Source organism: Geodermatophilus sp. DSM 45219 (assembly GCF_900104025.1).
GTDB lineage: Bacteria > Actinomycetota > Actinomycetes > Mycobacteriales > Geodermatophilaceae > Geodermatophilus.
In genome coordinates, this window is record NZ_FNIQ01000004.1 from 170009 (window position 1) to 227428 (window position 57420).

A 57420-nucleotide genomic window follows, 5' to 3' on the forward strand; every position below is an offset into this window, starting at 1 on the left:
CTTGCGTGCCTTGGCCGTCGCCTACCGCCGCGCCGGCCGGCACCACCGGCAGTTCCTCCTGCTGGGAGCGTCTCCCACCGTCCAGCGGGCCGCGCTGCAGCTCGGCGGCAGCGAGCCTTCAGCTGTTGCCGGCCAGGTCTGCCCGAACTGAGGCCGACCCCGCGGATATGTGACGGCGCCAGCCCGACAGTCGTCGGCGCTGATCCGCCGGGCCTGGTCCAGCGGGATGCCCTGCAGCGCGCCCATCGCCGAGAAGCCGCCGCGGCGCACGCCGGTGGGCAGCGACGCGGCGAGTGCGGCCAGCGGCCGAGGACTCGGGCCCACGGACATGTCGCGGTGGTCCTTGCCCAGCAGGTACCGGCCCACCGCGCGGGCGGCGTTGACCCGTGCCTGATCAGGTCGAGGCGGAACCGTCCGATTGCCTCACTGCCGCGCTCATGGCGGCCGCGAGAGCGGCATCTCGTTCTTGCTCGGCGCGTTGGTAGCGCAGTGCCGCGGCGGGCGAGGCGTGCCCGAGCCGGTGCATCAGTTCCTTGGTGGTGGCGCCATGCCGGGCGGCGATGGTGGCGCCCCAGCCGCGCAGGTCGTGCAGGTGAGAGCCGGCCGGGAGGCCAGCTGCCTCCGCTGCTGGAGCCCAGACCCGTGAGGCGAAGTTGTTGCGGCGGATCGGTCCTCCCTTCGGCCCCACGAAGACCAGCCCGTGTGGCCCGGGCTGGGCGTAGAACGCTAGGTGGTGCTCCAGGTCGCCGATGATGTGCGGCGGGATCGCCACAACTCTGCGGCCGGCGGTCGACTTGGGTGGGCCGTAGGACCGTTCCTGTCCGATCACGTCGACGACGGCGCTCTTCACGCTCACGGTGCCTGCCTCTAGGTCCACGTGCTCCCGGCGCAGCGCCGATAGCTCACCGATGCGAAGGCCCGTCCAGGCGGCCAGGAGGATCAGGGCGCGCCAGCGCTCCTCGACGGCATCGACCAGCGCCTGGACCTGGGCGAGTGTGAACATCGGTCGTTCGCTGGAGCGTTCCTGCCCTGCCCCACGGATAGAGCATGGGTTACGCGCGATGAGGTTGTCGTCGACGGCGGTGGTGCAGACGGCACGCAGCAGCCGGTAGCACTTGGCGGCCGTGACCTGGCCTGGGCCGTCCGGGCCGCTGAGCTTGCCGTACCAGGCCCGGACGGCGGACGCCTCGAGCTGGCGCAGTGGCGTCGGTCCCAGGGCAGGCGCGATGTGGTTCTTGAGCTGTGCCCGGTAGAGCTCTGCAGTGCGGGGAGCTAGCGGTCGGCCACGGACGAGACGGGTATCGACCCACCGTTCGGCGTATACCTCGAGTGTCTCCTGGCCCGCCTTCGGATCGATCCATCGGCCCGAGTCCAACTCGGTCTGCACCCTGGCGAGCCACCGATTGCCGTCCGCCTTGGTCGCGAACGTGTGCGGCGCCGAGACCTGCTTGCCCGAGGCATCCGGGTATCGAGCCTGGTAGCGACCCGAGGGAAGCCGGCGGACCGTGCCCCACGCCCTGCGACCCATGATGACCACCTCCTCACGCGTTCCAGTGCGAGCGAGATTCACGCTGCTGCCGCCGGGGCCGAGCACCGCGTTTCAGATCGGCGGATGGCCTTCCACAGGCTTGAATGGCGGGCTTGACGTCCGGTGCGAGACATGCCTGCGGCTGACGAGAAGGCCCGGGCCGCAGCTCGACTGCACAGGACCCGCTGCGCTCGAGTGGACAGCGAACCCTTCGTCCAGCTCCGCATGAGGTCGGCCTCTTTGGACCTGGCCTCCATTGCTCGCGTGGTGCGAGGGGCGCGCGGGCTGTCAGAGGGAGGCGTGGTGAGGGATGTTCCTGGTGCGGCGCAAGGCGAGCTACCCGTCGCTCGCGACGCGTCCGGCGGCGATGAATGCGTCGAGGGTTGAGCGCTGCAGCCTGACGTACTTGCCGAGCTTGACGTAGGTGATCCGCCGTTGAGCGATGAGCCGGCGGACGAAGCGTTCCCCTGTTCCCAGGTAGTCCCCGGCCTGGGCGACGGTCAGCAGGTGATCGTGTTGTTCGTGCACCGCCACGCGTTGCGAGGTAGTTCCAGACATCAGGAACCGACCTGCGGATCGAGACGGGGGCGTCCGCGGTTGATGCGGTCGGCGGCATCGGCCGGGATGCACCGTGGCCGGTATGGGGAGTGCCGCGGCGGCGGATGGGCTGCAGGTTTCATGGCCGAGAGTCTTCGGCGGGCTGTTCCGGTCTTCCTGCAGTCCTGGAAGCTGGCCTCGCTGGCCTCGCGGTGACGACGCAGGCGCTCGCCACACCTGTGTCGTGGTCGTCGACACCGTCGAGCACGTAGTTCTCCAGTTGATCTCCAGTCTCTCTACGGAGCCGCTGCGCGCCCTGGCGTGGTTCCTGCGGCAGTTTTCCGGTGAAACGAAAGTCGCGTCGGACGACGGGAGCCTTCGGCGCCGCTGGGATCACGGTCGCCGCACGCCCTCGGGTTGGGCTCCGGGGACCGGCGTCGAACGGTGTCGACACACTGCCGCGCCGATGACGAGGCGGTTGCCCGATCGAGGTGGGCACAGGGCACTAGGGTTCGGCGCCACGGGGCGGGTGTCCACCGATCGGGTGATGGGGAGCTGCCGTGGCGCGGCCGCTGCTTCGAGGCGATCGCCTGCAGGCTGCCCGCCAGGCTGTGGGTCTCAGCAGAGAAGAGCTGGCAACGAGGCTGGAGCTCTCGAGTCCGGCGCGCATCCGGGTCTGGGAGACCGGACTCGAACGACCGCGGCCCCGCTTCATCCCCCGGCTGGCAGCCGTGCTCGGTATCGACCCCTTGCATCTGCTCGACGTCGATCCCGACGACCCGCCGTTGGCGGCTCTTCGATTGGCGGCTGGACGTGCCACGAACGAAGTGACCGCCCCTGGCGTGTCCGTCATGACCTACGTGCGACTGGAGGACGGACGCCCTGGCGCGAATCCCTCCGTCAGGGTGATCGCCGCCATCGCCGAGCTTCTCGGTGTGGACGTTCCACGTGTGGAAGCCGCCGTCCGCCGATCTCGCAGCGACCACGCGGCCTTGGCGCCCTTCGGGAGCTGAACAGGAGAATTACTGGAGGAAGGGCTTGCCTCCGCGGGCGATTCCGGTGGTAATTTCCCGCCCACCGCTGCCCGGGGAGGTGCCCATGGCCCGCACGACAGAAGCGAACGTGACGTGGGCCGGCGCGCTCGTGAGCCCGATGTATCGAGCGGTGGCGGTCGTCCTCGTGCCGGAGGCCGACCTGCGAACTCGGCGGGGGCATTCGCTATGACCGGGCGGCGGTGGACGGCTGGCGTACTCCTTGCGCTGCTGTCCGTCGCCGGCTGCACGGAAGGTGTGGCCAGTCCGCAGGGTGCGTCGCCGAGGGCGACGACGTCGTCAGCTACGCGGACTCCGACTGCTGCTCCTGCAACGAGCAGTGCGCCGACTCCCGAAGAAGAAGCGATGGCAGCCGCCACCGCGGTCGTCAACCAGATGTTGCGCGTCACGGACGCAGCCAAGAAGGACCCTGGCGCCAGGGACTGGGAACCGGAGATCCGGCGGTTCTCCGGCGACCCCGCCGCCCTGCTCGCCGTCACGGCGGTTCGGGACTACGCAGCGATCGGCCTCCGCCAGGAAGGCGACACCGCGGTCGACCTGGAGGTCGCGACCGTGGATCTGGCGGCCCCCGAAGGGCCGACCGTGAGGATCACGGGCTGCTACGACAGCCAGAGCACGCGGGTGGTGAAGGTGGAGACCGGCGAGGTCGTGCCACCTGGGACTGCGCCTCGCTACGTCTGGGACATCACCGTGACCCGCTACGAGGCCGAACCGGGATCCCCATGGTTGGTCAACCAGCTCGATCCGTTGACGGATCGACCATGTTGAGGGTGTCTCGCGTGGCCTTGTTGGCAGCCGCCATACTCGCCGTCTCCGGTGGCCTTAACAACGCCATGGCAGCACCCATCGCATGCGCCAAGCAGGATGCGCAGACCGGCATCTGCTTGATCGAGGCGACTTCCCCCGGACAAGGCACGGGTGGGGACGCTGACGTCAGCGCTGGGCGGCAGCCTTCGGCAACTGGAGATGCGTCTCCGCCGACGTGCACGAGAACCGTGGCAAATCCGCAGCCCTGGATCGGGCACCCGGTGTGGAATGGACAGCGTCCCGAGGATGGCAAGGTCTATGTCTTCACATGTCCGCGTCCGGCAGGCACGGGGTCCGGCGTGTGGACGGGCCTGATCTTTCTCTCGAATGGGCCTGAAGGACGCGCAACCCCGACGGTGGACCCTCGCCTCCTCGCGCAGCAGGCGATCGCATCCATGGCTTTGAGGGCGCCGAACATCGGGATGGCGCCACCGCCGAGTTCGGCCAGCGGACTGGTGGGACTGCCGGTGTGGATGTGGGTCGAACCGAGCGCAGACTCGACTGGCCCGGTCGAGGCGTCCGCTTCGGCAGGGGGCGTCACGGTGACCGCCGTGGCTCGGGTGGCCCAGGTCGCTTGGAACATGGGCGACGGGCACATCCTCACCTGCGGCCTGGGGACGCCGTACGTGCAGGGCACCGAAGGTGCATCTCCCGACTGCGGGCACGTCTATGCGCAGGCGTCGAGCAGACACGTACCCGGTGGCGGCTCGTGGCCGATCACCGCGACGAGCACGTGGACAGTCAGCTGGTCCGGCGGCGGGCAGTCGGGCACCGAGACGCTGGAGCTGGCGTCGTCGGCGGAGCTGTTCGTCGGTGAGCTGCACGTCCTGAACCAGGATGGGAGCAACGGATGACTGCTACCCACCCCTCGCAGGCCGGCGCAGCGCCCTCCTCCGCGGCGGTCAGCGGAATGTCCCGAGCGCCGGTGCTGCCGCCACCGCGGCGCCGTCGCCGTCCCGCCCTGTTGGCCCTGGCCGTGACCATGGTGGTCCTCGGGGCGTTGGGTTCGGCCTATCTGGCGACGTCGCTGGGTCAGATGTCACCGGTGATCGCGATCGCGCGGGAGGTGCCCTGGGGACAGACCCTCACCGCCGCCGACCTGGTGGAGGCGAGGATCTCGACCGATCCGGCGCTGGAGCCCATCCCGTACGGCGACCGCGACCAGGTGATCGGCCTGGTCGCCGCGACCACCCTGGCGCCGGGCTCGCTGCTCACCCGCGACGCCCTGACCGATCAGCCCCTACCAGCTCCCGGCCAGCAGCTGGTCGGGGTCGGGGTGTCGGCGGTACAGCTGCCGACGACTCCGCTGCGCCCGGGCGACGACGTCCTCCTGGTGCCCGTAGCCGCTGGCAGCGCTCCAGCTGTGAACGGCGGCCGAGATCAGAGCGCGGTGGAGGCGACGGTGGTCCAGAGCGGTCCACCCGGGACCGACGGCCGTCGAGTGGTCGACGTGCTCGTCGCGGCTGCCGACGGACCAGACGTCGCTGCCCGCGCCGCGGCCGGGCTGGTCGCCATCGTCGTGGTGGCCGGCGAGTAGGGCGGGGCTGCCGCCGTGTTGATCGCGCTGTGCTCGGCGAAGGGTGCGCCTGGGGTCACCACCAGCGCTCTGGCGTTGGCGTTGTCCTGGCCGCGACCGGTGATCCTGGCCGAGCTGGATCCGGCCGGCGGGGACGTGCTGGCGGGTTACGGCCGAGGCGAGATGTCCGCGGGCGGACTGGCCGACCTGGCGCTCGCGGCGCGGCGTGGCGGGCCGGCCCGTCACCTGGCCAGCCAGCTGCTTCGGCTCGACCCTGAAGGGCGGGCACGGTTGTTGCCGGGTCTGACCGACCCCGCCAGCGCCCGACACGTCGACTGGGATCGGCTGGCGGCCGCGCTGGTGGCGGTGGAGGACGGCGCGGTCGACGTGGTGGCCGACGTCGGGCGGCTGCGCGCTGAGCAGTTTCCGGACGCGGTGGTCCGTCGAGCTGCCGCCGTGGTGCTGGCCACCGGTTCCACGCTTCGCGGCGTGCGTTCGGCGACGCAGGCGGTCGCCGAACTCCGGGACCGTGACGCCTGCTCGGGCATGCTCGGCGCGCTGGTGATCGGGCCGGGGGAGCCGTACGGCGAGCGAGAGATCAGCGAGGCGCTCGGCGTTCCCGTTGTCGGTTCGTTGCCGCGGGACGAGAAGGCTGCAGTGGTGCTCAGCGACGGCGCGCCGGCCGGCCGCCTGTGGGCCCAGTCGGCGCTGTTGCGGGCCGCCCGCGCGATCGCCAATCGGTTGGTCGAATCCGTCGCGGCGCACCAGTCGCGGGTGGCCCCACCGCCGGCGCACCCGCCTGCGTCGGCGATCGCGACGAGGGGCAGCCGTGTCCACTGACCTCAGCCGGCTCGGCCAGGAGGCCGTGCCTCGACGACTCCACGCGTCGCCCGCCACGGTGGACTGGGCGTTGGTGCGCCGGCTGCACGAGGCGACGGCGACGGCGCTGGCCGAAGAGCTCAAGCGCCGTCCGGCGCTCAGCGCAGCGGCGCAGCAGGAGCTGGCCCGCACACTCGCCCAGGACGGGATCGACGACCTGGTCCGGCAACGCATGCGGGCCGGGCAGGCGGTGCCGACTCCTGACGACGAGGTGGCGATCGCCGAGGCGGTGTTCGCCGCACAGTTCGGTCTCGGCCGGTTGCAGCCCTACGTCGACGACCCGCAGGTCGAGAACATCGAGGCGCACGGGCACGACAACGTGTGGATCGGCTACGCCAATGGCCGCGACGTCCGGGTCGACCCGATCGCCGACTCAGACGAGGACCTGGTCCGCCAGCTGCAGCACATCGCCGCCCGGCTGGGTCGCGCGGAGCGAACCCTGACCACGGCGAGCCCGCTGCTGACCATGCGGCTGCCGGACGGGTCGCGGCTGGCGGCGGTGATCGAGACCGCGCCCCGCCCGCAGCTGGTGATCAGGCGGCACCGCATCCGCAACGTCGACCTCGACGACCTGGTGCAGTTGGGAGCCGTCGACCGGGCGCTTGCCGAGTTCCTCCGTGCAGCGGTGCGGGCCCGCAAGAACATCATCGTCACCGGTGCGCAGGGCGCCGGGAAGACGCTATTGCTGCGGGCGTTGGCCAACGAGCTCCCCGTCAGCGAGAACCTCGCCACGATCGAGAAGCACTTCGAGCTGCTGCTGCACGAGCTGCCCGACCGGCATCCGCGGGTGGTGCCGTTCGAGGCCCGCGAAGGGACCGGCGAGCGTGCTCCGGACGGCCGCCGCCTGGGCGAAGTGACGCTGACGGAGCTGGTCGAGCAGGCATTGGTCATGAACGTCAGCCGGGTCTGGCTCGGCGAGGTGCGCGGCGAGGAGGCGTGGCCGCTGATCGAGGTGATGGAGGCGGGGGAGGGCGGGTCCGCCTGCACGCTGCACGCTCGCTCTGCGCACCACGCCTTCGAGCGGCTGGCCAACCTGTGCATGCGTGGCCGCGCCGCCGTCACCCCGGACCATGCCTACCGCTCGTGCGCGTCGGCGGTCGACCTGATCGTCCACATCACCACGGTCGACGAACGGTGGATCGGGGGCGAGCGGCAGCGGTTCGTCAGCCAGGTGGTCGAGTGCAACGGCATCGGTGAGGGCGGCCGCCCGGCGGTCACCGACGTCTTCGCCCCTGGGGCCGACGGGCGGGCGGTGCCCGAGCACGATCCGGTGGACCTGGCCGACTACGTCCGCGTCGGCTTCGACCCCGACTGGCTGCAGGCCGGCCGAGGTCACTGGCCGAGCGCCGCTGGGGGACGGCGATGAGCGGCGCGGGGCTGCTGGCCGGCGTGTGCGGTGCCTTGTCGGTCGGCGGCCTGCTGCTGGCCGCCCACGCGCTCACCGCTGCCGAGCCCCCGGCTAGGTCGCGGCGTCGCAAGCCGCGACCGACGACGCGGCCCGACCGGCCGGCGGTGCGGCGGCAGCAGGCACTGCGGGGGGCCGCAGCCGCGGTGGCGGCTGTGGTGTGGCTGGTCTCGGGGTGGCCGGTCGGTGGTGCGCTGGCCGGACTGGCTGTGATCGGGGTGCCCTGGCTGTTGGGGCAGTTCTCCGGCGGCAATGCCGCAGTGGAGCGGCTGGAGGCGCTGCAGGAGTGGGTGCGCCGCACCTCCGACGTGCTGGGCGCGGGCGGCGGGCTGGAGCAGACGCTGATCCGCTCGGCCCGCACCGCTCCCGAGCCGATCGCGGCCGAGGTGGCGACCCTGGCCGCGCGGCTGCAGGCGCGTTGGTCGACATCCAGAGCGCTGCTGGCCTTCGCCGACGACCTCGACGACGCCGCCGGGGATCTGGTCGTCGCCGCCTTGCTGCTCGGTGCGGAGCTGCGCGGGCCCGGGCTGGCGCGGGTGCTGACCGAGCTGGCGGGCAGCCTCACCGAGGAAGTCACGATGCGCCGCAAGGTCGAGGCCGACCGCGCCAAGCCCCGCGCCAACGCGCGCTGGCTGCTGCTGATCACCGTCGCCGCGTCCGGGCTGGCCGCGCTCAACGGGAACTACCTGGCGCCCTACGGCACGGGGGTCGGGCAGCTGGTGCTGGCGGTCATCGCCGGGCTGATCGTCGCCTGCCTGCTGTGGATGCGCCGGCTCACCGCACCTGCGCCGTTGCCCCGATTTCTGGTCGACCCCGACCGCAGCCGGTGGGCAACCGGTCCCCAGTCGGCCGAGGTGCCGGTCCGGTGAGCGGCCAGGCACTGCTGATCGGCTCCGGGGCCCTCGTCGGACTCGGCGCGTTCCTGCTGCTGCGTGCCGTTCTGGTGGTCGAACAGCCCCGGCTGGCCGACGCACTGGCCCGCCTCGAAGGGCGCGGGGTCCCGGTCGCGGTCGGGCCGATCCCGGAGGCAGGCGATCGCTGGGCGCGGGCAACCGGCCGCGCCGGTGCCTGGGCCGCAGCCCGGCTGCCCGCCGCCGGTCTGCGCGCGCCGTCCTCCGCGCTGGTGTTGATCGGCTGGACGCCGGAGGGTTACGCCGCCCGCAAGGTCGGCCTGGCCGCGTTCGGCGTGGTGTTCGTTCCGCTGCTGACCGCCGTGCTCGGCCTGACCGGCGTCCGGCTGCCGGTGGTGGTGCCGGTGGCCGGGTCGCTGGCGCTGGCCGGCGTGCTGTTCCTCGTCGTCGACCTCGTCGTGCGTGACCAGGCCGCCGAGGCCCGCGGGCAGATGCGCCGGGCGCTGTGCTCCTACCTGGACCTGGTCAGCCTGCGCCGCGACGCCAGCGAGGGCCCCACCATCGCCCTCGAGCGGGCCGCAGCCCTGGGGGAGGGCTGGGTGTTCCGGCGGCTCACCGACGCGCTGGTCGCCGCCCGTTTGGCCGGCGACCCGCCGTGGGACGGGCTGCGCCGGTTGGCCGCTGACACCGGTGTCGGCGAGTTGGCCGACGTCGCCGACATCGCCGCGGTCGCCGCCGTCGAGGGCGCGTCGATCGCCCCGACGCTGCGGGCCCGCGCGCAGTCGCTGCGGGTGCAGTTGCTGGCCGAGGAGGAGGCGGCGGCCAACACCGCCAGCGAGAAGCTCACCGCCCCCGTCGCCCTGCTGTCGATCGCCTTTCTCCTGTTGTTCCTCTATCCCGCCCTGGCCCGCCTGATGGCCACCTGACCCGGTAATCCCGACCCGAGAGGAACCCCGATGAGCTCGCTGTTCACTGTCCTGACCGTCGTCGGCGCGCAGCTGCGCGACCGGCTGCGCGAGCTCCGCGACGAGCCGGAGCGCGGCTCCCTGTCGGTCGAGCAGGTCATCATCACGGTGGCGCTGATCGGCATCGCCGTCGCGCTCGTGGCGGTGATCGCCAACGCGGTCACCTCCCGTTCGTCCTCGATCCAGTAGCCGAGCCGTGGTCCGCCCCGCCGGCCTCCGCGGCCGCACACCGCCGTCCCGGCCCGCCCGTGACCGGGGCGCTCGGACCGCCGGCGAGGTGGATCGGCGCCTGTCGGCGGAGCGCGGCGCGGCGTCGGTGGAGCTGGCGGTCACCTTCCCCGTGGTGCTGCTGCTGGTCATGACGCTGATCCAGGCGGCGCTGTGGTTCTACGCCCGCTCGATCGCGCTCGGGGCCGCCCAGGAAGGGGCCCGCGAGGGTCGGGTGCAGCCCGCCTCGACCGCGCGCGCCGAGTCGGCCGCCGAGGGCTTCCTCGACCAGACCGCGCAAGATCTGCTCACCGGCCGGGACGTGACCGTGAGCGGCTCACCGGCCAGCATCGAGGTCACCGTGACCGGCACCTCGCTCAGCCTCTTCCCCGGCCTGTCCGGGTGGTCGGTCACCCAGACCGCCATCGGCCCGGTCGAACGGCCCACGCCATGAGTCCCCAGGCCAGAGAGCGGGGGTCAGTGTCGGTCGAGCTGGCGCTGCTGTCCCCGGCGCTGCTCCTGCTGCTGTCCTTCGCCATCGTCGCCGGACGCACCCAGATCGCCGACGGTGCCGTGCAGGAGGCCGCCCGCGCCGCCGCCAGGGAGGCCTCCCTCGCCCGGGACGCCGCCACCGCCGCCGCCCTGGCCGACGCCCAGGCGCAGCGCACGCTGGCAGCCCAGGACCTGCGCTGCCAGCGCACCACCGTCGACATCGACACCGCCGGCTTCTTCGCCCCGCCCGGCCAGCCCGGCGACGTCACCGTGTCGATCACCTGCGTGGTCGGCATGGCCGACGTGCTGGCCCCCGGTCTGCCCGGATCGGTCACCGTCGAGGCCTCCTTCACCAGCCCCGTCGACGCCTACCGCGAGCGATGAGTGCCCGACAGCGCCTCCGGAGGGAGGACGCCGAGCGCGGCGCGGTCAGCGTCTTCCTCGCCGTCCTGGTTCCGGGGCTGCTGCTCATCGTCGGCCTGGCCGTCGACGGCGGTGCCAAGGTGGCCGCCACCCAGCGAGCCAATGCGATCGCCGACGAGTCCGCTCGGGCCGGTGGGCAGGCTCTCGACGTCGCCGCCGCCCTTACCGGGCAGATCCGCGTCGATCCGGCCGCCGCGGTCGCCGTCGCGCAGAGCTACCTCGACCGCAACGACGTGCAGGGCGCGGTGACCGTCGTCGACGGCGACACCCTGCAGGTGACCACCACCATCACCGAGCCCACGACCTTCCTCGGCCTGATCGGGATTTCCACGCTGACCGTGGAGGGCACCGGCACCGCCGACCTGATCAGCGGGACCGGCCAGAACGGCGGAGCGGGCCCATGACCACATCACCGCAGGCGCAGGACCTACTACGCCGGCTGATCGCCGGAGTCCTGCTGGCGGCCGCGGTCGCCGGCGTCCCGATCGCGCTCTGGGAGCTCGGCGGCGCCTACCTGCCCGACGAGCTGCCCTCCTGGGAACAGGTGACCACCGTGCTGAGCGGCCCGGACACCGGGGCGCTCTTCCTTGGTCTGCTCGTGGTCATCGGCTGGGTCGCGTGGGTCTGCTTCACCCTCTCGGTGGCCGTCGAGCTCGCCAGCCAGCTGCGCGGCCGGCCACCGATGCGACTGCCTGGCCTGGCAGCGCCGCAGCAGATGGCCGGCTTGCTCGTGGCTGCCGTCCTCGGTGTCGGCAGCGGGCCGCTGCTGGCCGCTCCCGCCCTGGCCGGCCCACCCGTCGTCGCCGAGCAGCCGGTCGGCCACGAGGAGCCCCCGCCGGCACCTGCACCGCCCGTGGAGCCCCGGCCGACCGGCCCGGCCGCGGCCGGGCCCACTTACACGGTTGCCCCGCGCGACACCCTCGGCCGCATCGCCGCCCGCTACCTGGGCGACTGGACCCGCTTCGAGGAGATCCTCGAGCTCAACCGCGGCCGGCCCCAGCCCGACGGCGCGCTCCTCACCGACCCGGGGCTGATCCGCCCTGGCTGGACGCTGGTCCTTCCACCGGATGCACGTCTTCCCGAAGCCGGCGCGACCGCCGGCGAGGTGACGGTGCAGCCCGGGGACACCTTGGCAGACCTCGCCGAGCAGCACGGCCTGGAGCACTGGCAGCCGATCTTCGACCTCAATGCCGGCGAACCGCTGCCCGGCGGCGGTCGATTCACCAACCCCGACCTGATCCGCCCCGGGCAGGTTCTCGACCTCCCGCCGGCCGACCCCGCGGCCGCTGACGCTCCGCCGCCGACCGGTCCTGAACCCCCGGCCGACGAGCCGGCGCCGGACGAGGACGAGCCAGTCGTCCCGGCGGAGCCCGCGCCCACACCGGCCGCCTCGCAGAGCCCGGAAAGCCTGCCTGAGCCATCGGAGCAGGCGGCGGTCGACGCCGACGCCGACGCCGACGCCGACGGCGGGGATGCCGCCGCGAGCCCTTCGGAGCTGGCGGCCGTGCTCGTCGGCAGCGGGGCGCTGCTCGCCGCAGGTGTGGGCGCCGCCTGGCTGACGCATCGCCGCCAGCGGCTACGCCGCCGCCGTCCCGGCCGACGGCTGGCACCCGTCCCGAAGACGCAGTCGGCCACACAGACGGTCGTGGCATCGGCGGCCGACGAGGGAATGGCCGACTACGCCGCGCTGGACCTGGCGCTGCGCGGCCTCGCCGTCCAGATCTCCGCCGATCCGGAAGCGCAACTCCCCGACGTCGTCGCCGCCCGACTTCACGGCGGCCGGCTCGAGCTACGGCTGCACGCTCCGGCCGACCGTCCTCCGCCGGAACCGTGGACCGCGGACGACACCGGCCTCCGGTGGTCGGCGCGGCTCGACCAGGACACCGGCGTCGATCCCCAGGTGGCCCGCACCCGCCTGGCGCCGTACCCGACTCTGGTCACCATCGGCACCGACACCGCAGGCCGCTGGCTGCTGGACCTGGAACGGCTCGGTGCGGTGTACGTGACCGGACCGGCCGACCGCCGTGAGGACTTCGCCCGGCACGTGTCCGCGGAGCTGGCCGTCAACGGCTGGTCGGACCTGCTCACCGTCACGCCCGTCGGCTTCGGCGAGGAACTGGTCGACCTCGCCCCCGAGCGGGTTCACCTGGTCGACAGCGCCGTGGATGCCGGCCTGCACCCCGGCCTGGCGGAAGCCGCCGAGTCGGACGGCGACGACGTGCTGGACGGGCGGTTGCGGGCCGGAGCCGGGGACGGCTGGATGCCGCAGGTCGTCCTCGTCCCACATCCGTCCGATCAGATCGGCGAACTGGCCGAGACCGTCGCCGTCCAGCGGGCCCGGGAGCGGCGCGGAACGGTCGCTTTGGTGCTCGGCGCCGAGCCGGAGGAGGTCAGCGACGAGTGGCTGCTCACGCTGACCGACGACGGGTCGCTGCTCGTCCCCGCACTCGGGCTGCGGCTGCCGGCGCCCCAGCTGACCGCCCAGCAGGCCCGCGACATCGCCACGCTGCTGGCCTTCGAGCGCGACTCCGAGGATGCTCCGATTCCGGCCGCCGACGGCGACCGTCCCTGGCAGGTGCACACCGACGCCGCCGGCGCGCTCCACGACGACCTGACCGGCCCGGACACCGCAGCACCACCGACCTCCGCCCCGACCCCACGGCTCCAACGGGGCTCCGCTACCGAGGCCGTCCCGGATTCGGCGCCACCCACGCCGACCGGCAGTGCTCCGCGGGCAGGGACGTCGTGGACGACCGGCGGTGTCCCCGACGTGCCGGTGTCTGCAGCGCCAGCCGATGTGCGCAGGGAGGTCGAGGACGACCTCGCCCAACTCGACCGCGATCTCGCCGACTGGTGGTCGTCGGACTGTGCCCGGCCGCGACTGACCCTGCTCGGACCGGTCGCCCTGCGCGCGCATGGTGATGAGGCGGCCGTCGCCAGGTCCGGGTTGCGGCGCCGCTACGAGGAGACGGTCGCCTACCTCGCCACCCGCCCGCACGGAGCCACGGCTGACGAGGCCGCGACCGCGCTGCAGCCGGCCCGCGGCGGCAGGACCGATCCCGTCAGCGCCCGCGCCTACGTCCACCGGGTCGCCGCCGGCGCTCGAGCCTGGCTGGGCACCGATCCCGCCACCGGGCAGAAGCACCTCAGCTCCGGCCACCGCGGCCGCTACGTGCTGACCGGCGTGCTGGTCGACGCGGATCTGTTCCGCCAGCTGCGGGCCCGGGCCGCGGTACGCGACGACGGCGGCCTGCCCGACCTGCTGGCCGCTCTGCGGCTGGTGTCCGGCCCGCCATTCGCGCAGCGGCCGGCCGGTTACGAGTGGTTGGACGGCTTGGACCTGACGCTCACCGCAGCCGTCTGCGACGTCGCCCACCAGGTCGTCTCCACGGCCCTTTCCGACGGCGACCTGGCCGCCGCGAGCACAGCCTCGGTCACCGCCCTGCTCGTCGCGCCCGACGACGAGCAGGCCCTGCTCGACGCGATGTGGGTGGCCTTTCATCAGGGCCACCGCGCCGAGGCCGAGACCTACGTCGGGCGCATTGTGGCCGTCCACGACGGTGAGGACGAGATGGACCTGCCCATGAGCACGGCGGAGACCATCAACCGCGCCCGCCGGCAGTTCCTCGACCGTGCGTCGTGAGGACGGCCTGGTCACTCCCGAGCCGCTCTCCCGCCGCGAGGAACGGGACCAGTGAGGTCAGCGCTTGTCGCCCACCGAGGTCAGCGCTTGTCGCGTGGGGGGTTCGGGTCCCGGCCAGGAGCGATGGTGTCCGAATCACGGATCCGCCCATCACGGCCATGGATGCGCACCTCTCCGCCGCCGGCCTTGTGCACTTGCGCTCGAGCCTTACTGATGGCGGCGCTCTGAGTCGCCTCGTGCCCGGCTGCCCGGGTGCTGCCGGGCTTCTTGACGTCCCAGCCACCCTTTGGGCTGGGCACGACGTGACGGTTGTTGCTGCTCTTGGCCATGAGTCCTCCTGACGAGGGGCCCGCAAGCACCCTGACGCGCGGGACGATGCGCGTAAAATGTAGGCTAAATGCGGCTGTATTGCGAGGGTGATTGCGAGGGTGCAGGCGTGTCCAGAGCTGAACTGGTGCAGAGAGCACTGGAGGCTGCCTACAAGGGGTCGGTGAGCCAGACGGCGGCAGTCAAGCTCACCTACCTGCAGAAAACCCTGGGGCGGCGATTGACCGCTGCAGCTCTGGGGGTCAAGGACACGCGCACGGTGCAGAGCTGGGAACGCGGAGGACCGATCCGCGGCGGAGACGACCAGGAGCACCGCATCCAGGCGCTGTTTCGGGCCACGTACGCCGTGACCGAGGTGTTCGGTCCGGCAGTGGCGGCGGCGTTCCTGCGAGGGAGCAACCCTGCACTGGATGGGAAGGCTCCGCTGCTCGTCCTGGCCGACGAGCAGCCGGGTGAGGCTGAGGAGCGCGTGATGAGAGCAGTCGACGCACTGCTTGAGGCATGAGGCTGCCCTCCAGACGTCCATCTGCTCGCACGACGCCGCTCCCTACCGCGGGTGTCATCCGGGTGGCCTTCGAGCCGGGTCAGTTGCCGACGCCACGGGACGCCGTGGGGCCCAACCGGTTCGACGACCCCCGGCCCAGGACGATGGACCGCTACGTCGTCCGGTACACCGGGCGGTCCCTGCGGGGATGCTTGCTCGAACTACTCGCATGGCTGCGGCCAGACCCTGCAGCCCTGATGCGGGAGGCCCAGGTCGTCGATGACGCGGACCTGGGGGATGAGGGCCAGGCAATGCTGGCGGCCCAGGAGGTGGAGGCGCGAGCCGTCGCTGATTTCCTGGACGGTCGTCAGGTAGGTCTCCTGGAGGTCGAGGGGCTGGTCGCGCTGTCGATCAATGACCCGGGCCTACAGGCTGAGCTCGACCGCGAGCCAGCCGTACGCGCTCTGCTGGACAGCCCGGAGGGCCAAGCGGCCCTGGGCGGAGGGCGGCAGAAGGCGCACCTGGACGAGGCAGCCGTGCGTCTGTCTACTGACCTCGGGCGAGACCTCACCCGCGCCTGCTCCCTCGCCATCCGGGACCGCGACGACCGGCCCGACGCCATCCATTACCGCAGCCGCCATGACGACGCTGAAGACTGCTGGGCCATCTACGACCACGCCCCAGTCCAGTTGGTCCAGGCAACTGCCCTCGATCCCGCCGACGTGGACCACCGAGAGGCGCTCGTGAGCGTCGCCAGCCTTTGGCAGCTCGCGCTACCCCAGCAGTGGATGGGCTGACAGCGGCTCCTTGGCTGGCCTGCTGTTGGCGGGGTGGGACGCCGCGGGATGGAAGTAGCCTCCGGACCTACCGGCCTTCCACCCGACCGCCGACGGCAGCGCCCCGCTCGTGGAGCGCGCTGAACGGCCCCGAACCGGGCGGCATCATCCACCGGCCCCCGGCACGCGTTCTCCGCTATTCCTCCAGTAGTTCTCCGGTGCGGACGTCTCCGCCCGCAGCAGGGTGCACCGACACCCACAACGCCGCCAGAGGTTGCGTGCTTCGACCGGCTGGAGGGCCACTGGGGATTGGGTCGCCACCGTCGGCGCATGCAGACGACAGCTCCACGACGGGGATCGAGGCGGGGCCGACCGAGCCCTGACGCGCCGCTGTCGGCGGCGACGGCGCCCACCCGCCCCACCGATCCTCACGCGGCACGGTCGATGACCGTGCCCGCCATGCGCGCGGCCGTCGTGGCCATCCGCTCGGGGTTCTTCGACGACGTCACCGACGACGTCCTCGCCCACGGAGATCAGGCGTTCGGGGCCGCGGTGCCCAGCAGTGCCGGCCAACCGGATCGCTCGCACGCCCCGTGGACGCGAGCGGGCATCGACGGCCGTGCCGTCCTGGTCGTGGCCGGTCACGCCGGGGCCGGTGCTTCCACCGTTGCGTTGGCGCTGGCCGAGGGGCTGGCGGAGAACCGGCGGGTGCAGCTGGTCGACTACTCCGAGCCGGCCCGGTCGGGACTGTCGGCCGCCCCGACCATCGAATTGGGCACCGACGCCGCCGGGTGGCGGTGCGGTCGCCGCGGTCGACTCGATCTCGTCCGGCTCGCTCAGCACCCAGCCGACGGAGCGCTGCCACGGCCCCCGGAGGCCGCAGACGCCACGGTGGTGGTCGACGCGGGTTGGTCGACGACCTGTGCGCTGCTCGACTCGCCCGGGTCGCTAGTCGGCTGCGCTCTGGTGGTCGTCATCCGGCTCACGGTTCCAGCGGTCCGGGAGGCCGAGCATGTCCTGGCGGCCGTCGGCGGGGAGGCTGCGGTCGCGGCGGTGGGCCCGGCGCGATGGCCACGGCTGGTGGAGGCCAGCTGCGGTCCCCGGCTCCGGAAGGCGCGGTCGACGGGGCGAGTGGTCTCGGTGCCGCTCGACCGGCGTCTGCAGATTGCCGGGCTGACCGGGGATCGGCTACCGAAATCGGTGGCCGCCGCCGGCCGGGCGCTGGCAGAGCTCGTGGCCCCGGCGGCCCCATCTCGGCACCGGCTCCCGGCAGTGCGGACCAGGCGAGCCGGAGCAAACCGATGACGGTCGGGCACGGGGCCTCGGCGGTACGGGCAGCTTCGACCGTCGCGCTCGTCGTCGCCGGGCTGGTGGTGCTGAACAGCGGACCGGCCACGGCGGCGCCGGAGATCACCGCGGCGGTCTGCCCCGCCGCACCGCCGGGAATGCAGGGCTTCGCCGACGACGTCACCGCCTGGGTGAAGTGGGGCGTGCTGGCGCTGATCGGCATCGGCGCGGTGGTGTCCCTGGGTTCGATTCTCGTCGGGCGGATCTTCTCCCATCCGCACGCCTCCCGGTACGGGGCGATGGGCGTCGCGGTGGTGGTGATGGTGGCCATCGCCTACACGGTCATCCTCGTCATTCTGGACTCGATCACCGGCAGCGGGTGCACCTGATGCGCCGCCGTGCCGAACGTCAGGTGGGGGAGACGTCGACGTGGGGACCGGCCCGTCTCCTCGTGCTGATCGCGGTCAGCGCGCTGGCGGTGCTGGCGGTGCTGGCCGGACTGGTGCTTGCGGTCGTCGGAGCACTGACCGGGGACCAGCGCGACGGCGCAGGCGCCGCACCACGGGCGGCCGCTCCCGCCACGGACCCGTCGCGGCAGGACGCGCTCGCCGCCGCGCCGATGCCGACCGCCGACCCGGACGCCGCGCTTCCGGGCCCGGTGTCGAATAAGGCCGCGGACGGTCTCGAGGTGCCCCGCGCCACCGGCGTCGGCCCGGCCGACGTGCCCACCGGCTTTCCCCGAACCCCGGAAGGCGCCCTGGCGCAGCTGGCGGCGATCGACGTGACGGCGATGCAGACCGGCTCGATGAACGGCGTGCGGCAGGTGATCGCCGAGTGGGCCGCGCCAGGTGGCCCCACCCCGCAGACCTGGTCCGGGGCGCATGGCATGGCCAGCCTGTTGTCGGCGGCGGGGCTGTCCGGTGCCGGGTCACCGCAGCTGGCCATCGTGGTCCGCCCGGTCATGGGACTGGTCAAGGGCACGGTCGGCGAGGACTTCGCGGTGGTGTGCGTGAACTTCGAGTTCACCGTCACCGTGGAGGAGACGTCGCGGATCGCGATCGCCGACTGCCAGCGCATGGCCTGGACCGGGGACCGGTGGGTGATCGGAGCGGGGGCGGAGCCCGCGCCGGCTCCGTCGGTCTGGCCGGGTACCGACGCGGCGCTCGCCGCCGGCTGGCGGGACCTGCGTCATGGCTAGGCCACGGCTCGGTCGAGGTGGCCGATCGCCGCGTCCGCTGATGCTGGTCGTCGCCCTGATGCTGGCGGTGGTGGGTTGGCTGGCGACTGCGGCTCCGGCCTCGGCTGACTCGACGGTCGTGGCGTTCCCCGCAGCTCCGGCGGCGGACGATGGCTCGCTGCCGTGCCTGCCGATCAACCCGTTCTGCGTGATCGGCGAGGCGGCCGGCGCGGTGGTGGCCGACGTGTGGGTCAGCGCCATGTTGTCACTCTGGGAGGCGGGGCTCTGGCTGCTGGGACTGGCCTTCTCGGTCATCGACGCCCTGGCGACCCCGGACCTCTCCGCCGACGGCCCGCTGGCCGGGATCTATCCGGTGACCTTCGGCATCGGCGCCACCGTCGCGGCACTGATGGCGCTCGTGCAGCTCGGGGCCGCGGCGGTGCGCCGGGACGGGCAGACCCTGGGCCGGCTGCTGATCGGGCTGGGGCAGTTCGGGCTGGTGTGGGTCGGCTACGTCGGCGTGGCGGCGCTGCTGGTCACCGGCGTCTCCGGACTGACCACCGCGCTGCTGCGCAGCCTGCTGGGCATCGACACCATGGCCGCCTTCGACCCGTCGATCAGCGTGGGCCGCGACCTGGTCGACGGAACGGTCGCCACCGTGCTCGGTGTCTCGTCGATCTTCCTGCTCGTACCCGCCAGCGTCGGCTACCTGCTCCTGATGCTGGTTCGCGAGGCAGCGCTGATCGTGCTGGCCGCGACCTCGGCGATCTCGGCAGGAGGACTGCTCGCGCAGTCGTCGAGCACCTGGTTCTGGCGCAGCCTGCGATGGTTCCTGGCCGCGCTGCTGGTCGCCCCGGTCGCCGTGCTCGTCCTCGGCGTCGGGGTGACCATCACCGAGGGAATCGTCACCGGGGCCGAGGAGACCAGCACCGAGGCCGCGATCGGGATGGCGGTGGTCGGCTGCCTGCTGATCCTGCTCGGCGCGATCTGCCCGCTGGCGCTGTTCCGGCTCCTGGCCTTCGTCGACCCGGGCACGTCGAGCGGGGCCGCGCTGCGCTCCTCTTTGGCCGCCTCCGGCGGAGTCGTGGGTGCACTGAGCAACCTCGGCGGCGGACGTGGTCGGGCCGCCGGCGCCGCAGTGGCCGCGGCCTCGGGTGGGGTGGCCGCCTCGGGAGCCGCGGCGCAGCTGGCCGGTGACCGCGCCCAGGGCGAGTCGACGGCGGACGCGACGACCAGTGGTCGCTTCGCCGGGGCACTCCGCGCACTGACCGCCGGTACCTCCACCGCCGGCCGGCTGGCGGCCGTCGTGGCTGCCTCGGCCGCCGACGTGCTCGCCGGCGCCGGCGTCGGCCACTCCGCGCCCTACTACGGGCAGCCGGTACCGAACGGGCCCCGGCTCGGGCGGCCGCCCGGCCGGGAGGACGGCTCCCGCTTGCTCGGCGGCACGACGTCCGGACCGCACGGGATTGACGGAGGCGACGGTCCGGTCGCCACGGCCTGGCCGGCTCAGCCCGTCAATAGCAGCGGGGTCGGCGAACCCGACGATACCGATCCGCCGACCCCGCGGATGCCGCGGACCGACGACGGACCTGGCGACGGCGGTGTGCGGTGAGCGCCGCCCGATACGGCGACTACGCCAAGGACGTCTCGGGCTGGTTCCTCGGGATGACCGGCGCCCAACTGGCTCTGGTCACCCTCGCCGGGGTTCCGGCGCTGCTCGCCCTCAACGCCCAGGCCTGGAGCTTGTTCGTCCTGTGGCTGCCGGTGTGGGCGCTGCTGGCCGCGGTGCTGCTGGTGCCGGTCCGCGGGCGCTCGGCCGGCCGCTGGCTGGTTGATCTCTTCCTGCACGCGATCGGAGCACTCATGGGATGGACGGTGTTCGGCTCCCGGGCCGTGTCCGGCACGGCCGACGACCTGGCCGAGGCGGATCTGCCGGGCGTCCTGGCCGGCATCCGCACCCACGACGGGCCGCCCTTCGGTCAGCTGTTCACCCGCCCGGTGATCGTGCAGAACTGCGCGGCCCGGACCTGGGCGGCCGTCGCGTCGATCACCCATCCCGGGATCGGCCTGGCCGAACCGGACGAGCGCAACCGGATGGGCGCCGGCTTGGCCGAGCTATGCGAACTCGCTGCCCGCACCGAGCTGGTCGACGTCCTGGCCCTGCAGGTACGTACCGTGCCCGACGACGGCACCGAGCGCGCGGCCTGGGAACGAGCCCACACCCGCGCGGACGCCGCACCCCTGGCCGCCCGGATCAACGCGCTCCTCGGGGCCACCCTCACCCCGGCCGCGGTGCGCACCGAGGCCTTCGTCACCGTGGTCGTCGGCGAGGCGCGGATGAGCCGCGCCGCGCGGGAGTCCGGCGGGGGTGTGGACGGCCGCGCCCGGGTCCTGCACGGTGTGATGGCCGAGGTGGAGGGGGCGCTTCGCGGAGCGGTCGGCTGCACCGCGGTCACCTGGCTGGACTCCGCTGCCCTCGCCGCCGCGGTCCGCACCGGCTTCGCCCCGGGTGAGCGCGGCCAGCTCATCGCCGCCGACCTGGCCGCCGCCGACGGCGCCCAGCTGACGACCGGGGTGCCGATGGCCGCCGCCGGCCCCAGCCACGCCCGGGCCGAGGTACGGCACTACGCGCACGACGCGTGGGCGTCGGTCACCGACACCGTCCTGCTTCCCGACTCGGGAGCGGTGCTCGGCGCGCTGGCCCCGGTGCTGGTGCCGACGGTGGCGGGGGAGCGGCGCTGCCTGACCGTCTTCCTGGCCCCGATGCCGCTGGACCGGGCCACCCGCCTGGTCGGCCGGGAGGAGATGAGTGCCACCACGGGCAACGAGCTGCGCGCCCGGATGGGCTTCCGGCAGCGGGCCCGGCAACGGCGCGACACCGAGCGGATAGGCGCGGCGGACGAGAAGCTCGCGGCCGGACGGGCACTGGTCCGCCCCGCCGTCGCCGCCTGCGTCACGGTCCCCGCGACGTGGCCGGTGGCCGAGCACGGCCGGCGACTGGATGCGTCCATCCGCGCTGCCGGCTACGTACCGCTGCGGCTGGACCTGGCGCAAGACTCCGGCTTCGCCGCCGCCGCCGTTCCCCTCGGCGTCGGTCTGCCCGACCGCCGGAGCCGACGGTGAACGGCCGCGGGACCCGCCGAGGTCGGGACGTCGCCGTCCTGCTCGACGACTTCGGCCACCGGCTGCCTCCTCAGCCTCCGGCGAATGCAGCACCGCGCGACCGGGGCCCGTTCACCCAGCTGGTGCCCCGCCGCGGAATCCGCGGGCGCGGCCGGGGCCGGGCGGCGGCGCTCGCCCCGCTGTCGGTGTGGCGGATGACATCGGAGCAGACGCCGGTGGTGTGGCCGCTGATCGCCACCTCCGGCCTGCCACCCACCGGCGCGCAGATGGGACTCGACCTGCTGTCGGGCGGCGCGTTCTACTGCGACCCCGTCGGGTGGGTCACCGACGACGACATCCCGGTCACCAACCCGAACGTCGTCGTCTTCGGCAAGCCCGGCCGCGGCAAATCGGCCACGGTCAAGGCCTTCGCGCTGCGCATGCTCGCCTACGGCTACCGCACCCTGGTCCTCGGCGACACCAAGGACGAGTACGAGCCGCTGTGCCGCGCGCTCGGCGTCGAGCCGTTCGTCATCGGCCACGGCCTGCCCGCCCGGGTCAACCCGCTGGCCTTCGGTCCGCTCGGGCACGGCTGGGAGCGACTCGACGCCGCCGAGGCCCGCCGCCGCGAGGCGCTCGTCTTCGCCCGGTGGCTCCTACTGCTCCGTGGGCTGGTCGCCTCCCAGGCGGTGCCGTTCGGCCCGGTGGAGGAGACCGCCGTCGGTGCGGCGCTGCGCCTGCTCACCGGATACCGCAGCGGAGCCACCCGGCTGACCGAGCCCACCATCCCGCAGCTCTGGCAGGCCTTGGACGAGCCTCCGCCGGAGCTGGTCAGCGGCTGCCGCTACGCCGACCGGCGGCACTTCCTCGACGCCACCCGAACGCTGCGCGACGCGCTCGGCTCCCTGGTCAAGGGCTCCCTGGCCGGGCTGTTCGACGACCACACGTCGATCGAGGTCGACTGGCGCGCCCCGATCCAGTCCCTGTCGCTGTCCCGCCTCGAGCCGCTCGGTGACCAGGCCGTCGGCATCGCGCTGACCTGCCTCAACTCCTGGGGTCAGGCGATGCGGGAGATCGCCGACCCAGGTGACCTGCGCATCGTCGTCCGCGACGAGACATGGCGGCAGATGCGCCTGGGCGCCGAGGCGATGAAGAGCCTGGACGCCAACCTGCGGCTGTCCCGCCGCGACGCCGACGTGCAGGTCCTGCTGGCCCACAAGCCGTCGGACATGCTCACCGCCGGCGACGCCACGTCCCAGGCGGTCGCCATCGCCCGCGACCTGCTGCACCTGTGCGACGTCAAGGTGCTGCACGGCCAGGACCAGGCCGTCGGCGACGAGCTGGGCAGCATGCTCGGCCTGACGCCGACCGCCCAGCGGCTGGTCACCGGCTGGGCGGTCGCCGGCAAGGGCCGGGCGCTGTGGCTGGTCGGGGACCGGGCGTTCAAGGTGCAGACCGTCCTCACCGGGCCGGAGCTGCGGCTGACCTACACCAACGAGGCGCTCGCCGCCGGAGGCCCGACGTGAGCGGGACGGCGGCGCGCATGGCGCACTCGTACGCGCGGGCGTGGCTGTGGCAGGCCGCCGCTCCTTGCGCCCTCCCGGTGTTCGCGGGGCTCACGCTGCTGCTGATCCCCCTCGCGGTCATCGGTGCTCACGAGGCGCCGACGCCGACCGCGTCCTCGGCCTGCTCGATCGGCGGCACCGGCGCCACCGTCGCCGGCATCGAGCTGGACGCCGTCCAGATGGGCCACGCGCAGACCATCGCCGACGTCGCCGCCGCGCGGGGGCTGGATGCGTACGCGGCCACGGTGGCGCTGGCCACGGCCTACCAGGAGTCCCGCATCCGGATGCTGGCCAACGACGGCAGCAGCCCCGAGCTCACCGGCGAGCAGGCCACGGTGACCGCCACCAGCCTGCAGTACCCGCACGACGGCCTCGGCTCCGACCACGACAGCGTCAACACCTTTCAGCAGCGCTGGCTCGCCGGCTGGGGCACCGTCGCCGAGCTGATGGACCCCGTCTACGCCGCCGAGGCCTTCTACGCCCGGCTGGTCGAGGTGCCCAACTGGCAGACCATCCCGCTCACGCAGGCGGCCCAGGCCGTGCAGATCTCCGCCGCCGGCGGCGCCTACGCCCGCTGGGCGCCGCTGGCCCGGGAGCTGACCGCCATGCTGTGGCCGACCGCCCGGGCCGCAGCGGCCGCCCCCGCCGGCGCAGCGCCCGCCGTCTGCCCGGGACTGCCGGTGGCCGCCGGGGCGTGGATCCGGCCCACCGCCGGCACGGTCACCTCCGGCTACGGGTCCCGCTGGGGAACGCTGCACGCCGGCGTGGACATAGCCGGCCCCCGCAACACGCCCGTCTACGCCGCCGCCGACGGCACCGTGCTCCGAGCCGAGTGCACCAGCGACTACTGCGACCGCGACGGCAGCCCGAGCCTGGCCGGCTACGGCAACCTCGTCGAGCTCGACCACGGCGGCGGGGTGACCACCCGCTACGGGCACCTCTCCGCCTACACGGTCACCGCGGGCCAGTACGTCGCCGCCGGAACGCTGGTCGGCTTCCAGGGCTCGACCGGCAACAGCACCGGTGTCCACCTGCACTTCGAGGTCCGCCAGGACGGCGTGCCGGTCGACCCCGGCCCGTGGCTGGCCGACCGCGGCGTCGACCTGCGCTCCTCCGATGCCGCATGAGCCGCCTGGACCTTAACGAGGGAGAAGCCATGCACCACGCGAACGCAGGCGGTCGGCGGTGAACGTCGGCCAGTCGCGGCCCGACGTCGGCCCGGCCAGCTGGGAGATCCCGCTCGCCGCCGTCCTGGTGTGGTTGACGGCCGCCGCGGTGCTGCTGCCGGCCGCCCGCGCAGCAGCGGCACTGCTGTCCGGCGGCGGCTGGGTGTGGCCGCACGGGTCGGCCGCCCTGGTCACCTCCGTCGGCGGCCTGCTCACCGCCGAGCCCACCGCCGGGCTGGACGCCGCGCAGACGGCGGCGCTGCCGCCGCCCGCGGTTGTCTACACCGCCATCGCCGGGTGCCTCGCACTCTTCCTGGCCGCCAGCGGGGGAGCGGCCTGGGCCGGGCACCGATGGCTGACCGGGCGATCGGGCATGGCCACCCGCAGCCAGGTCGCCGACGTGCTCGGCAGCGAGCGGCTGCGGCGGGTCGGACCCGTCGTCCGCCCCGATCTGTCCCCGGCTCGCCGGCCTCGCCGCGTCGTGAACACGGACGTGGGATGGCGGCTGGGCCACGCCGCCGTCCCCGCCGCCGGGCAGCTGTGGGTGCCCTTCGACCGCACGACCGGCGTCTACGGCCCGCAGGGGTCTGGCAAGACCCTCGACTTGCTCGCCCCTGCCCTGCTCGATGCGCCCGGCGCGGCGTTGGTCACCCTGACGAAGGCTGAGGACCTGCTACTCACCCTCGACGACCGCGCGGCCGGCGACCGCCCGGTCGCCGTGCTCGACCCCTTCGGCGCGGTTCCTGGACTGCCGGAGCTGGTATGGGACCCCGTCGCCGGCTGCGTGGATCCCATGACGGCCGAGCGCCGCGCCAAGGCCTTCACCGCCGGCACCGTTCCCGGTGCGGTCACCGGCGGCACCACCGACTCGGCGGCCCGCTTCTACGCCTTCGAAGCCGCCAAGGTGCTGCAGGGCTATCTGCACGCCGCTGCGCTGACCGGTCGCACCATCGAGGACGTCCTGGAGTGGGCCGCCCACCCTCAGGCGGCGACCCAGCCGGCCGACGTCCTGCGCGCTCATCCGCACGCCGCGCCCTTCTGGGACGGGCTGCTGCACGGTGCTCTCCACGGCGACCCGCGCACCGCCGGGAACACCGCCACCACGGTGCAGCAGGCGCTGACCCTGTTCTTCCAGGCCGACATCCGCCGCCGGTGCACTCCCGGGCCCGGTCGGCCGGCCACCGACATCGCCGCGCTGCTTGCCGCTGGCGGCACCGTCTACCTGCTCGGCCGTGAGGATCCCTACGCCTCGGCGGCCCCGCTGATGACGGCTCTGGCCGAGCACGTCCTCGACACCGCCCTGCAGCTGGCAGGCGACGCCCCGACGGGGCGGCTGTGCCCACCGCTGCTGGCCTGCCTGGACGAGCTGCCCTCCACCGCGCCGCTGCCCACTCTGCGCACCCGGATGGCCAACGACCGGGCCCTCGGGATCAGCTTCCTCTACGCCGCACAGACGTGGCGGCAGCTGGTGCTCATCTACGGCGAGGACGAGGCCCGCGCCCTGTTCGGGCTCACCAACGTGCTCGTCGCCTTCGGCGGCGGCAAGGACGGCGGCTTCTACCGCGATCTCTCCGAGCTGCTGGGCAGCACCCGGGTCCGGCGCACCTCCTACAGCTACCGGGGCGCCGGATGGTCCCGATCCACCCACGGCGAGACCGTGCCCGTGCTGCGCCCGGAAGAGATTCGCCAACTGCCGCCTGGCCGGGCTCTGGTCGTCGCGGAGAACGCCCCACCGCTGATCGCCGGGCTGACCCGCTGCCTCACCGGACGCCGCGGCGCGCAGCTGCTGGCAGCACAGGCCTCGGCCCGCGACCGTGTCGCTGCCGCCCGCGAGCACACCGTCAGCATGGTCGAGCGAACCGGTCGCGCGCACGCCGCTGCCGCCCGCGTGGGTCTCACCCCGGTCGAGCGGGGCCTTCGATGACAGATGTCGGACTGGCCGTGCGGTTCCCTCCGCCGCCGCGGGAGATCCGCCGGGCCTTCGAGCAGCTCCGTCAGGCCGAGGACGCCGGCCTCGAGCCCGCCGGCCTGCGGCTGCTGGACCGGCCCTGGGACCCGGCGACCTGCTCGGCTCCGGTGCGCACCCGGCTGTGGCCGTGGTTGGACGACGTGGCCGCCTGGCTCAACCACAGCTACGCCTGGCAGACCACGCAGGCCATTCCCTCGTGCTGGCCCGCCCACCCCCACCTCGTGCACGAACTCGCGGTCCTGGCCTGCCTGCGTGCGATCGCCGGCGACGCGGCGGCTCCGCACGCGCTGGAGGAGTGGCACCGCTACGCGCTGCCCGCCTTCCACGCCCGCCTGGCCGAGCGGCTCGGCATCGGCTGTCCACCCGGCCGGCACACCGACTGGCCCTCCCGCTCCTGGGCTGCCGAATACGACAGCCCGCAGGCGACCGCGACGCGTCGAGCGTTGTTCGACCGCGACCTCGGCGCCACCCGAACCGGCCACCGCCCCGAAGCGGCAGGAGGCGAGTGATGCTCAACGCCTCGCCGTCCGACCGCGGCGACTGGGTGTCGATGCTCGCCGGCGTGCGGATCAGCCGCGCGTGGATGGCCCGGAACACCCCGGACCTATTGGCCGCCTGGTGCGACGCCGCGACCGCCGAGGGCCGCCGCGCGATCGCCACGCGCATCCTGCAGATCGCCGCCGACCTGGAGAGCGAACCCGAGGACGGCGACGACGCAGCCCACGGCTCGGCCTGGCGGCAACTCGTGGCCCGAGTCGACGCCCGCCTCGTCTGCGGCCCGGACTGGCAGCCGCTGGCTGCAGCGCTCGCCCGTGCCGCGGCCGCCGGCTACGACGTGGGCGCTCGGCTGCCCGCGCTGGCCGCCGCCGCTCCGCTGCCCACCCGGCACCCGGCTCGCGAGCTGCACTGGCGGCTGCTCGATGACTGCGTCGCCGCCCTTCCCACGCGCGGCGCCACCGATCACCGCCCTTCGAGCGCACACAGCCCGGTCGGTCCTCCACAGATGTCCCCCAAGAGCCCTGCAGCCGACCGCGGCGACGCAAGCGTCAGCAGAGACAACCCCTGAGAAAGGACGTGCCCCATGGCCGCCGACACGGGCAGCGACCCGCTCGGCTACGCCGCCTCCCTGCTCGACGCCGTGGGCGCCGACAGGGAGCAGGTGCCGGCCGACATCGCACTGGAGTGCCTCTACGCCGCCGAACTCCTCGAGCTCGCCGGCGGACGCGCCCAACCCGTCCCGCTGATCGACGGCGACCCCGCCGCCAGCATCCGCGCAGCGATGGGCGCACTCGGCCTCCTCGACGAGCAGGCCTTCGCCAGCACGCATGTCCTCGACGCCGCGCGGGCCGCCCGCCACGCCCTGCGACGACTGGGCTGAACGGTGGTCACCACCCTGCGACAGCTGCTCGACGATCTCACCGATAGCGCCGGTGTACACCCCGCGGCGACGACCATCGAGGACGCCAGCGGAGCAGTGGCTCACCTGGGCCGGGCGCTGTCCGGACTGGCCGAAGACGGGCTTACCCCCGGCGACAGCCACCGGCAGCGCAACGTCACCGCGCTCGCGGCCGCCTGCATGACCGCCGGCCGACTGTGGCCGCACAGCGGCGGGCCGCTCACTGACCTCGCCGGCGCCGCCGCCGACCTCATCGGCCGCGACCGGTCCGTCATGGGCCGCTCCCACCGCTGGGCGGTCACCGTCGAGGTGGCCGAGGTCGCCGACCACTGCGCACGACTCGGTCGCCGTCTGCTGCCGGAGGCGGCAGCTCCGGAGCTGAATGTCGTCCGCCAGTGGGCCGCCACCATTGAGCGTGACGCGCAGGCCGATCCGCCGACCGCCGCGGCCTCCGTGGTGCTCGAGCGTCTGGTTCCCCTGCCTGGCCCGCCGTCAGGAAAGGCCGAGGTGACCGTCCTGGACGCTGCCGCAGGCCTCCTGGCTGCGCTGGACCGTGCACAGCGAGCCGACGACCTGACGTTGCGGGACTTCCGTGCCGCCGTCGCCGCCGCCGAGCTCACCAGTCGTCACGCCGCCGTCGCGGCGGGCATGACGGGAAGGGACGCCGGACCACCGCTGGTCGCTGGGCTCGCTTGGCAACTTGCCGGTCGCGCCAGCATGGTCTTCCACGACGGACGCCGAGGAGTGCCTGGTGACCCGGGAAGCGTCGTCGCGTCGGCGCAGGCGCTCGTCCGCGCCCTGCGCAACGAGATCGGCGCGCCCGCAGACATGGGCGAGCAGCACGGCCAGAAGACGCCCGCGGACGTGGCAGCTGCGGTCCAGGAGTCAGCGAATCAGATCCCAGTGCTCGCGGACCGGCTCACCGTGGCGGTCGAGCGCTGGTCCCGCACCGGCCAGCTGTTCGCGAACGCCCGAGACCTGCCCCCCATGGAAGCCATGCCCGAGGACCGCATACAGGCGGTAATCGCCGGAAGACACGTGCGGGCCAGCGGCGCCGACTTCGACGACCTCCGGCAGGTCGTCGGTCGGGCTGCCGATCTGTCGACAGGACTGGCCGATGCGCTGAACCGCGCCGCGGAGACAGGGGCAGTGGTGCAACGGCACCGAACCGACCGGCGGGACCGGGGAGCGAAGGTGCCGGGCGACGCCGAGCGCCTGCTCACTCGCGCCCACGCCGTCGACCGCGACAGCACGGGGACCCGGCTGCTCCATTCGCCGCGACAGATCCCACCCTCCCCATAGCCGATTCGCTGCGCTCCCGCCAGCGAGCGACTGTGCCGACGTCGAGCCGGAAGCTTCGGTCCAAGTCATCAACGCTGCCGTCCCACGACCTACTGCGAATGTGTGCCCATCTCAGCGAGAAACGCTTCAGCGAGCGCCGTCCATTCGTTTGGGGCTGCAGTGTCGGCCCAGATCTCGAGGTACTCCAGGGGAGTGAGTCCCCTGGGCTCGGTCGGTAATTCCTGGCTATGCAGGTCATGGAAGGGGCTGGTCCGCTTAAGCTGCCACAGCATTTCTCGGGCTTGAGAGCTGCGGCCATGGCCGCCGACCTGAAAGGCGGGGAATCGGTCAGGGGTCCGCTGCTGCGGGGGCCACTGGCGCCAGACGCGGTAGAAGGGCAGTTCCCAGTCGAGGTGGCTCCACCGCCAGGGCCCTCGGAAGCCACAGACGACGAGGCCGGCGATGAACCCTTCGGCCGTCGTGCGTAGTCGTTGCTGTTTGGTCATGGCTGCCACGGTCGAAGCTCCTGAATCGGTTTCGAGACAAGGGCCCGGAGGATTGCGTCCGGGTCATGGACGGTCGCTGCCAGCGCCGCGAAGCGCTGAATGTAGGCGGCATCGTCGACGTAGGGGTATTGGGCGTGGCGCCACGCCCCTAGTGCGCGGGTGAACGCGGATTTCACCGGGCAAGACGCGTCAGGCAGAAGCCTGTCCTCTAGCAATGCGTCGATCCCGTCCAGCAGCGCGTACTGCTCGGGTGACGGCGATCGGACGAAGGCGGTCCCGCGCCTGGCGGCCCCTTCGGCGCCGAGTTGGTCGATCAGGTCCAGGGCGGCCGGCCTGTGGACTTCCATCTCATCGATTTGTGCCCGGAGTAGGGCCACCTCTGTGAGCAGGTCGCGGGTACTCTGCCCAGGGGCGGCGACCGGAAGCGCCACCCGCTGCGTCGCATCGATTGCGCCCCGCCGAACGGCCAGCGAGATCGAACCGGGCGATTCATGCACATTGAGATAGCGGATGGCCTCGACGGCTCCGAGTTCCTGCTGGGTGATCTGTGCGGCCTCTGCATGGTTCTCATCGCGCCAGCCCGCTTCGACTGAGAGCCCCTCGCGCAGCCTGACACGGTAGATGTAGAACTGCGATCCGCCGTCGGCCTGGTTGTGCATCCGGCGCAGCATCGATTCGATAGCCGCTTCGTACGTTCCCAGGTGCAGGGCTTGGTTCTCGTAGCGTTCACGGGCTCGCTTCAGCCCGTCCGGGGACAGCAGCCGGGCGATGGGGCTTTTGGTCTCGGTCGGCATGGTATGAGTCCCGTAGGGCCAGTCGCCGTCGGTGCTCGTGTGATACCAGGCGGCGCGGCCCACCCATTGATCATCCAAGGCCGGATCCTCAGCGTCGCGCAGGGCGAAGACAGCAGGACCGAAATGGACGTCCGCGCCGCAGTGGGCACAGTCCATGTGGGCCTCGTTGATTTCGTGGTGGTAGTCGGAACTGGCTAAGGGCGAGGTGCCAGTGCACGACCGGCACGTCACCTTGTAGTCGTACGCGAACGAGACCGTTCGCTCTAGCAGGCCATCCATCTCTTGCATCCTCAACCTGCCCTCCGACACTTCCTCAAACGCTGGCTGTTGAGTACGGCCCGGCGGGCGGCCACGTCGGCTCTTGTGGGCGCCGAAGGCGGTTACAGCTCTGCGGCTAGGGATCAGCTCGGCCACGTCCTACGCCGGTCCCTGTTGGCGGGCATCCTCGGCGTCGGTGTGGCTACCCGAACCGTGCCGCTTCGTGCGCTTGACCAGTCAACTCAGCGATGGCGCGAGCGAACTCACCCACGGCACTCTCAGTGAGGACGAAAACCCGAGCCGGCTTCCCGCTACGTGGCCCCGCGACCACTGCCGCGCAGGAACTTCCTCGAGATGGACCTCCCCCTCGGCGTCCAGATGGCACGCAACCAGGCGGCCGCCGGTTACGACGACCGGGACGATGACGCAACCGCGACGATCCTGCCCCTGCCTCTCGAGGTACCACTTACGACGGCCTTCTGCGGCACTCAAGACCTGCCTCACCGCATCGCTGGCAGGGTTATGCGAGTCCTTGACATGCGCAGCCACGAGGTGGCTAGCAGTCCGAACCGCATCAAACGGTGGCTGACCGATCCACGACTCTCCCAGGGGCTCCGTGACGCCCAAAAAGGGGCCGTGGGCGAAGTAAACCCAATCTTCCAGTTCGGAGCCCTTCGCGATGGACTTATCGTAGAAGGCTACCCAGGGATCGTCGCGACCGCTCTTGCATTCGACGACAACCTCAACGGAAGCGGGAGTGTCGTTCAAGGCCTTCCAGCCGAATCGGGCGAGCACATCGCCCTCGCGCAAGATGCCACTAACGGCATCAGTGTACGAGAAGGATACGTCTACCGGTTTGGCGCCTCCTTCACGGAATGCACGCGCAATTCTCAGCTCGAAAGCATGCCCGCTCTTCTCCAGCCATTGCCGCACGCCGCCCAAAATGTCGTCGCCCATTGCCTTCAGTGTCGCCTGTAGTCGGTCGTTCTCCGAGAGGCTCGCCGGCTGCCGCGCGTTGCGCGCGGTACGCGCGCTAGGGCTCGTTGCGCGAAGGGTGCCGACAGCCGGATCCCCATACTGCGGTCGGTGACGGCTGACACGATGCGTCGCATGCTCAATCCGCCGGTGTACGACCTCGCCGTCACCGAGGCGATCTCGAACGTCCTCGCACAGACTGACTACCCCGGTCTGTCCGGAGGCGAGCTTGTCGCCGTCTTGAAGCACGCCAAGGTGTTCGAGTTCGAGGACGGCCCCAATAAGCGAACCCGGCTACTGCACACCCTGCACAACACCCAGGTCCGCCGCGGCGATGGTGCCACCCTTGTCGTGTTCCTGGCCGCGGCGATGGACCCGACCCGGTACGTGAACGACCACGTCCGCTTCCACAGCCTCCAGGCTCAGCTCAACGAGGTCTTGGTGCTCCACGGGCTCGGCGTCAACGACGCTGGGAAGCTAATGCGCGTGAAGCAGCGTGCGCGGACCTTGTCAGAGGCTGCCGAGCTCGCCGGCACACTCCACGCGGAGCTGCGCCGCCGCGGCTGCCACGAGCAGCTGCTCACTTTCTGTCGAGAAGAGCTCTTGGCCCAGTCGCTGTTCCACGCGCTCAGTGAGGCCGCGAAGTCCATCCCGGACCGCGTCCGCTCCACCACCGGCATCGCATTGGACGGCGCTGAACTCTACGACGAAGTCTTCGGCTCGAAGACCAAGTCACCACGGGTCACCATCAACGCGTTGGCGAGCCCGTCGCAGGAGAGCGAGCACAGGGGATTCAAGAGCCTGCTGCTCGGCGTGCATGGGCACTACCGCAATCCGCGCGCACACTCGACCCGTCTCGGCTCCGAGGAGGACCGGACCGACTTCCTCGACGCGTTCGCCCTCTTGTCGTACATCCACCGCCGTCTCGACCACGCCGACTTCGGCTGATCTCCGGCGTCAGCACCTTCTGAGGGCCAGGGTCGGGTGACGCGCCGGGTGCAGTCAGAGGTCACCGGGCACATTGGCCTTCGCGCCCTGGCGGCTAATGGTTCCTGATGAAGTCGTCCGCCGGTGGCTGGGAACGGTTCGGTACTGCTCGGCCACAGGTGAGACAATGACCCCGGCATGAACAAGAAGTCCGTCACCGACCTGACCCGCCGCAACATCTTCGACTACCTCACGATGGAGCGCGTGGCCTGGGCCGGGCGTCTTGAAGAGACTCAGTTCATCGTTCGAGTCTGGCCGAACGCGGCGGACCTGCCGTCGTACGACACCCGCTACGAGAACGCCCTTGGCGACATCCATCAGCACCGCATCAACAACTACGACTGGGACGACGATTGGGTGTTCGGCGACGTCCGGTTCAACCTCGCCGGTGGGTCCGACGAGCAGTTCGTGGCCTTCTTGTGCGAGATGGTCCACCCGGTCGTCCGGTCAGACGAGGACGAGGTTACGAAGCTCGTCGCCGAGTTCAACCGCCAGTTGCGCCCGGACGGCTACCAGCTGAAGCCTGCGACCTATCTGAGCGGCAAGCCCATCTACGCCGGCACGCGGATCACCGCCAGCCACAGCCCGGCAACCGCGCTCCGGCTCCCGACCCGCACCCTGCTTGACGACCACTCCGCGCTGATGGACCATCTCGACGCGATCGAGCGCGACCTCGCATCCGACCCCGCTGGCGCTATCGCGAGCGCGAAGGAGCTCGTCGAATCGATGTACAAGCTCATCCTCGACAAGCGCGGCATCGCCCACGGGACTGAGGATCTCCCCAAGTTGTACAAGAAGGTCGCCGCAGAACTTGGCCTAGCCAGAGAGTCGGTACCCGACAGCGCCAAGGGCAGCGAGGCCGCCCACAAAGTTCTCGGCGCACTGAACACGACCGTGTTCGGCCTCGCGGAGCTGCGAAACCAAATCGGTCGCGGGCATGGGCGTTCCACCGCCAGTCCGGCGCTCGAACGGCACGGCCGACTGGCGTTCAACGCCGCTGTCGCCCTGACCGAGTTCCTGTATGACACCCTCCAAGATCGCGAATCCTGACAGGCGGGTTCCTCGCTGTTCACCATTCGCCGGGCGAACGTCCCTCGAACGGCCCTCATGTCGGCACCAGCGGATGTCACGGATGACAGACCTTCACCGGAGGAGATGCAGGTCGGGCGGGTCTCGTCGTAGCCCCTGTCCCGTATGGGCGGTCCGTGAAGCATTTTCGTTTGGGAGCGAAGAGCGGGACGCCCGTCGTGGTCCAGCCGTGTTCCTGCGGGTTGCCAAGGTGTTCGAGTCGGCGTCGAGCACGGCCCTGTGGACGATGCCGGGCGGCACGGCAAGTAAATCAGTGACCCGATCAATGTGCGCCATCCACCGGCTGGGTGGCAGGGCAACGATGATGGCGCTTGCTTCGCGTAGTGCTGCCTGAATGTTCGCGTTGCTTCCGGGGCGGAAGGCCGGGGTGACGCGAGCGTCGAGAAGGATGTCGGCGAGGCTGCGGGAGGAGTCGATGGCCGTCCGCAGCCCGATGGCGCCGTCGCGGTGGACGAGGTCGGCGGGATCGAGTCCCTCGGGTAGGGCGAGGCGACGCGGGGCGTCACCGCGCCTGGTGAGCTGCCAGTAGATGCGCTCGGCGGCGCGCTGCCCGGCGAGGTCGTTGTCGGTGGCTACGAGGATGCCGGGACCGTCGGTGCCGATGTAGCGGCCGAGAAGGTTGGCCTGCCGGTCGGTGAGGGCGGTGCCGAGGGTGGCGACGCCAACGACCTGTCCAGCCCCGGCCAGGGTGAGGGCGATCGCGTCCAGTGGCCCTTCGACGAGAGCCGGGGTGGCTCCAGCGGCGAGCGCAACTCGGGTCTCGTGGAGCCCGAAGAGGTGCTCGCCCTTGCGGTACAGGTCGGTGCCCGGGGTGTTCAGGTACTTGGGTCCGGCCCGTCCGTCGTCGGCTGCGGTGGGGTTGCGGCGGGCGATGAAGCCGACGATGGCGCCGTCGGCGTCGTGGATGGGAAAGGTGAGCCGGTCCCGGAACCGGTCGATCAGGGCGCCGGTGCGGGCGCATTGGGCGAGGCCCGCGGCGACCAGTTCGGTATCGGTGGCGCCGAGGCCACGCAGATGGTCGACGAGCGCCGTCCAGCTGGCGGGGGCGTAGCCGGGGGTGAAGCGAGGATCGGTGGTGAGGTCGGTCCCCAGCCGATCGTGCAGGTAGCCCGGGGCCCAGGCGTCGGAGTAGTGGTCGGTGAAGAAGGCTGCGGTCTGGCTGTTGAGCTCGATGAGCCGCTCGCGGCCGACCACGGCGGTGGCCCAGAAGTGCTGCTCAAGCAGGTAGTCCGCGTCGTCGGCGGCCTCGACCGCGCCGGTGAGGGTGAACGGGTCCGGCGTGCGATGCCGCGGCGGCGACGCCGGGGGAGGGGTGTCGTAGTCAGGGTCGAACGGCGCGTCCTCGTCGCCGGGCGGCACGTCCGCGGGGTCGGTGGCGGCGGTGGTCGGCGCGGGCACGGTCGGCAGCAGGTGCGCGTCGTCGGGTGGCTGCAGATCGGCCGGCAGCGGTTCGGGGTGGTGCGCGGGGGTTGGGTCGGTGAGGGCGGCGACCCGGAAGACCAGTGCCTCGGCCAGGCCGGTCGCGTCGCCGGTCACCGCGGTTGGCAGTCCGGCGAATGCGGCGGTGAGCAGGTCGGCGGGGGACCAGCCGGTGCGGATGCCATTGGTGACCGCGGTGACTAGCGCCGGCCACGCGGGGTCGGCCAGCACGAGCCCGGCTTGTTCGTCGGGCAGCCGGCCCAGCAGGGTGGCGCACCAGTCCGGGCGCGGTCCGGCCGCGCCCGGCGCCGCGGGAACGGTGGCCGGGGTGACGTGGGGCGACAGCCGCCACCACAGGGCCGCGGCGGGCAGGTCGTCGGGCAGGGGACTCTGTGCGGCGACGGCGGCGAGCATTCCGGCGGCGTCGAGACCGGCGCGGTCGGCGGCGGCCAGCCGGTCGGCGAGGACCGGCCAGTGCTCGTCGCGTCGGATGCGGGGGTCGATGCCGTCGGCCAGCGCCGCCCACACGGAGCCGTCACGGACGGGACTGGCGGCGGTCACCGCCTTGTCCAGTCGCGTCTGGGATCGGCGTTCTGCAAGCGGTTGCCGGGGCGGTCCGGTGGGGCGCCGGTCGCTGTCGGGAACGGCGAGTGCTGCGCGCCAGACGGCGAGGTCGGCCCGCAGTGCATCGTGGCCCGGGCCCAGCAGGCGTTGAGCCCAGACCGGTGCGGTGGCCGCGGTCATCTCGGTGGCGGCGGAGCCAACTCGTGCCGCGTTGGCGGTGACGTGGTCGGCGCGGGCGGTTAGGTAGGGGCCCCACCGGGGATCGTCGACCAGGGCGGCCGGTATGCCGGGCAGCCACGGCAGCGGGCCGGCCGGACCGGATTCGGGCAGCCGGTGGTCGAGGACGGCAGCGGGGTCGTTCGCCGTCTCCAGTTCCCGTGCTTCGACCGTCGTCCTCAGGACGGCGACAGGGTCAGCGCCGATGAGCGCGAGTAGCGCCAGGCGTCCGCGCAGCGTCGGCCACGCCGGCGCGCTGGTCAGCCCCGGGTGCAGGCGCTCGGCGGCGTCCTCCAGTTCTTCTGCAGTCGCAGCATCCAGGCGGTGGTCGGCGGCGACGCGCAGCGCGTCGGCGTACCGCGTCGCGGCGGCGTGTAGCTGCTCGGCCGGGTCGGCCAGCGCCCGGCGCGCGCCGGCTGCGGAGATCTGGGCGCCGTCGCGGGCCAGCATGCCGGCCAGCAGGTCGGTGGCGGTTGGCGGTGACACGGCGGCGGGGGTGACGATGCTGTGCGGATCGCCGTCGCCGACGGTGGCCAAGTACAAGTGGTTGGCGGCGCGCCCACGGGAGAGCGCGACGTAGAGCAGCTGCCGGGACTCGCCGCCAGCGAGCACGGTGTGGCAGACGTCGGCGGTGGTGCCCTGGGCGCCGTGCACTGTGGTCGCGTAGCCCAGCTGCACGTGCTCGGCGACGTAGTCCGCCGGCAGGGTGATCCGCCGTCGGGTGCCGGTGTGGACGACGTCGAGGGCGCCGTCCCGGCCGACGGCCTGGACGGTGAAGCGGTCACCATTTTTCACCCACTCGGTGGCGGTGATCGGTAGACGTCGGTTGTTGGCGCGGGTGATAACCGGGTCCCCGGTCCCGGCGCGGGTGCCGTCGGCCAGCTCGACCTCCGCGCCCGGGGAGGAGGCGGCGCCTGCAAGCCGGTCGGCCCGCGCCCGCTGGTTCAGCTGTGTGACCAGGTCCCGGGTGGCGGCCAGCAGCAGTGCGTCCATGCCGCGGGCGGAGTCGGCGGCCCAGGCGGCGTAAGCCTGCTCGGCGCAGGCGGCCAGGTCCCCGACGTGCACGCGGCCGGAGTCGAGGTGGAAGCCCAGCCCGAGGGTATCGCCGTCCCGGACGGCGACGGTGGCCGCGGCCTCGGCCGGGTCGGTGAAGCGCACCAATTGGGTGAGGGTGACAGCGCCGTGGGTGGCCGCGATCTCGGTCAGCACGCCGCCAGCGGCGACGGAGGTCAGCTGTTGATGATCGCCAACCAGCCGCAGCGACCCGCCCCGCCCCAGGACGTGCTCGACCGCGCGGCCCAACTCGCGGGTGCCGGCCATGCCGGCCTCGTCGACGACCACCAGCGTGGTCGGCCCGATGCCGGCCATCCAGTCGGGTGACTGCCCGCCGTCGAGGCACCAGATGAGCTTGGCCAGCGTGTCGCACGGTGCTCTCAGGGACTCGCGCAGCCCGGCGGTGGCCACGGCCGACGGCGCCAGGCCGAGCACCGTGCCACCGCCGGCGGTCCAGGCGCGAGCCAGGGTCGCCAGCGCAGTCGTCTTGCCCGCGCCGGCCGGGGCGAGGGCCAGTTGCACTCGGGCGCCGCTGCCCGCGAGTTCGCGCACCAGCTGCGCCTGGCCGGGATTGAGCCCGGCGCCGTTGGCGGTGGCTTCCAGCAGCGCGAGCTCCACGGTGGCCGGATCGGCGCGTCGTCCGTCGATGCGGCCGGCGGCGGTCAAAAGCAGCGCCTCGGCGTCCAGCACCGCCTGGCTGGTGTAGAGCCGGGCACCGGCGACGGTGTAGACGCTGGTGCCGTCCGAGCGGCGCAGCTCCGCCGGCTCGACCACCGGATCCGACTCACCCAGCGGTACGGACAGGCCGGGGGAGAGCACCCCCTCGCTGATCCGGGTGACCGCGGCGTCCACGTCGTCCGGTGCCAGGGCGGCGGCACGCACCACCCGCTCGGCCTCGGCGCGTACGTGCCAGACCTGCCAGGTGGCCCGCGCTTCCGAGACGGTGTCCAGCACCCGGACGGCGGCCGTCCGAACCCAGGCCTCGGTGACCCCCGGGCGCGGGGACGCTTGAGCGCCCAGTACGCGGCCGAGCATCCGGGTGATGCGGTCGGGGCCGCCGAAGACGGCGGCGGCCTCACGCCGCCAGGTGGCCCGCTGCTCGACGAGCGAGCGAGGCTCGTGCTTGGGACCGCGGGTCTCCAACGTCGCCTGCTGCGCCAGCGCGATCGCCTCCACCGCCGTCGGCGGCCGGCCGTGGTCGCGCTGGAAGTCGCCGGCGAGCACTGCGCGGCGGGCGTCGATGTCCCGACGCCGCGACGACCACGCCGTCAAGAGCCCTTCGTCCATGCCGGCGATTTCCCGCACCGTCCGCCGTCCCGGGGTGGGGCCGGGACGGTCGGTGAACCGAACACAAAGGCGGGTGACGAGGTCCGCCTCCAGCCGGGTGTCGTAGCGCTCGGAGGCGGCGACGGCGGCCTTGTGCAGCACCCGCCCGTCCAGCGCCCGCCAGTGCCCATCGCGGGTCTGCACCTTGTTGCTCACCGCCACGTGGCTGTGCAGATCGGGATCGCCGGCGCGGGAGTCGCGGTGGGTGAACACCGCGGCGATCAGCCCGGTAGTCTCCACCTGCCGCACCCCGTCGGTGCCCAGCCGGGTGAAGCACGCGTTGTCCTCCAGCCAGGCCAGGGCGTCGGCGACCGCGGCGGCGTGGGCGGCCTCGATCTGCTCGGCCACCGCCCGCGGTGCCAGCGCCCACAACGCCGACACCGACTTGACCGGGGAGAAGGTGAGGTCGTAGCCGGCCACCGCCGTCGTTGCCGGCCGTGAGACCCGGGCGAGGAACCCCGACAGCTCGCGGGCATCGTGCGGTGCGCGGCCGTAGGCCTCGGCGAACATGACCCGGGCGAGGTCGCTGCGGATCCTCGCTCGGTCGTCGTCCGGGACCGGGGCGGTGGCCGGCTGCCCGCGGGCCGTGTTGAAGGCTGCGAACTCCTCCGCGCAGCGGGCCCAAAAGCCGTCGGCTTGAGGAGTGAAGACGTAGAAGGCCCGTCCTAGGGCTCCCGCCGCCAGCGCCTCCTGCGGCGTCTGTCCCCGGGCGAGGGCTTCCTTCTCGAGCCGCTCGGCGTCGGGATGCCGCCCCTCTCCGAAGAGCGACTTCATCTGCCCTTCGGCGACGGGCTGACCGGCGCTCACGCCGCTGAGCCCGGCGAGGCCGTTGCCGGTCCACCTCCCCGGGGACTCGCCCCGCTGGGAGTAGTAGTCGCCCAGGCCGGCGTGACCCCGCTCCGTCGCGTCGAACGCTGCCACCTGCCGCGTCAGGTACGTGTAGCCGTCCCCGGCGGTCAGCTTGTGCAGCGTCATCACGGCCGCGGACCGTAGGAAGGCGGCCTCTACTACCGCTGCCGCACTTCTCCAGTAGCTCGGCGACGCCAGGGTTGGGGCCAGGGCCTCTTCGTCGTACGCGTAGAAGGAACGTGGAACAGGTCCTGTGCTCGACGATCAAGCCTTCGTCCGCAGACGATCAAGCCACCCCCCATTGGTGGACGGCTGTCGCCTGCCCGCCCACAGCCAGGGCACGGCCAGCCGAAATGCAAGACGTGTGACCGTCTTGATCTTGGAGATCCTGCAGTCCATCGGCTACTCGTGAGTGCCGGCCGCCAGTGGTCTCAGTCAGCCCTAGTTGCCACCTTGTGTCGTCGGCGGGGTCATTTCGTGTCGTAGCCGGTGTCGCCGAGTTACTGGCTGTCATCGCCATGTCGTCGGGCGGTCAAGCGGAGGGGCAGAGCGCGTCAAGGAACCGGATGTAGTCCGTGCAGGTGCGGTAACAGCGTTCGGCGTCGACCTGGGTGACCGTGAGCCGATCCCCGTTCAGGTTCACGCCGGCGGCCTGGACCTGCCCGAGGAGCTGCTCCCGGTGTCGCAGCTGCTGGTCCGTCAGTCGCCCGAGCCCGTGCTGCAGCGCGTTGCGGACATCCACAAAACCCATGAGCGCCTGCCACCGGTCGAACGTTGTCGGGTCGGTGCCCGCGTGCCTCTTCCAAGCCTTCGTCCGTTTCTGCCAGGTACCCACGTCCGTCGGTGCGCTCGGCGGGATGAACGGCAGGAGCCGCCCCGTGTCGAACGACTCGGTCACAGCGACGAAGTCCACGAGCGCATTGGCGTCGCGGCTCTGAACGACCCGACGAACGTGGCGTCCGTCTGCCGCTCCTCCGGCTTCCTGCTGCAAGCTGAGCCAGCGGTGGTCAGCCGCGCGCCAAGCGAGCTGGCTGAGGAGCGCATCAGCCAAAGCGGATACCGGTCCCGCTCCGTCAGGCATTAAGGGCGGCCCAGTCGTACGCCCAGCGGCACACCGCGGAGTCGCCCGTAACGGCTGCGCGCATCGCCTTCCCGGGCTGCAGTAGCGCCACGGCGGCGGCGAGGACCGGGCGCACCGCCACACTGCTCCGGTCGAAGATCGGCAGAAGGTCGTCCACGGTGATCGCCTGGTGCCGTGCCAGGGCGAGCGCGGCGTGGGCGCGCAGCACTGGGGTGTGCTCGGCGGACGTGAGCGCGTCGCGCTCCCACGCCATACGCGCCTTGCTGCCGGGCCCGAAGGGGAACGCGTGCAGTCGGGCGAGTGGCTGCTGCAGCCACCACGTCTGCCAGCCGTTCAGGTACGCCTTCGACTTCAAGAGCCGGTCGAACGTTGCCAGCACCTTGTCGTCCTCGTTGCGGGTGGTGAGGTAGCCGGCGACCGCTGGTGTCAGGGTCCGTTCATAACGAAGCATGCGATTGCAGGTGTCGAGCACACCGTCAGGAGAGCTGGGCTGTGCCTGAAGGGTCCGGAATGCCCACGGCACCAGCTCAAGAACGGCTCGGTGCTCGGCCCGGCGGCGCGCGGCGACATTGCCTCGGCCGGCTACCGACACCCAGCGGTCCAGGACTAGGACCGAACCGAGCAAGTCGACTTCGTCCTGCTCCGGGGGCTGCTCCACAACCGTGCCGTCGTACGGGTGCACGTCGACCAGCGTCAGGTCGATCTTCGCTGCGTCTGCAATTTCTTGGCGCAGTCGGTCGGCTTCGTCCAGGTGCGACTCGTATTTCTCGCGCCCCCACGTCACGGTCTTCAGATCGTTGACCGTTAGCCCTACCAGGCGTGCCTCCTCGGCGAGCACCTCAATCGCCCTTGTTGCCTCGGACCATGTGGTGCACGTGAAGCGGAAGTCGTCGCTGTAGCGCGACACGAGCAGGCCCCGGCGGATAAGGGCTCGCTCCAGGCGCGACAGGAAAGCCTCCGCGAGCAGGTCGCTCGCACCCGACTGCTGCGGTAGTCCGTACGCTCGGCCGCCGGTTTCCCGCAGCAGCGCAGTGACCGTCTCGACGACCGCGTACTCGCCCGTTTGCACGAGCAGCTCATCTGCCAGCAGCCTGTGGTCCACGTACTGGTAGCAGGCCGCGATGTCAGACGCGACGATGTACCTACCTGAATGCTGCAACGGCGCCCGCTGGAATGCCTTCCACCGAGCTTTGCCCCGATCGACCTCCGGCAGGGCCGAGCGCAGCCGCTCGGTGAGTGCCATATAGGCAAGTCGGCTCGGCAGGTCCCACACTGCGACCGGGCGTACGCCGTGACCCGGCTTGCTGACCGCGACGGTCTCCTCGGCCGTCGGCAGGAACGCCCCCTGCAGCCGCTCGTGCGCCCACTCAGCGACCTCGTCCCGCCGGGTAAGCAGCGCCGGGCTGACACTGCTCGGCGGAAGAAGGCGGGCGGGGCCGTCGAGCTCGACGTCGACGGCCCCTCGAAGGTCACTCTCCGTCAGCAGGCCTGGCATGAAGTGCATGAGGACGGTGTAGCAGACGGGGTGGCGGCCGCGGCGATTCTCGTCAGGTCCTGCAAGCCACCGTTGCTGCGCTGCTTAGGATCGCCCACCGGTCTGCGATGCCCTCGGACGCCTAAGCCCCGGCGAGCTTTCCCAAGCAGATGCGCGTTGTCGCCGTCAGCGGGTATGAGATGGCCCGCCGCCACGCTGTCGGGCCGCTTGTCGTTCGGTGCGTGTCAGCGGTATGAGGCACGATCACGGCATGGAGGTGATTGGTCTCGGAGAGTTCGCGCGGGCATGGGCCGTCCACACCCGCCGCATGGGGTGGCTGCTCGGTGCCGGTGCCAGCGCCGCTGCCGGGGTGCCAACCGCCGCGCGTATTGTCGACGACCTCCTGCTTCGCCTGTACGCCGCTGACTTTCAACAGGTACGTCAGAACCTCGACCCTGGTGACCCCGCCGTAATGGCAAGGGTGCGCGCGCACTATGACGGCGCGAACGGCATCCCACCATTGGGCTCGCCGGATGACTACTCGGCTGCCTTCCAGGCCGCCATGCCGGACGCCGAGGTTCGCCGCCAGTACCTTCGACAGCTGTTCGCTGGTCGGATGCCGTGCTTCGGGCAACGGTTGCTCGGCGCCGCCGTGGCCGCCGGGGCCGCCGATCTCCTCATCACCACCAACTTCGACGACCTCATCGAAAGGGCCGTGACCGAGGCACACACAGCCCGGCGGAGTGGGCCCGCCCGGCTACTTTCGGTAGCGGCACTTGAGAGTCCGCGACGGGCCTCCACTGCCGTCGCCGACGATGAGTGGCCCCTGCTGATCAAGCTGCACGGGGACTTTCGCGAGACGGCTCTGAAGAACCTCGACAACGAGCTGCGAGACCAGGACACGACTCTGCGGAGGGTCATCGTCGACTCCAGTCGACGATTCGGGCTGGCTGTGGCTGGCTACAGCGGCCGCGACCAGAGCGTCATGAGCATGCTCGCCGATTCCCTGCAGCCCGATGCCTGGCCGGCAGGGCTGTGGTGGCTCACCAGGGATCCCCGGTCGCTACCACCATCAGTGATCGAGCTGCTGGAACGAGCACGTGCGGCGGGAGTCGCTGCCCGTGTGGTGGAGTCCGCCACTTTCGACGAGGCCATGGGAGCACTGGCAGATCAGGTGCGCCTAGATGATGGGGTTCGGGCCTACGTCGATGGGCTGCGACCGCGTGCTCGCGTGGTCGACGCGCCTCTGCCCCACGCAGACGGTTCCTTTCCCGTCCTGAGATTGAACGCCGTCCCCATCCTCAGTGCGCCGTCCCAACTCCTGCGTGCGGCAGCGCCAGCCGGGGCGACCGCGGCGGACGTCCGTGATCGGCTTCGTGCCGCCGGCTGGCGTGGGGCTGCCGTTCTGGGACCGGACGAGGTGTTGGCCTTTGGAATCCCAGGCGATCTGCAGGCGGCATTGGGTAGCGGTCAGCCGCCGGACGTCGTCGAAGTCGATCTTCTGGCTGCGGATGTCGCTTCGCACCAGGTCGCCCTGGTCGGCGAGGCCATCGCTCGAGGGCTGGCGAGGCGGCTTCCGGTCAAGGCCCGCATCCGTGATACCGGCAACCGGCTCATCGTCGTTCCGGCGCGCCCTGATGAGCCAGCCAAGCTCGGCGGCATCCGGGAATCGCTGCAGCGGGCCTACGGCGAGCCCATCTGCGGAGAGCTTTCCAGCCAGTACGGCAAGAGCGACGGTGGCGCGCGTCGGAGGTTCGCCGAGGGTGTGGAGTTGCGCATCGAACGGTGGCTTGATCAGTCCTGGCTGATTTTCACGCCCTTCACCTGGGTCGAACCCACCGCCGAGATGGCGCAGGCGGCAAGGGAGCGCTCAGCACAGCGCCCCCTGGACCCCGCCGCCCCGTGGATCGCCGAACGGTGGACGCAGCGACGGCGCAACGAGACGTGGGCTGCCATTCTCGCCTCCTGGGCCGAACTGATGGCGCCTCGCTCCGGTGGTTGTCGGGTACACGCACTGCCGCGGGCGGTTGGCGACCGGCCCGGGGCGGTCGGGGGTTGCTTCGAGCTCGGCGGCATCACTGCCTACAGCCGGAGGGGTAGATGACGCGCCCCGGCATGCCGCAGTCGACGCCGTCCAAGTCACCGCTGTCCGCGGGGGCCGTCAGCAGGCTTCCAGGGCATCGGCTTCTGGCCGAACCCGACCTCGTCTTCGGCGCTGGGCCCGGCGCCCCGCGCCACGCGCATCCGCTGGTCGGCCTGATGCGGCACGGCCCGTACTCACGGCCGCCGACCGAGGCGGCAATCCGCGTCGCCACCATCACCGTGAGCGGGCAGCAGGGGCTCCTCAACGGATTTCTCAGTGGCCTGCGCAACGCCTACGAAGCGAGTGACCGGAAGTCCTACGTCCCGGCGTTCCCGGGGTTCGTGCAGGTGTTCGGCATCGACCTGGTGCCCGCGCACGGCCAACACGTCGACCTCCATCCCGCTGCACTGGGAAGCGGCCCCGACGCCCATGAGCGGCTGGTTGAGGCGCTGGGCCGCGCCCTCAGCCGCCTGCACTCCAGCCGGGACGACTGGGACGTAGTCGTCTTCCTCCTGCCGACCGTCTGGGAACCGCTACGCGAATCTCCGGACGGGAAGTACCAGCTGCACGACCGTCTGAAGGCGTTCGCCGCACCGCTTGGGATACCGGTGCAGTTCTTGCGCGAGTCCTCCGCAGTGCAGTTCCGCCATCACGCCAGCCTGGCGTGGCGGCTGTCGATCGCTCTGCTGACGAAGGCCGGAGGCACCCCCTGGCGGATCGCGCCGACCACCCCGGAGGACACCGCCTACATCGGTTTGGCGTACGCCATCCGCGGCGGCACCAAGGACGCGTTCGTCACCTGCTGCTCGCAGGTCTTCGACGCCGAGGGCGGCGGTATGGAGTTCGTCGCCTACAACGTGGGAACCGACCGGGACTTGAAGAATCCGCATCTAACGCGCGAGGAGATGCGGGCCGTTATGTCTCGCAGCGTTCGCCTCTACCAGCAACGACATGCCGGCCGTACCCCTCGCCGGATCAGCGTTCACAAGACGACCCGCTGGCGCCCCGAGGAGGTCGACGGCGTCTTCGACGCCTGGTCGGCCACTCCCGACATCGAGTGCGTCACGGTGCAGGCGCGCACGGCGTGGCGGGGCGTCGTCCTCGAACAGGGCAGGGGCGGCGCCCGGAGCGCGCCGGGCAGTTGGCCCGTGGAACGGGGCAGCATGCAGCAGCTGTCCGGACGCGCTGCCCTGCTGTGGGTCTCAGGGACTGCGCCGACCATGTCCCTGCGCGGCCGCCCCTACAACCCGAGCGTCAAGGGCATCCCGACTCCATGCGTCATCACCCGTGACGCCGGGGCGGGGCCATTGGAGATCACCGCCACCGACATCCTGGCGCTGTCGAAGCTCGACTGGAACAACGATGCGGCATTTGACCCGACGCCAGTCACCATCGGGCACAGCCAGCGGCTTGCCCGCGTGATCGCTCATGTGCCGGAACTGCCGGACAACGTCTACCCGTATCGCCTGTTCATGTGACTAAGGGGCTCCACGATCCCAATGGCCCGTTCGAGCGGCCGCCGCACCGGCCCGACCAGCGTGTCGCCGGGGTGCCTCACGGGGCAGGGCTGTTGCCTGCGACGGTGGGCCGATGATGACGACCTACGACATGGGGCCGCCAGGGCGTCGGCTGCGCATTTCCACGAACGACGAGGTCCTGCGCCCAGGGGTAGCCGCTCACCAGTTGACGTTGAGGATCAGCGTCCACGGCTCCTGGCTCGATCCCACTGATAGCCAGACATCGGCCGCGATGATCGTGGAGGGGACGGTGGAAGGAGGCGCTCCGCTCCGCCCGCTGTCGCTGATTCAAGCCCGCGTCATGAACGTCCGCAGCTTCCCCATCAACGAACGACTGGTCGTGCTGTTGTCGGACGACCAGTTGCTGCAACTCGAAGTCGACCGTGAGGACGGCGATGTCGAGCTACAGCTCGACCTCTCTGCGACCTTTCTGAACCTTCCACCGGGGGAGTACCCCACTTACGACGCGCAGATCGCCTATCGCATCCCCGCTCGGCGCTGGCTGGAATTGCTGGACTCTGCCGGGAGGCTGATCGGCATCACTGTGCGCGTGCCTAGCCCGCTCACCGACTCCGCCACGGGTGGCCAGGTGCCACGCGATACCGACCCGTCGCTTTCGCGAGCGAGTAAGCGCCTACGTGAGGCACGCGCCGCTCTCCGGGACGCGAATCCGGAGGCCTGTGTCCGGCTGTGCCGGCATGTACTCGACAGCCTGCGGTTGCTCGCTCCACCGCAATCGGCTGAGGCGGTCCGCAAGACGCCACCCCAGTCGAGAACCGAGCTGCAGCGGTGGTCGGCGCTTTTCCACGATTTGTACAGCCTCGCCAGCGCCGCGAGCCATGACGACGACACGACCGCGGACTTCAGATGGTCCCGCGAAGATGCTCAGGCGCTTCTGGCAGCGACGGCCGGTCTGCTCGCCCGGGTCAGAGGGGATCGCTGATCGGGCACGGCCACCGTCACCTCATTGGGTCGAGAGGGCGTAGTCCAGGAACTCGCGGTGCGGCCTCCTCTGTACATCCCAACGCCCTCGGGCGTCCGGCGGACGGGGCCGCTGCTCGCAGACGGTGAGGCACACGAGCTTGCGCGCGCGAGACACCGCGACGAAGTATTCCTCGCGTTGGTCGTTACCCCAGAACATCTCGTGCTCGACCCCGAGGACGACGACGACGTCGTACTCCAGACCCTTGGCCTTGTGCACGGTCAACAGCTTGACGGCGTCACGCCCCTTGAACTCCCGCAGGGCTTGGATCACATCGCCGGTCTCAGACCACAGCTGCTCCAGACGGGTGTGGACCGACTCGATGACTTCCTGTAGCCGCTGGCCTTGCTGATACGCCGGGGCCAGGGCCGTGAGCATCTCCTCGCCGAGCAAGCCGAGGAATCGGTCGACCAACTCGCGCAGCGTCCCGTGCTGGCCCTCGCCGTACTCGCGTCGCGCTTCGTCGATCGCCCGCCGCAGTTCGGCATGCGGCCGCTCGGAGAGTTCGTCGTCGACCCGCCATCCGATCGCCACGTCCAACAGCCTCGTGTACGCGTCGGGCTCCCGCTCGCCCGTCACCACCGCGAGGAAGTCGACGATCAGCGTGGCGGCCGGCTCAGCCGACAGGTCTTGCAGTTCCGTCTCTTCCCGAAACGGCACATCTCGCGCGCGCAGCTCCGAGCGCAGCGCCTCGGTGTAGGGGCCGACCTGAGCACGAACCAGAATCGCGATCTCCTCCGCGGGCACATCGTCGATCGTGATCCATGCTGCGATGCGGTCAGCGAGCTCGCGAGCCTCCTCCGCGCTGTCGCGATAGCGGAGGACCTCGATCTCCCCGCCGTCGCCGGCGAGGTCCACGTCGGGGACGGCAGCCGACGGCTCCATGTCGCGGACCATGGCGTTCTGCATCCTCCGCAGGCGCGGCTGTGCGCGGAAGTTGAGGTACAGGGTCAACGGTTGCGCCGTGAAGTCCTCGGCGAACCGCCCGAGAACTCCTTCGAGCGCCCCGGCCCAGCCCATGATGCGCTGCTTGACGTCACCCACTGCGCTGAGTCCAACGTCGGTGCCGTGGAAAGCCGCATGCAGGAGCATGTACTGGTTCGTCGTGCAGTCCTGGAACTCGTCCAGGAAGACGAACCCGTAGGTCTGTCTCAACGCCGCCCGGGCGAAAGGGCTCGACTCGAGGATCGTCGTCGCCAGAGGTGCCAGGGAGTCGAAGTCGACCTGGCGTCCTGGGATGCGGTCCCTGCCAATGGTGTAGTCCGGGTCCAGCGCATCGATCCCGCTCAGCACAGGCCGGAAGGCATCGATTAGCCGCTTGGCGAAGGCATGGAAGGTGTAGCTGTCAAGCCGGGCTGCGAGTTCCGGTGAGCACCGTCGCCGAACCCGGTCCTTGAGGTTCTTGGCGGCGTCGACCTTGAAGGAGATGGCCAGAATCCGGCGCGGATAGCGGCACTGGCCAGTGCGCAGGAGGAAGTCGGCGCGCTGAGCGAGAAGCTCCGTCTTGCCTGCGCCTGGGCCGGCCGTGACCACGAGGCTGCGCTCCGTCATGGTGACGGCGGTGAGCGCGTTCGGCTCCAGCGTCATGTCCGCCGCTGGCAGCCATGCTTCTGGTGCGATCACTCAGGGATTCCGAGTAGCTCGATGTCGACCAGGACGATGAGCCGGCGGATCGGCTCGGGCATCGAGGTACTGAGTGTCTCGTCGTCGAGCTGAGCCAGTGCGGCGAGGTGCTCGGCCGGCTTGCTGCCCAGCTTGAACCGCTGGTGGTAGGCGCCGAAGAGGCGCTTCTCCTCCTCGTCATAGCCCACCGCGTCACCCTTCTTGCCAAGGACTGACTTGATGTCCTCCGACGTGGGGGGCTGCCGGTCGTCTGCCTCAAGGCCGTAGGCCTCGGGCAACAACTGCAGCATGCTGAAGTCGAGGTCGAGGGGGTTGGAGAAGAAGACGCCATGCTCCTCCAGGAACTTCACGGCCTTCCGGCCGGTCTCGCTGCGGAGGGACTTCCCTTCCTTCGCCGCCTTGGCGATGGCGTCGGCGTGGGCTTGGGTCACCCGGCTGCCGGACGGGCTGTAGAGCAACAGTTGGTCGGCGGCGTACTTGAGCCGTCCCCAGCCGCCCTGGTATCGGCCGAGGTCAAGGTCGAGCAGGGTGACGTGTGGGATGCCGAGCCCATGCAGCAGTCGCCAGAAGTGGTTGACGTGCCGACCTCCGAGCGGCACAACCGAGATGGCCGTCGTATCAGCGTCCAGGGCGGCGGCCTGCAGGCAGCGGGGGAGGACAACCTCCTCGCTGTCGCCTTCCCCGAGCACGACCAGCCGGGCGAAGTACAACTCCGGGTACGCGTGCAGCGCCTCACGCACGAACTTGTGGGCCTCGTCGGCCTTCTCGGGCATGGTCACGCTGCTGACCGTTGTGAGTCGCTGCTCGTCCAACCGGAGGTAGCGGACCTGGGCCGGCTCCACCCGCCGCATCAGCGACGGGGAATGCGTGGCCACCACGGCCTGCGCGTCGTTGCCGTCGGCCATTCGGGAGAGCGCAGCCAGCACGCGTCCGAGGTAGTGCGGCGAGAGGCTGTTCTCAGGTTCCTCGACGGCGAGCAAGGTGAAAACCGGCGGGCGCAGCCGGCCAAGGTCAAACGTGGTGAGTCGGCCGGCGAGGGCTTCCCTGCCGATGGACTGGGCAGCCAGCACAAGGGAGATGTAGAGCAGGGACATCTGGCCGTCGCTGAGCAGGGAGAAGTCGACGATCGGCTCGCCGTGCCCCGGCGCGAACTCGAGGGTGACGTACCGCAGGATCCCCTCGATCTCGCTGCGCACGAACGACAGGCGGGGGTTGGTGAGAAAGGCGCCGGTGTGCATTGAGCGCCACTGCGTCGCCAGGCCAGATGTCACATCCGCGATCGCGGCGTTGGCAGCGAGGGCTTCGCTGATCTGCTCTCCCAGGCCAGTGACGGTGTCGCGTTGGCTTTGCCAGTCCGCGGCGCGCAGGAGTCGGCCGAGCAGCGAGTTGGCGGCGTAGGACACGTGGTCGGCGGGATCGCGGCGGGCCGGCAGGTAGTGGACCTGGATGGCGCCCCTGTCGTAGCGGTTCACCGCGGCCAACCGGATTGGCTCGTCGTCGTCGCCGACGGCCAGGACGTGCGCGAGTTCTTGGTTGATCTCGCCGTCCTCGTCCAACTCCGCGGTGAGCCTGAAGCGGACCGTGGGCACGCCATCAACGCTCTCCATGCGCATGTGCGTGAAGTGCGGCGGCACGGTTGGCTGGGGGGCGTCCTCATCCAGCTCAGGGAAGGCGAAGTCGGCCTCCAGCCAGAGGGTTCGCGCCGTTCCGGCGCCCGGGGTCTCGCCGCGTGAGACATGGAAGTCGCCGGCGACGACTCGGCGCAGGCTCGGCTCGAAGCCGAACATGCGGGCCAGCGCCTGCAGGAAGGCGGTCTTGCCTGTGCCGTTGGGCCCGAGCAGGAAGGTGAGTCTCTCGTAGGAGATTTCGACCGGTTCCGGCCCCACCGAACGGAAGCCGCTCATGCGCATCCGGGTGAGCTGCACGTGTCCCCCGTTCACCGTTCTCGTCGGGCGCGGTCCGGTTGCGGCCGGCACCTCGCAAGAAACTAGTCTCGCCTGGCTCATGCCCATACGTGGGCAACTGACCACCTAGTGGTCTCCCCCAGGAACCTCTTGGCCGAAGGCTGCCCCATCTGTGGGGTCCCGGCGGGGGTGGGGCGCGATGAACGTGCCGTTGCGGACGTGGTCGAGGAGGTATGCCAGTGAGCAACGCTGCCGGTGACGCGGTACACGAGTCGGACCAGGTGTACGACCGAAGGCAGGTCGAACAGACGCTATTGAGCCCGTGGCACGTTGTGGTCACAGGCAGCCATGCAGAGACGTGAAACCGAACTGCGACCTGGCCGTTGCGGGACGCCAAGCGTGACCACAACATGAGGGACTGCTGCAGCTTCGGTTGACAGCGGTTGGGGCTGATCATGCTGCTACGGCAGCCTGACTGGTGAAGGCAAGCTCGTACTCGACCGGGGTGAGCTTGCCGAGGGCACGCTGCCGGCGGCGCCGGTTGTAGGTGTGTTCGATCCAGAACACGACTGCGTTGTGGAGCTCGTCGCGGGTGCGCCAGCGCCGGCGATCCAGGACGTTCTTCTGCAGCAGCGCGTGCCAGGACTCCATGGCGGCGTTGTCGCCCGCGGAGGCGACGCGGCCCATCGAGCCCTGCAGACCGGCGGCGGTCAGGACGGCCCGGAAGGATCGTGCTCGAAATTGGGATCCGCGGTCGCTGTGCACCACCACCACACCCGTCGGCTGGCGCCGGGCAACGGTTGTGCGTAGCGCGGTGACGGCCAGCTGGGCGGTCATTCGCTCGTCAAGGGCGTAGCCGACGATTCGGTTGCTGAACAGGTCCTTGATCGCGCAGCAGTAGAGCTTGCCCTCGGCGGTGGGGTGTTCGGTGATGTCGGTGACCCAGACCTGATCGGGGCGCTGCGCGGTGAAGTTCCGCTGCACGTGGTCGTCGTGCACCGCCGGGCCAGGCGTCTTGCCCGCGCCTCGCCGGCCCTTGCGCACGGTCGTCGACCACAGCTTCTGCTGGGAGCACAGTCGCCAGATGCGCCGCTCACCGGCGATCAGGCCGGCGCCAGCGACTTCGTCGGCGAGGAACCGGTAGCCGAACTCCGGGTCCTCGCCGTGGGCGTCGATGAGGGCGTTGGTGAGGTAAGCGTCCTCGAGGTCACGCTGGCTGATGGGCGCGGCAGTCCAGGCGTAGTAGGCCTGGGCCGAGTGGCCCAGCACCCCGCAGGTCAGCCGCACGGGGATGCCCTCGGCGGCCAAGTCACGGACCAGCGGGTAGCTCATTTTGGGAGGCTGCCGGCGGCGAAGTAGGCCGCGGCGCGACGCAGAATCTCGTTCTCCATTTCTAGCCGCCGCTTCTCTCGGCGTAGCTGCACGAGCTCGTTCTGCTCGGCGCTGGTCTGCCCATCGACGACGCCGTCGTCGATGTCGGCCTGGCGCACCCAGCGGCGCACCGACTCGACCGAGATGTCGAAGTCGGCAGCGACCTCCGCCTGGCTCAGGTCACCGCGACGGGCGACCCGAACGACGTCACGCTTGAACTCCGGCGGGAACTTCTTGGGCACAGCGACATCCTCTCCGCGAGACAAGGTCCCGCAGAACGAGTGTCAACTGAAGTCGCAGCAGTCCCTGACCAGAGGCGGAAAATAGGGGTCATGACGGGTCAGATCGGACCTTCCAAACCTTTCCGGTTCCCCTACCAGCCGGTCTGTCCTGCGGTTTTACGTGGAGCGGGTGACCGGGATCGAACCGGCATGGCCAGCTTGGAAGCTTGTGCGAAGCCTCAGGCGCTTCGGGACATCGAGGGTGGTGCAAGTGCCTAAGGCTCAGGCGGCCATTGGGTGATGGTGGCAGCGGCTACCGATGGTTGCCTGGGCCCGCACGGCGCACCGGCCCTCGTCAGGCCGCCACTGTCCCCAAACCGGGCCCGCGACTCGGGCAGCTGGGGCATCTGTCCAACGACTGGACGGGAGAAGGGCAGCACGACGGCGTCGTAGGCAGGGCTCGGCGCCACCGCGAGGAGAACCGTGGTGGTGCCGCTCGGCTCCACGGGCAGGCGGTGGACGGCGAGCTGGCGCAGGGTCGCCGCGACGTTGAGGCCGGCGGTGAAGGCAGCGAGCGCGGTGGCGGCGTGGCTGGCGCGCATGGCTGTCTCATCGGCAGTCCGGCGGTCGGCCGGAACCTTCTCCGCTGACCGGCGGGCGAAGGTCGACCTCGGCGCAGGAGCGCCCTATCTGGCCACCGTGGATGCCTTAGGCGCTCTACTGAGACTTGCTAACCATCCGGACTCTTGGTTGCAGTTCTAGTTGCAATTGGCCCAGATCGATCTTGGTCCGCCGTCGTTCGCCGTCGTCCGGCAGAGCGACGAAGCCCCTGCTCAGCAGGCCATTTCGGACAGTTGCGAACTTCAGCGAACGCCGTCAGGTCGGCCTGGCAGTGGGGGTCAGGGGTTCGAGTCCCCTCAGCTCCACCGGGGTGCTGGCGAAAAGCCAGCCCCCTAGTTGGCGAAAAGGCCGGGGCCACCGCACACAGCGGTGGCCCCGGCTTCGTCGTCTGCGGGTGCTGTCCCGCAACCACCAGAGCCTGGCCGACGGCGGGCTGGTCACGAGCAAGGTGCTGGTGCGGGCCTGCTTCGCCGAGAACGCCCCGGGCGCCTGGGGTGACCTCGCGCTGGAACCCGAGTCCGGGGAGATCGTCGTCGTGAAGCTGTACGCCTCGGCGTTCTTCGGGACGTCGCTGGCCACGACGCTGCACGCCGCGGGCGTGGACACCCTGATGATCGCCGGCGTCTCGACGTCGGGCTGCGTGCGGGCCACCGCGATGGACGCGCTCAAGTCCGGTTTCCACCCGCATGTCGTGCGGCAGGCCTGCGCGGACCGGACACCGCGCTGGACGACAACAACCTCGCCGACCTCGACGCCAAGTACGCCGACGTCATCGACCTGGCGGAGCGCTCACGCACCTCTGACCATCAGCGGTCCGCGGGGAGCATGTCGTCGAGCGCAGCGCAGCCGACCCGCGTCATAGGACGTGTCGGCGCAGCGCCTCGTTGACGACCCCGGGAGCGGTCGCGTTCGGCAAGTGTGCGGCGCCGGGGACGACGGCGAACTGCGCCTCCGGGATGCCATCTGCGATGAACCGCACCATCTCCGGCGTCGTCGCCGGGTCTTCGGCGCCGGCGATCGTCAGGGTGGACGCGGTGATCTCGCCGAGCCTGTCGCGCACGTCGAACGCGCCGATCGCCTCGCAGCAGGCCGCGTACCCCTCCGGCGGGGTGGCGCGCAGCATGTCGAGCAGCCGCTTCGCCTCTCCTGGGGAGCGCTCCGCCCACTCGGCCGTGAACCAGGTGCCGGTGCGGGAGGACTCCAGGAACCCGGTGCCCTCCTCGCGCACCTGCTGCGCCCGCACCGCCCACGAGGGCGGGTCGGCGAACTGCGCGGCCGACGCGATGATCGCCAGCTTCTCCAGCCGCTCGGGCACGGTGAGCGCCAGCTGCTGGCCGATCGCCCCGCCGATGGAGACCCCCGCGTAGGAGAAGCGCTCGACACCGAGCCGGTCGAGCAGCGCGAGCACGTCGGCGGCCAGGTCGGCCATCGTGCAGGGGCCCGGTACGACCTCCGACGCCCCGTGGCCGCGCAGGTCGTACCGGACGATCCGCAGCCGGTCGGCGAACGCCGCGACCTGCGCGTCGAAGAGGCCGGTGTCGGTGCCCAGCGACGGGCCGAGCACGAGCACCGGGGCGTCGGCGGGGCCGTCCACGACGGCGTGCAGGCGGGCGGTCATGTGTCCTCCAGGGTGGCGGCGCGGGCGGACTCGAGCGTGAACGTGTGCCGGTCCCAGCCGTCGGCCAGGGGCACCCAGTAGGAGAAGCGCACCCGCTTCTCCCGGTAGCGCCAGCCGGCCTCGGTGCGCACCAGCTCGTCGGTGTAGCGGCCGGCGGCCACGTGCGGGACGCCGTCGACGACGCACGGCTGCCACAGCAGCGAGGTCACCGAGGCGCGGTCGCCGTCCACCTCGATCTCCAGGTTGGACACGTGGTGCCAGAACGCGGTCAGGCCGCCGTCGGCCAGGCCGGCGAAGAAGGCCAGCAGGTCGGCCCGGCCCTCGACCCGGCTCAGGCCGTCGAAGATGCCCTCCGGCGTGAACAGCCCCACCAGCCCCGGCCATTCGCCGTCGTCGAGCAGCCGGCAGTAGCGGGCGTCGAGCGACCGGATCGCCTCGACGTCCTCCAGCCGCCGCAGCCGCTCCTCGATCGTCACCGGGCACCCTCCGGCAGGAAGTCCAAGGAGACGACACCGTCGCCCGCCGGGCCGCCGGCCAGGCGGATCGCGCCGCCAGCCCCGACCACGACCTCCACGCAGACCCGCGCGTCGAGTCTGGTGATCGCGACGGGGTAGCGGCCCGGTGCCGGCACCGCCGTCCCCGGCGGGACCGCCAGCACGCCGCCGGCCAGCCGGCCCTCGACGCGGTGCGGCCGGCCCAGCACCCGCGCCGCGCCGGCGACGTCACCGGTGGCCAGACATGTGCGGACCTGTGTCGACGAGCACCGCACGCCCTCGGGGGAGAGCAGGTCGACGCCGTCGGCGGTGAAGCCGTGCCGCTGACCGAGCTCGGCGAGGGTGGCGACGTCCCCGGCCCCGCGGGCGCCGAACCGGAAATCGCTGCCGACGATGACGGCGTGGGCATCCAGCGCGTCGACCAGCACCCGCCGGACGAAGTCGTCGGGACACGTGCCGGCGAGCTCGGCGGTGAACGGCAGCACGAGCACCGCATCCACCCCGAGCTCCCCGGCCAGCTCCGCCCGCCGGCCCGGTGTCGACAGCGCGGCGGTGTCGCGCGGTGGGCCGACCACGCGGGCCGGGTGCGGGTCGAACGTGACCAGTACCGTCGGCAGGCCCCGCCCCAGACCCACGGCGACCGCTCGCTCGATGACCCGTACGTGCCCGCGGTGGACGCCGTCGAAGACGCCGATCGTCACCGCGCACGGGCCGAAGCCGGCCGGGACGTCGTCCAGCCCGTGCCAGAGCCGGGCGCCGGTCACGGTCGCCACGGTCATGGATTGGCGGAGAGGGCCGAGGGGTGCTCCGTCAGCGGGGTGACCGCGACGGTCATGAACGGGAACAGCGGCAGGTTCCACAGGATCTCGTGCAGCTCGTCGGAGCTCTCCACGTCGAAGATGCTCACGTTGCTGTACTGGCCGACCACCCGCCACAGGTGCACCCAGGTGCCCGTGCGCTGCAGCTCGAGCGCGCGGGCCTTCTCGTTCGCCAGCAGCGTCGCCCGTTCCTCGGGATCGAGGTCGCGGGGCACGGCAACGTCCATGCGGACGTGGAACAGCATGATCAGGTCCTCCTGGATTCAGCGGCGGGTGAAGCGGGCGACGGCGGCCGGGTCGAGCTCGACCCCGAGACCTGGGCCCTCGGGCAGGTGCAGCGCGCCGTCGGCGTAGCGCAGGGGCTCGGTGAGCAGCTCCTCGCGCATGAGCAGCGGGCCGAACAGCTCGCTGCCAAAGCTGACCGCCGGGGTCGAGCAGGCCAGATGGAGGGACGCGACCGTGCCGATCGGCCCCTCGATCGCGGTGCCGCCGTGGCAGGGGATGCCCGCAGCCGCGGCGACGTCGGCGATCTGGCGGGTGTAGCGGAGGCCACCGGACTTGGTCGTCTTGAGCGAGAAGACGTCGGCGGCGCGCAACCTGACCAGCCGCAGTGCGTCCGACGGTGTCCGGAGGCTCTCGTCGGCCATGACCGGGATCGGCAGCGCCGCGTTGATCTCAGCCAGCCACTCGACCTCGGCGCCCGGCACCGGCTGCTCGATGAGATCGACCCCCGCCTCAGCCAGGCGGGGCAGCCAGCGGAGCGAGGTGATGAGGTCCCAGCGGGCGTTGATGTCTACCCGGATGCTCGCGTTGCACGACAGCTTCTCGGCCACCTCGACGATCCGCGCGACGTCGTCCGCGGGATCCTGGGCACCCATCTTGAGCTTGAAGCTGGAGTGCAACCCGGCGTCCAGCTTGGCCTGCGCCTCCTCGACGACCTCGGACGCCGACTCGGTGCCCAGCGCCCACGTCACCGGGATCGAGGTGCGGGCGAGACCGCCGAGCAGCGTGTGCACCGGCACGCCGAGGCTGCGGGCCCACGCGTCGTGCAGGGCCACCTCGACGGCGGCCTTCGCGTAGAGGTTGGCGGCGACGACGTCGTTGATCGCCTGCTGGATGCCGGCGATGTCGTCGACGCGGCGGCCGATCAGGAGCGGCGCGATGTACCGCTCGATGATCAGCTGCATCGTCTCGACCGACTCGCCGCCCCACCACGGCCCGCCGGGGACGACGCCTTCCCCGATGCCCGAGACGCCGCCGCGGGTCGTGAGGGTGACCAGCAGCAGCGGCTGGGCGTCCATGCCGGTGCGCGCGAACCGGTGTGGTCGCCGCAGGGGGACGTCGAGGATCGCGGTGCTGACTCGTTCGATGTGCAGGTCGTTCACGGGGCAGCCCTCCGAGCAGGAGCGGGCATCAGGACGTGCGGGCCGGGAAGTGCAGGATCTCCAGGCCACCCGTCGCGAAGTTCGGGATGTCGGCCTGGGCCGCGGCGCCCTCCGGTGAGGCCAGGGCGGCGCCCATGTCCTCGGCCGAGTCGAAGTCGGCCTCGAAGACGGCGGTGAACGAGGGTTCGCCCTCGGCCGCGGCGACGTCGAGGCTGTAGCGCGCGGCCCGCACGCCGGGCAGCTTCTGCGCCAGCGGCAGGTGGACCTGCTCGTAGTACCGGTTGAACGCCTCGCGGTCGGCCGGGGGGCGGTACAGGACCATCAGGGTGTGCATCGGGGGAGCGCCTCTCGTTCGGGAGTTCAGCTGGCGGTGGCGAGGGGGGCACCGGCGGCCGCGAGGTCGGCGGCGTCGGTGAACTCCTCCTTGAAGACCAGTCGGGGGGCCATCCGGCGGCGCTTGAGCACCTTGCCGGCGGCCTCGACCATGGCGGGGGGCCCGCACAGGTAGGCCGACATGCCCTTGCAGCTCTCGAAGTCCTCCAGGACGACGTCGGTGACCATGCCGGTCGCGCCGTCCCACTGCTGTTCGGACAGGCACGGCCGGTAGTGGAAGTTCGGGTGCTCGGCCTCGAGCGCCCGGAACAGGTCGCCGTCGTAGAGATCGGCCTCGGTGCGCCCGCCGTGGTAGAGGTACAGCTCGGGCACCAGCCTCTCGGCCAGCGCGTGCAGCACCATCGACTTCATCGGGGCCAGGCCGGTGCCACCGGCGATCAGGATCGCCGGCTCCTCCTGGGGCCGGGAGATCCCGAAGACGCCCAGCGGGCCGCGGACGTCGACGGTGTCACCGATGGCCAGCGAGGCGAAGACCCACCCGTCGGTGGCGATGCCGCCGGGGGTCCGCCGGACGTGGAACTCCAGCCGGTGGGTCTCCGAGGGAGGGTTCGCCATCGAGTACTGGCGCCACACGCCTGAGCCCGGAACCTCGAGCTCGGCGTACTGACCCGCGTTGAACGGCATGGCCTCGGTCAGCTCGATCACGACCCGGCGGGTGTCGCGGGCGATGTCCTCCAGGACGACGACGCTGCCGGTGAGGTCGCGGAGCGGGTGCCGGACGACGCCGTCGTCGCTCACCTCGGCCAGCGGCTCAACCAGCAGGTCCGACCGCGGCGTCGCCTGGCACGCCAGGGTGATCCCCTGCTCCCGCTCCTCCGGGGTGAGGGTGAACGCCGGCGCGTTCCCGTGGTCGACCTCCCCGTCGAGCACCCGGAGCTTGCAGCTGCCGCAGGTGCCCTGCGTGCAGCCGTGCGGCAGCCAGACGTTGTCACGGAGGTAGGCGTCCAGGAGGGACTGGTCGCCG

Annotated in this window: 53 protein-coding genes (2 of these 53 only partly in view); 34 read left to right on the forward strand and 19 right to left on the reverse strand. The window is 71.4% G+C overall.

Translation table 11 applies throughout. The features are described from left to right. Positions 1-151: the 3' portion of an STAS domain-containing protein gene (locus BLR12_RS13750; RefSeq protein ID WP_143018775.1), read on the forward strand. Its footprint begins 227 nt before the window's first position; 151 of the gene's 378 nt are visible here — the last part of the coding sequence; its start codon lies beyond the left edge, outside the window; it ends in the stop codon at positions 149-151. 243 nt (positions 152-394) lie between these two features. On the opposite strand, the gene xerC is transcribed toward BLR12_RS13750, so the two are convergent. After that, the gene (gene xerC / locus BLR12_RS13755; protein WP_091379903.1) at positions 395-1528 is read right to left on the reverse strand and encodes a site-specific integrase; all 1134 of its coding nucleotides are present in this window, start codon (positions 1526-1528) and stop codon (positions 395-397) included. Between the two features lie 336 nt (positions 1529-1864). After that, complete coding sequence (locus BLR12_RS13760; protein WP_255363488.1) at positions 1865-2062, reverse strand: excisionase family DNA-binding protein; 198 nt, start codon at positions 2060-2062, stop codon at positions 1865-1867. Positions 2063-2625: 563 nt separating this feature from the next. Between BLR12_RS13760 and BLR12_RS13765 the strand changes: the two genes are divergently transcribed. The 13 genes from BLR12_RS13765 to BLR12_RS13825 all read left to right on the forward strand — a co-directional run bounded on the left by BLR12_RS13765 (position 2626) and on the right by BLR12_RS13825 (position 14305). After that, positions 2626-3078: a helix-turn-helix domain-containing protein gene (locus tag BLR12_RS13765; RefSeq protein WP_091379032.1), complete on the forward strand. Its 453-nt coding sequence runs from the start codon at positions 2626-2628 to the stop codon at positions 3076-3078. 384 nt (positions 3079-3462) lie between these two features. Continuing rightward, positions 3463-3885: a hypothetical protein gene (locus BLR12_RS13770; RefSeq protein ID WP_255363489.1), complete on the forward strand. Its 423-nt coding sequence runs from the start codon at positions 3463-3465 to the stop codon at positions 3883-3885. 227 nt (positions 3886-4112) lie between these two features. After that, positions 4113-4778 carry an ATP/GTP-binding protein gene (locus BLR12_RS13775; RefSeq protein WP_255363490.1) on the forward strand — a complete coding sequence of 222 codons (666 nt, stop codon included), beginning with the start codon at positions 4113-4115 and terminating at the stop codon, positions 4776-4778. Between the two features lie 56 nt (positions 4779-4834). Continuing rightward, positions 4835-5461, forward strand: a complete 627-nt coding sequence (locus BLR12_RS13780; RefSeq protein ID WP_255363491.1) for an SAF domain-containing protein — start codon at positions 4835-4837, stop codon at positions 5459-5461. A 15-nt stretch (positions 5462-5476) separates the two neighbouring features. Continuing rightward, on the forward strand, positions 5477-6280 hold the full coding sequence (locus BLR12_RS13785) for a hypothetical protein (RefSeq protein WP_091379042.1): 804 nt from the start codon (positions 5477-5479) through the stop codon (positions 6278-6280). A gap of 25 nt (positions 6281-6305) precedes the next feature. Continuing rightward, the gene (locus BLR12_RS13790) at positions 6306-7685 is read left to right on the forward strand and encodes a CpaF family protein (protein ID WP_255363492.1); all 1380 of its coding nucleotides are present in this window, start codon (positions 6306-6308) and stop codon (positions 7683-7685) included. After that, entirely contained in the window at positions 7682-8593 is a 912-nt protein-coding gene (locus BLR12_RS13795; RefSeq protein ID WP_091379049.1) for a type II secretion system F family protein, read from the forward strand. Before BLR12_RS13790 ends, BLR12_RS13795 begins: the two co-directional genes overlap by 4 nt. Further along, positions 8590-9501, forward strand: coding sequence for a type II secretion system F family protein (locus BLR12_RS13800; protein WP_091379051.1), 912 nt, complete (start codon positions 8590-8592; stop codon positions 9499-9501). Before BLR12_RS13795 ends, BLR12_RS13800 begins: the two co-directional genes overlap by 4 nt. A 30-nt stretch (positions 9502-9531) precedes the next feature. Further along, positions 9532-9729 (forward strand): hypothetical protein, encoded by a 198-nt coding sequence (locus BLR12_RS13805; RefSeq protein ID WP_091379053.1) that lies wholly within the window; start codon positions 9532-9534, stop codon positions 9727-9729. A gap of 88 nt (positions 9730-9817) precedes the next feature. Then, positions 9818-10201 carry a TadE/TadG family type IV pilus assembly protein gene (locus BLR12_RS13810; protein ID WP_255363493.1) on the forward strand — a complete coding sequence of 128 codons (384 nt, stop codon included), beginning with the start codon at positions 9818-9820 and terminating at the stop codon, positions 10199-10201. A 26-nt stretch (positions 10202-10227) separates the two neighbouring features. Beyond that, the gene (locus tag BLR12_RS13815; protein WP_255363494.1) at positions 10228-10623 is read left to right on the forward strand and encodes a TadE/TadG family type IV pilus assembly protein; all 396 of its coding nucleotides are present in this window, start codon (positions 10228-10230) and stop codon (positions 10621-10623) included. Beyond that, entirely contained in the window at positions 10620-11066 is a 447-nt protein-coding gene (locus tag BLR12_RS13820; protein ID WP_091379058.1) for a TadE/TadG family type IV pilus assembly protein, read from the forward strand. Before BLR12_RS13815 ends, BLR12_RS13820 begins: the two co-directional genes overlap by 4 nt. Beyond that, on the forward strand, positions 11063-14305 hold the full coding sequence (locus BLR12_RS13825; RefSeq protein WP_091379061.1) for a LysM peptidoglycan-binding domain-containing protein: 3243 nt from the start codon (positions 11063-11065) through the stop codon (positions 14303-14305). Before BLR12_RS13820 ends, BLR12_RS13825 begins: the two co-directional genes overlap by 4 nt. Positions 14306-14385: 80 nt before the next feature. Here BLR12_RS13825 and BLR12_RS13830 read toward each other — a convergent pair whose 3' ends face one another. Then, complete coding sequence (locus BLR12_RS13830; RefSeq protein WP_091379064.1) at positions 14386-14634, reverse strand: DUF2188 domain-containing protein; 249 nt, start codon at positions 14632-14634, stop codon at positions 14386-14388. A gap of 107 nt (positions 14635-14741) precedes the next feature. On the opposite strand from BLR12_RS13830, the gene BLR12_RS13835 reads away from it, so the two are divergent. The 14 genes from BLR12_RS13835 to BLR12_RS13900 all read left to right on the forward strand — a co-directional run bounded on the left by BLR12_RS13835 (position 14742) and on the right by BLR12_RS13900 (position 28856). Further along, positions 14742-15137, forward strand: coding sequence for an antitoxin Xre/MbcA/ParS toxin-binding domain-containing protein (locus BLR12_RS13835; protein WP_176832513.1), 396 nt, complete (start codon positions 14742-14744; stop codon positions 15135-15137). Between the two features lie 62 nt (positions 15138-15199). Then, the gene (locus tag BLR12_RS13840) at positions 15200-15913 is read left to right on the forward strand and encodes an RES domain-containing protein (protein WP_176832514.1); all 714 of its coding nucleotides are present in this window, start codon (positions 15200-15202) and stop codon (positions 15911-15913) included. Between the two features lie 438 nt (positions 15914-16351). Next, complete coding sequence (locus tag BLR12_RS13845) at positions 16352-17197, forward strand: hypothetical protein (RefSeq protein WP_255363495.1); 846 nt, start codon at positions 16352-16354, stop codon at positions 17195-17197. Beyond that, positions 17194-17568 (forward strand): hypothetical protein, encoded by a 375-nt coding sequence (locus BLR12_RS13850; protein ID WP_091379074.1) that lies wholly within the window; start codon positions 17194-17196, stop codon positions 17566-17568. The genes BLR12_RS13845 and BLR12_RS13850 overlap by 4 nt, the downstream gene beginning before the upstream one ends. A gap of 62 nt (positions 17569-17630) precedes the next feature. Further along, entirely contained in the window at positions 17631-18377 is a 747-nt protein-coding gene (locus tag BLR12_RS13855) for a hypothetical protein (protein ID WP_369803444.1), read from the forward strand. A 40-nt stretch (positions 18378-18417) separates the two neighbouring features. Further along, the gene (locus tag BLR12_RS13860; RefSeq protein ID WP_255363496.1) at positions 18418-19968 is read left to right on the forward strand and encodes a hypothetical protein; all 1551 of its coding nucleotides are present in this window, start codon (positions 18418-18420) and stop codon (positions 19966-19968) included. Then, on the forward strand, positions 19965-21479 hold the full coding sequence (locus BLR12_RS13865) for an SCO6880 family protein (protein WP_369803445.1): 1515 nt from the start codon (positions 19965-19967) through the stop codon (positions 21477-21479). The genes BLR12_RS13860 and BLR12_RS13865 overlap by 4 nt, the downstream gene beginning before the upstream one ends. Further along, the gene (locus BLR12_RS13870; protein ID WP_091379080.1) at positions 21476-22984 is read left to right on the forward strand and encodes an ATP-binding protein; all 1509 of its coding nucleotides are present in this window, start codon (positions 21476-21478) and stop codon (positions 22982-22984) included. Before BLR12_RS13865 ends, BLR12_RS13870 begins: the two co-directional genes overlap by 4 nt. Then, entirely contained in the window at positions 22981-24150 is a 1170-nt protein-coding gene (locus BLR12_RS13875) for a M23 family metallopeptidase (RefSeq protein ID WP_255363497.1), read from the forward strand. The genes BLR12_RS13870 and BLR12_RS13875 overlap by 4 nt, the downstream gene beginning before the upstream one ends. A gap of 58 nt (positions 24151-24208) precedes the next feature. Next, positions 24209-26113 (forward strand): type IV secretory system conjugative DNA transfer family protein, encoded by a 1905-nt coding sequence (locus tag BLR12_RS13880; RefSeq protein ID WP_091379083.1) that lies wholly within the window; start codon positions 24209-24211, stop codon positions 26111-26113. After that, a complete protein-coding gene (locus tag BLR12_RS13885; protein WP_176832515.1) occupies positions 26110-26667 on the forward strand; it encodes a hypothetical protein in 558 nt (185 codons plus the stop codon). The genes BLR12_RS13880 and BLR12_RS13885 overlap by 4 nt, the downstream gene beginning before the upstream one ends. Continuing rightward, positions 26667-27224, forward strand: a complete 558-nt coding sequence (locus BLR12_RS13890; protein WP_091379920.1) for a hypothetical protein — start codon at positions 26667-26669, stop codon at positions 27222-27224. The genes BLR12_RS13885 and BLR12_RS13890 overlap by 1 nt, the downstream gene beginning before the upstream one ends. Positions 27225-27239: 15 nt before the next feature. Beyond that, a complete protein-coding gene (locus BLR12_RS13895; RefSeq protein ID WP_091379087.1) occupies positions 27240-27536 on the forward strand; it encodes a hypothetical protein in 297 nt (98 codons plus the stop codon). Positions 27537-27539: 3 nt separating this feature from the next. After that, positions 27540-28856 carry a hypothetical protein gene (locus BLR12_RS13900; protein ID WP_091379090.1) on the forward strand — a complete coding sequence of 439 codons (1317 nt, stop codon included), beginning with the start codon at positions 27540-27542 and terminating at the stop codon, positions 28854-28856. Positions 28857-28945: 89 nt separating this feature from the next. Here the strand turns inward: BLR12_RS13900 and BLR12_RS13905 are convergent, their stop codons facing one another. The 3 genes from BLR12_RS13905 to BLR12_RS13915 form a co-directional block, all read right to left on the reverse strand. Further along, the gene (locus BLR12_RS13905) at positions 28946-29350 is read right to left on the reverse strand and encodes a hypothetical protein (RefSeq protein ID WP_091379093.1); all 405 of its coding nucleotides are present in this window, start codon (positions 29348-29350) and stop codon (positions 28946-28948) included. Further along, on the reverse strand, positions 29338-30414 hold the full coding sequence (locus BLR12_RS13910) for a hypothetical protein (protein WP_143018777.1): 1077 nt from the start codon (positions 30412-30414) through the stop codon (positions 29338-29340). Before BLR12_RS13910 ends, BLR12_RS13905 begins: the two co-directional genes overlap by 13 nt. A gap of 216 nt (positions 30415-30630) precedes the next feature. Further along, entirely contained in the window at positions 30631-31350 is a 720-nt protein-coding gene (locus BLR12_RS13915) for a hypothetical protein (RefSeq protein WP_091379097.1), read from the reverse strand. Between the two features lie 129 nt (positions 31351-31479). Here BLR12_RS13915 and BLR12_RS13920 point away from each other — a divergent pair, with 129 nt between their 5' ends. Together BLR12_RS13920 and BLR12_RS13925 are read left to right on the forward strand one after the other, a co-directional pair. Next, on the forward strand, positions 31480-32316 hold the full coding sequence (locus BLR12_RS13920) for a TIGR02391 family protein (protein ID WP_218120667.1): 837 nt from the start codon (positions 31480-31482) through the stop codon (positions 32314-32316). Positions 32317-32493: 177 nt separating this feature from the next. Further along, complete coding sequence (locus tag BLR12_RS13925) at positions 32494-33405, forward strand: abortive infection family protein (protein ID WP_091379099.1); 912 nt, start codon at positions 32494-32496, stop codon at positions 33403-33405. A 93-nt stretch (positions 33406-33498) separates the two neighbouring features. On the opposite strand, the gene mobF is transcribed toward BLR12_RS13925, so the two are convergent. The 3 genes from mobF to BLR12_RS13940 all read right to left on the reverse strand — a co-directional run bounded on the left by mobF (position 33499) and on the right by BLR12_RS13940 (position 41456). Continuing rightward, positions 33499-38997: a MobF family relaxase gene (mobF, locus tag BLR12_RS13930; RefSeq protein ID WP_255363540.1), complete on the reverse strand. Its 5499-nt coding sequence runs from the start codon at positions 38995-38997 to the stop codon at positions 33499-33501. 406 nt (positions 38998-39403) lie between these two features. After that, positions 39404-39784, reverse strand: coding sequence for a hypothetical protein (locus BLR12_RS13935; protein WP_091379104.1), 381 nt, complete (start codon positions 39782-39784; stop codon positions 39404-39406). A gap of 160 nt (positions 39785-39944) precedes the next feature. Next, positions 39945-41456: an RNA-directed DNA polymerase gene (locus BLR12_RS13940; protein WP_091379107.1), complete on the reverse strand. Its 1512-nt coding sequence runs from the start codon at positions 41454-41456 to the stop codon at positions 39945-39947. Between the two features lie 241 nt (positions 41457-41697). Between BLR12_RS13940 and BLR12_RS13945 the strand changes: the two genes are divergently transcribed. From BLR12_RS13945 to BLR12_RS13955, 3 genes are all read left to right on the forward strand, one after another. Continuing rightward, positions 41698-43530, forward strand: a complete 1833-nt coding sequence (locus tag BLR12_RS13945; protein ID WP_176832516.1) for an SIR2 family protein — start codon at positions 41698-41700, stop codon at positions 43528-43530. Then, the gene (locus BLR12_RS13950; RefSeq protein WP_218120668.1) at positions 43527-44987 is read left to right on the forward strand and encodes an argonaute/piwi family protein; all 1461 of its coding nucleotides are present in this window, start codon (positions 43527-43529) and stop codon (positions 44985-44987) included. Before BLR12_RS13945 ends, BLR12_RS13950 begins: the two co-directional genes overlap by 4 nt. 112 nt (positions 44988-45099) lie before the next feature. Then, positions 45100-45969: a hypothetical protein gene (locus BLR12_RS13955; RefSeq protein WP_091379112.1), complete on the forward strand. Its 870-nt coding sequence runs from the start codon at positions 45100-45102 to the stop codon at positions 45967-45969. Positions 45970-45990: 21 nt separating this feature from the next. On the opposite strand, the gene BLR12_RS13960 is transcribed toward BLR12_RS13955, so the two are convergent. From BLR12_RS13960 to BLR12_RS13970, 3 genes are all read right to left on the reverse strand, one after another. Next, positions 45991-47631: a UvrD-helicase domain-containing protein gene (locus tag BLR12_RS13960; protein WP_091379114.1), complete on the reverse strand. Its 1641-nt coding sequence runs from the start codon at positions 47629-47631 to the stop codon at positions 45991-45993. Beyond that, the gene (locus BLR12_RS13965; protein ID WP_091379117.1) at positions 47628-49556 is read right to left on the reverse strand and encodes an ATP-dependent nuclease; all 1929 of its coding nucleotides are present in this window, start codon (positions 49554-49556) and stop codon (positions 47628-47630) included. The genes BLR12_RS13960 and BLR12_RS13965 overlap by 4 nt, the downstream gene beginning before the upstream one ends. 432 nt (positions 49557-49988) lie before the next feature. Beyond that, a protein-coding gene (locus tag BLR12_RS13970) for an IS3 family transposase (protein ID WP_255363486.1) occupies positions 49989-51148 on the reverse strand; the annotation gives its coding sequence in 2 pieces (ribosomal slippage) (positions 49989-50899 and positions 50899-51148; 1161 coding nt in all). A gap of 994 nt (positions 51149-52142) precedes the next feature. Here BLR12_RS13970 and BLR12_RS13980 point away from each other — a divergent pair. Next, positions 52143-52610 carry an isochorismatase family protein gene (locus BLR12_RS13980; protein ID WP_233491153.1) on the forward strand — a complete coding sequence of 156 codons (468 nt, stop codon included), beginning with the start codon at positions 52143-52145 and terminating at the stop codon, positions 52608-52610. Here the strand turns inward: BLR12_RS13980 and pcaD are convergent. The 7 genes in view from pcaD to BLR12_RS14015 are tightly spaced (at most 28 nt apart) and all read right to left on the reverse strand, a layout consistent with a single transcriptional unit that may run on beyond the window. After that, positions 52605-53366, reverse strand: coding sequence for a 3-oxoadipate enol-lactonase (pcaD, locus tag BLR12_RS13985; protein WP_091379121.1), 762 nt, complete (start codon positions 53364-53366; stop codon positions 52605-52607). The two genes, BLR12_RS13980 and pcaD, sit on opposite strands and share 6 nt — an antisense overlap. Then, on the reverse strand, positions 53363-53842 hold the full coding sequence (locus BLR12_RS13990) for a nuclear transport factor 2 family protein (RefSeq protein ID WP_091379125.1): 480 nt from the start codon (positions 53840-53842) through the stop codon (positions 53363-53365). Before BLR12_RS13990 ends, pcaD begins: the two co-directional genes overlap by 4 nt. Next, entirely contained in the window at positions 53839-54639 is an 801-nt protein-coding gene (locus BLR12_RS13995) for a hypothetical protein (protein WP_091379128.1), read from the reverse strand. The genes BLR12_RS13990 and BLR12_RS13995 overlap by 4 nt, the downstream gene beginning before the upstream one ends. Continuing rightward, a complete protein-coding gene (gene catC / locus BLR12_RS14000; RefSeq protein ID WP_199580147.1) occupies positions 54636-54923 on the reverse strand; it encodes a muconolactone Delta-isomerase in 288 nt (95 codons plus the stop codon). Before catC ends, BLR12_RS13995 begins: the two co-directional genes overlap by 4 nt. Before the next feature lie 18 nt (positions 54924-54941). Further along, the gene (locus BLR12_RS14005; RefSeq protein WP_091379134.1) at positions 54942-56063 is read right to left on the reverse strand and encodes a muconate/chloromuconate family cycloisomerase; all 1122 of its coding nucleotides are present in this window, start codon (positions 56061-56063) and stop codon (positions 54942-54944) included. A gap of 28 nt (positions 56064-56091) precedes the next feature. Further along, positions 56092-56397 carry an EthD family reductase gene (locus tag BLR12_RS14010; RefSeq protein WP_091379137.1) on the reverse strand — a complete coding sequence of 102 codons (306 nt, stop codon included), beginning with the start codon at positions 56395-56397 and terminating at the stop codon, positions 56092-56094. A 26-nt stretch (positions 56398-56423) separates the two neighbouring features. Beyond that, positions 56424-57420, reverse strand: partial view of an NADH:ubiquinone reductase (Na(+)-transporting) subunit F gene (locus tag BLR12_RS14015; RefSeq protein WP_091379140.1) — the 3' portion only. 53 nt of this gene lie beyond the right edge of the window; the window shows 997 of its 1050 coding nt (coding positions 54-1050); the start codon falls outside the window, past its right edge — the gene reads right to left on this strand; the stop codon is at positions 56424-56426.

Excerpts from the sequence above, each read along its gene's own strand:
- xerC (WP_091379903.1), bottom strand. The coding sequence starts at position 1,528 with ATGGGTCGCAGGGCGTGGGGCACGGTCCGCCGGCTTCCCTCGGGTCGC.
- BLR12_RS13770 (WP_255363489.1), top strand. The coding sequence starts at position 3,463 with ATGGCAGCCGCCACCGCGGTCGTCAACCAGATGTTGCGCGTCACGGAC.
- BLR12_RS13780 (WP_255363491.1), top strand. The coding sequence starts at position 4,835 with ATGTCCCGAGCGCCGGTGCTGCCGCCACCGCGGCGCCGTCGCCGTCCC.
- BLR12_RS13795 (WP_091379049.1), top strand. The coding sequence starts at position 7,682 with ATGAGCGGCGCGGGGCTGCTGGCCGGCGTGTGCGGTGCCTTGTCGGTC.
- BLR12_RS13805 (WP_091379053.1), top strand. The coding sequence starts at position 9,532 with ATGAGCTCGCTGTTCACTGTCCTGACCGTCGTCGGCGCGCAGCTGCGC.
- BLR12_RS13820 (WP_091379058.1), top strand. The coding sequence starts at position 10,620 with ATGAGTGCCCGACAGCGCCTCCGGAGGGAGGACGCCGAGCGCGGCGCG.
- BLR12_RS13825 (WP_091379061.1), top strand. The coding sequence starts at position 11,063 with ATGACCACATCACCGCAGGCGCAGGACCTACTACGCCGGCTGATCGCC.
- BLR12_RS13830 (WP_091379064.1), bottom strand. The coding sequence starts at position 14,634 with ATGGCCAAGAGCAGCAACAACCGTCACGTCGTGCCCAGCCCAAAGGGT.
- BLR12_RS13845 (WP_255363495.1), top strand. The coding sequence starts at position 16,352 with ATGCGCGCGGCCGTCGTGGCCATCCGCTCGGGGTTCTTCGACGACGTC.
- BLR12_RS13850 (WP_091379074.1), top strand. The coding sequence starts at position 17,194 with ATGACGGTCGGGCACGGGGCCTCGGCGGTACGGGCAGCTTCGACCGTC.
- BLR12_RS13860 (WP_255363496.1), top strand. The coding sequence starts at position 18,418 with ATGCTGGTCGTCGCCCTGATGCTGGCGGTGGTGGGTTGGCTGGCGACT.
- BLR12_RS13885 (WP_176832515.1), top strand. The coding sequence starts at position 26,110 with ATGACAGATGTCGGACTGGCCGTGCGGTTCCCTCCGCCGCCGCGGGAG.
- BLR12_RS13890 (WP_091379920.1), top strand. The coding sequence starts at position 26,667 with ATGCTCAACGCCTCGCCGTCCGACCGCGGCGACTGGGTGTCGATGCTC.
- BLR12_RS13895 (WP_091379087.1), top strand. The coding sequence starts at position 27,240 with ATGGCCGCCGACACGGGCAGCGACCCGCTCGGCTACGCCGCCTCCCTG.
- BLR12_RS13910 (WP_143018777.1), bottom strand. The coding sequence starts at position 30,414 with ATGGATGGCCTGCTAGAGCGAACGGTCTCGTTCGCGTACGACTACAAG.
- BLR12_RS13915 (WP_091379097.1), bottom strand. The coding sequence starts at position 31,350 with ATGGGCGACGACATTTTGGGCGGCGTGCGGCAATGGCTGGAGAAGAGC.
- BLR12_RS13925 (WP_091379099.1), top strand. The coding sequence starts at position 32,494 with ATGAACAAGAAGTCCGTCACCGACCTGACCCGCCGCAACATCTTCGAC.
- mobF (WP_255363540.1), bottom strand. The coding sequence starts at position 38,997 with ATGACGCTGCACAAGCTGACCGCCGGGGACGGCTACACGTACCTGACG.
- BLR12_RS13940 (WP_091379107.1), bottom strand. The coding sequence starts at position 41,456 with ATGCACTTCATGCCAGGCCTGCTGACGGAGAGTGACCTTCGAGGGGCC.
- BLR12_RS13945 (WP_176832516.1), top strand. The coding sequence starts at position 41,698 with ATGGAGGTGATTGGTCTCGGAGAGTTCGCGCGGGCATGGGCCGTCCAC.
- BLR12_RS13950 (WP_218120668.1), top strand. The coding sequence starts at position 43,527 with ATGACGCGCCCCGGCATGCCGCAGTCGACGCCGTCCAAGTCACCGCTG.
- BLR12_RS13955 (WP_091379112.1), top strand. The coding sequence starts at position 45,100 with ATGATGACGACCTACGACATGGGGCCGCCAGGGCGTCGGCTGCGCATT.
- pcaD (WP_091379121.1), bottom strand. The coding sequence starts at position 53,366 with ATGACCGCCCGCCTGCACGCCGTCGTGGACGGCCCCGCCGACGCCCCG.
- BLR12_RS13995 (WP_091379128.1), bottom strand. The coding sequence starts at position 54,639 with ATGACCGTGGCGACCGTGACCGGCGCCCGGCTCTGGCACGGGCTGGAC.
- catC (WP_199580147.1), bottom strand. The coding sequence starts at position 54,923 with ATGCTGTTCCACGTCCGCATGGACGTTGCCGTGCCCCGCGACCTCGAT.
- BLR12_RS14010 (WP_091379137.1), bottom strand. The coding sequence starts at position 56,397 with ATGCACACCCTGATGGTCCTGTACCGCCCCCCGGCCGACCGCGAGGCG.